The sequence below is a fragment of the Algoriphagus sp. genome (genome assembly GCF_024305035.1).
GTDB lineage: Bacteria > Bacteroidota > Bacteroidia > Cytophagales > Cyclobacteriaceae > Algoriphagus.
Genome location: NZ_JAMWZB010000001.1, coordinates 185,901 through 243,571, shown reverse-complemented (window position 1 = coordinate 243,571; position 57,671 = coordinate 185,901). Strand labels below are relative to the sequence as shown.

The window sequence follows — 57,671 nt, the reverse complement described above, 5'->3', positions numbered from 1 at the left end:
ACGGCTTAGTCAGTGTGGATCGAAGCTTGGCAGGTAATTCAGATTTTCATCCTGATTTTGCAGCAGTGCATTCTGCACCCATGAGTTGGGAGGCAAAGACGGTTCGGCTATTTTTGGATGCCAGTTCTTTGGAGCTTTTTATCAATGATGGGGAGGTAGTACTCACCTCTACGCTTTTTCCAACCGAGCCTTGGAAAAAGATTCGGTTTTCAGAAAATTTGGCAAAAATCAAAATCCATAATTTGACTGAAAAGAAATAAATCCTTTTGGCAATCCATTCCGTAAAAAGCATTATTCTTGCCTAAGAATTCAATCAATCGGTGAAAAGCAAACTTCTATTTTTCTCCTTCCTCCTGTCCCTGGGATTCAGTTGGTTTTCATTTTTTATTCGGTTTGATTCCGGTCAAGACCAATCCAAAATTGAAGAAAGCTCACTCTCAGAGCTTTCCACATTTTATTTTGATTTAGGTCTGGTATCGGAGGGAAATTCAAGTTTTGAAATCCCCCCCTTTAAGGTGGATTGGGTACAGGATGGAAAAATCAATTCAATCTGGTCATCGGAGATTTTTCGGTATCAAAAACTCGCCCACTCCTTTTTTTGGACCTCCGGGTCGAGTCCCCTTTTTGATGTCAAAATCCTTTTTGAGCAATACTTCTACACCTGGTAAGTAGCGCAAATTTTTCCGTTGCCACTCGGCAAACTTGTGCATTCTACAACTTACTAATCAACAACAAACATGATAGACATTGATTTGGCGAGCCTTTTGGTGTCCGCCTTCTTTCTTATGGCCTTTATTGCCCCATTTGCAATTCAACGAATAAAACAAAAGCAACTGACAAAAAAGCAAGACTTGAGCTTTCTTGAATTGGCTGGAAAAATGAATCTTACCCTAACCAAAACTGAAAAGTGGAGAAACCATTATCAAATTGGGCTGGACCAAGCAAAAAAAACACTGGTTTATGCGCGATTTGGGGACTTTCCTTGTCAGGATATCATTGATCTCAAAACTGTAAAATCCTGCAGTATTGATTCACAAATCCGAAAGGTAAAATTAGGAAATGAACAGGTAATTGTTACCGATTTTCTTGCCCTAACCCTGCACTTTAGAAATCCTGAGCAGGCGAATAAAAACCTGGAGTTTTTTGACTCGGATCAGTTTCCAGACATGATGGGAGAAAAAGTTTTGGTTCAAAACTGGAATCAATTGATCAACGAGGAGCTTCATTAAGAAAAAGGGCTGTACTGTATTTCTCTTCCATTTAAAATCAGTACAGCCACTTTTTATTTCTTCAAAAAATAACCACCCTAACCAGGGTAAAAACCACCAGGTTTAAATATTTTTTGGTAATATACATCAAGAAAAACGCTTGAGAAATGGAAGAAAAAAAAATCAAAAAAGAATATTCCAACGGTGAAGTAGTCGTCACTTGGGAGCCTCACAAATGCATTCATTCGGAAAATTGTTTTAAGGGCCTTCCCACAGTTTTTAACCCCAATCAAAAGCCATGGATCAAGGTTGAGGCCGAAACTACCGATCGGATTGTAGAACAAATTAAACAATGTCCTTCGGGAGCTTTGGGGTTTTACTATGAAGGTCAAGAAGAAAGCGGAGAAAACGAGCTTGACTCGGAATTACTGGTAGAAGTAATTCCAAGTGGTCCATTAATGGTCTATGGGAAGCTCCAGGTCAAACTGACTGATGGGAGTACCAAGCCCCAATTTAAAGTCACTGCATTTTGCCGATGCGGCAAAAGTGAAAACAAGCCATTTTGTGATGGTACGCATAAAAAAATTGGATTCACTGGATAAACTTATTTAACACCTATGCGCAAAATTTTGGTACTTTTTGCTCATCCCAAATTTGAGCATTCCGATGTTCATTCCAAATTATTAGCAGCTATTGCTGGATTAGAAAATGTCCTGGTTCGGGACCTGTATGAGCTGTACCCTGATTTTCAAGTTCAGGTACAGCCCGAGCAAGAAGCGCTTTTTGATTCCGATGTGATCATATGGCAACATCCGATTTATTGGTATTCCTGTCCCCCACTGATGAAGCAATGGATCGATTTGGTTCTGGAATACGGCTGGGCATATGGCAAGAATGGAACCTATCTAAAAAACAAATACATACTCAATGCAGTCAGTTCCGGTGGGTCCACAGCTGTATATTCGTCTGGTGGCCGGAATAGATTTACCCTGGATACATTCTTGAGGCCATTTGAACAAACAGCCTATCTCTGCAACATGCGCTACCTACCTGCCTTTCACGTTGGCGGCACTCACAAAATCGACGCCCTTCAACTCAGCCGAAAGGCTAAAGAATACCGGGATCTGATCCTGACGCTCCGAGACGAAGAAATCACCTTACCATTTGTTCAGAAGTCATGACTGGATTTTTATTAAGCGCCATTATTTTTATTTCTGCAGCTATCCTCTTTGTCCCGATTGCCAAAAAACTGGGAATGGGCTCTGTATTAGGATATTTAATTGCAGGAATTGTCATAGGCCCCTATTTATTGGGTTTTATCGAAAGTGGAAATCAAGGACAAGACATCATGCACACCACAGAATTTGGTGTGGTGATTATGCTTTTTTTGATCGGTTTGGAACTGGACCCAGAAAACCTTTGGAAGATGAGAGATCTCATTCTTCGGGTAGGTTTATTTCAGGTAGTACTGACTGCAGCCTTACTCTTTGGGGTGGCTGTCTTTTTGGGTATCGATTGGAAAATCAGCCTAGCCATCTCCCTGTCTATGGCTCTTTCTTCTACTGCCATTGTTCTTTCTTCCTTGAAGGAAAACCATCAAATGGGAAGTCCAGTGGGAAAAATGTCATTCGGCGTCCTGCTCATGCAGGATATTGCTGTAATTCCAATTTTGGCCATCATCCCCCTACTGGCTACAGTTACAGGGGAATTAGGAGCTGAATCTCATGGCGAAAATGGTTTGATTGAAAGTCTCCCAACCTGGGCACAAACCCTTTCTATTTTTGGAGCCATTGGACTTGTGGTTTTGTTGGGAAAATATGGCTTTGGCCCACTGCTCAAGTGGGTTTCCAAGACTCATCTACGTGAACTTTTTACCGCTTCTGCCCTCTTGATCGTATTCGGAATCAGTTGGCTCATGCAAGTGGTCGGGTTGAGTCCGGCCTTAGGAGCCTTTATTGCCGGGGTAATATTGGCCAACTCTCCCTATAGACATGCGCTAGAATCAGATTTGGAGCCATTTAAAGGACTGCTTTTGGGGGTATTTTTTATGGCTGTGGGAGCGACGATCAATTTTAATTTAATACTGGCAGACCCGTTGACAATTTTTTCGATCACCTTGGGAATCATGCTGATCAAGACGCTGGTCCTGTTGATGATCGGAAAACTCCGGAAGCTTTCCGTGGGTCAAAATTTAAGTTTTGCAATTGGCCTTTCTCAGGTTTCAGAATTTTCCTTTGTCACCTATGCGTTTGCACTCCAGTTTGAAGTGATTGATCTTGGTCTTTCAGATCAATTGATGGCAATTACTGCCTTGACCATGACATTTACGCCATTGGCCACTCTGGTTTTGGATAAATTGCTTATCCCCAAATTAGAAACCGGAGACCCCGCCACTGGAAAAGAGGAAGAGGTCATCCATGAGAAAAATCAAGTTATTTTACTTGGTTTTGGAAACTTTGGTAGTACCGTGGGAAGATTCCTGAGAGCCAATGGCGTGGAATGTACCATTTTGGATTATGATCCAGATCGCATAGATTTTTTGAGAAAAATGGGATTTAAAGTCTATTTTGGTGATGGGTCGCAGGTCAATGTACTCAAAACAGCCGGAGCAGAGGAGGCAAAAATTTTGGTTTCGGCAATCGACACTCCTTCGCAAACGCTACAAGTAATCGAGATCTGTAAGGAGCATTTCCCGCATTTAGAGGTATTGGTACGGGCCAAAAACCGCTATGATGCCTATGAATTAATGGAAAATGGTGTTCGAAACATTTATCGAGAGCACCTGGATACTTCGGTACGGATGGGTGAAGATGTCCTGCGGAAAATGGGATTTCGGGCCCATACCGTACATCGTTTAGCTGCCCAATTCAAAAAGTATGATGAGGAATCTCTTCAGATTTTGGTGAATTATAAAAATGATGAAAATGAGTACATCCAGAATGCTAAAAAACATATTGAACAGCAGGAAAACCTACTATCGGGGGAATTGATGAAAAAATTCTCCCTAAATGATCATGCCTGGGATTCAGATTCTTTGAAGGAAGATTCGTAAGGATCACATTCTTAAAATAATTTAAGTATTTTTAAGCGAATTCACCCATAAATTCTACCTCACTTCTTCCTAATCAGTTTGAAATCGGGGTAAACAAAGCTGTACTTACTGCTCCATTCAATGCCTTGGATTAAGCTAATTAATCTTCACATTATCATCACTTTATGTGTTTTCACATATAAAAATACTTATGCTCAAAATTCAGATTTTTTTCAAAAAATAACTCAAGCAGACCATCTTTTGAATCAAGGTCAAATTCAAGAAGCGATCCAAGAATTATCCAATCTTAAAAATCTCGGAATCCCAAATGAAGACCTGAGTAGACTATTGGGAAAGGCATACTATTGGTCCAAAGATTTCCAAAAAACAAAAGATTTTTTTGAGCAGGAAATTCGATCAAATCCAAATTTTCTTCAGCTTCAACTGGATTATGCTCGGATTCTCTATGAATTCCAAGATTGGAAAGTTACCCAAGCACTCTTGGAAACGCTTGATCCAAAACTCCCGAAACATCCAGAAATAAACCAAAAATTAGCTGAAATCAACTATTGGACCGGAGCAAGTAAACAAAAATCCTTGGGCTATTTGGAGGTGATTTTATCCGAGTATCCAGACCATCCATCGGCCAAGAAATTGAAGGAAGAAATTAAGCTGCAAACTTCTCCTACTCTTGCAATTGAATCGGGCTTTTATTCGGATTCCCAACCCCTTGGTTACGGGATGATTGGAGGAAAATTCACGGATTATCATTCTTCGAAACTCCAGCCTTTTATTCACCTTGAAAACCGATTTTACAAAGAAAATCAACGGATCAGTCGATTGGAAATGGGAAATAAATTCGCTTTTCTCCAAGCCAAAACTACCTTATCACTATCGGTTGGATTGGTTCAAAATAGTCGATTAAATGCATTGAATTTCACTTATGAAGCCTCCTTAGTCCAAGGATTGGGAAATGGATTTTATGCCGGTGCCGCTCTGGGCAAAGAACCTTACTTGTACACTTTGGCAAGTTTGAAGGAGGCCATCAGTCCCAAATTAGCTCAGATTAGTCTTGAGCGTAAATCTGAAAATTCTTGGATGGGAAAATTTCAGGTAAATCAACGAACATTTGAATCGGATAATACACTTCAAATGCTCAGCTTGTGGGTTTTATTCACAGTATTAAAATCAAATAACATCAATTTTTGGCTAGGTTATTCGGGTACCTTAGCAGATACGGATAGCGTACGATTTAAATCGAATTCTATGCCTGATCCGCCTACTAGACCGAGTTTTGGCGAACTCATCCCCGGAGCTTATCATCCTTATTTCACTCCGATCAATCAATCTATTCATGGCGCCTTAGCGAAAATTTCATTGGATTTAGGAGAAAGACAAACCATCAGCATCACGGGTAATTATGGGGTATTTGCTCAACTATCCAATCCCAATATTTATTACTTCGGGCCTGAAACCCCGGGAAATGCTCCTATTCAAGCAGAAAATATGGTCCTGCTTTTCAATCAAGAAATGTATAATCCTTACGATTTGAAATTTGAATATTCCCATTTCTTTTCCAAGCGAACCAGTTTACACTTTTGCTACCACTATCAAAAAACTATTTTTTTTGATAGTCAAACTTTAGGGTTGAATCTTAATTTCAAACTTTACTAATGGATCCGATTTTTCCAAAGCAATTCTGGAGTACGAGTCAAGCGAAAAAGGTGGGATCCCTTCAAAAGTTAATCCTCGTCAGCTTAGTGATTTCCGGGATTGTTTCCATTTTTAGGTTTGGGGATTGGTGGTTTCGGGAAGAACACTTGGGCAATCTTGTCCTATTTGTGATTTTATCGGTCACCCTTTGGTATGGCATGCTCCGATTGATTACCATTTGGATTAATTATTTGGGAATAAATAAACCAGAATTTAGGGAGGCCCCCAATGGGCTTTCCGTAGCGATTTTTACGACCAGTTCACCCGGTGAGCCCTTGTCCATGTTTGAAAAAACACTGAAGGCCTGCTCTCTTATCCATTACCCACATACCACGTATCTACTTGATGATACACAAGATCCTCGCTTTCGTGAGGTAGCCGAAAAGCACGGAGCCGTCTGGTTAGAATTGGTTGGTTTACCTGGAGCAAAGGCGGGAAAAATTAATGCCGCGCTCAATCAAACCTCAGAAGAATTTATCTTGGTTTTGGATCCGGATCATGTCCCCTTTCCAAATTTTCTGGATCAAACTTTAGGGTTCTTCTCTGATCCAGAAGTGGGTTTTGTCCAGGTTTCTCAAGGCTATTACAATCAATACCGATCTTTTACCGCAAAAGCAGCAGCCGAGCAAACCTACACTTTCTATGGTCCCACCCAGATGGGAATGGATGGCTACAACTGTTCAGTAGCAATCGGTGCAAATTGCACTTTTCGTAGAAAAGCACTGGAATCAATTGGAGGTCATGGCATTGGCTTAGCCGAGGATTTGGTAACTTCCATCCGGATTCATGCGGCGGGTTGGAAATCCATCTATTATCCGGTCATCGTGGCAAGAGGCTTGGTTCCTGAAGATTTTGGATCTTTCTGCAAGCAGCAACTCAAATGGGCCAGAGGAGTGTATGAAGTACTTTTTGATGAATTACCGCGATTAGTTGGGAAATTAAGCTTTTGGCAAAAACTCTCCTATTTCACAATCGGTACTTATTATCTGGAGGGATTGGTTTCGGTGGTTTACCTCTTGATTCCTTTTCTCTTTTTTTGGTTTGATTTGCTTCCTGCCAAAATGCATTTTGTTGAGTTTTTGGAGTTTGGTTTTCCTGTATTGTTTTTCTCAACCGTCATCTATGTCTACGTCCAGCAGTGGCTCTGTTTTCCCAGTGATGAATCCGGGCTTCATTGGCGGGGAATGGTAATGAAATTCGCTTGTTGGCCCGTTTACCTCATGGGATTTTTGCTCGCCTTAGCCAATAAAAAAATCCCCTATATTCCTACGGCAAAACAATCGGTAAGAGGAAAAATTTCGCCGTTTGCCAAACCGCTATTAATTCAGGTGGTCGCCTACCTAATTACGGTGATTTATCTGATTTATTCCCGTAAGTTTAATTTGAGTGAGCTGGATCTGATCGAAACTGCTGAAATCACCTATGGCATGCTCGCCTTTGGGACGATTCCATTTTTGATGGCTTTGCTAGGACTTTATTCAGTATGGGAATCGAGTAGATTGAATCCGGAGAGCCCTTGGGAAAAAATTCCAAAAAACCTTGACCCGAAACCATGAAATCACCAATCAAACGAATAGTTTCCTTCTTTTTTGTATTGGCGATCGCCATGATGCTAATTTTGGGAATTGCTTTTGTCGGGAAGGAATCAAGCGGACCTATTGAAGATTTTTTCCAAAAAGTCAGCAGTTCAGTATCCAAATTGGAGGAGGATTATATTCTCAAAAAACGAAGCGAAACTAGAGCAAGTAAATTAGATTGGTTGGCAGCCTACCAGCAAAATCCTAATCTGCTTAAAAATCCCGATTCTATTTTTCTTGGCGCTTATGATAATCAGGCTATTCCTTCATTTCAGCCGATCATCGATCTGGAAGACAGTTTAAACTTAACTTTTCCCATTATCCATTTTTACACTGCTTGGGGCAGTAAACGCGAACAACGCTTCCCCATTGAACAAATTCGGGCAATTACCACGCTAGGCTCCATTCCCCTGGTGACTTGGGAGCCTTGGTTAAATGATTTTTCAGAAGAGGATTTCCCAACTTCAGCTTCGCCTGAAGATCGGAACAAAAGCGGCTTACAGGATATTGCAGCGGGACTTTATGATCTATATTTAACCCAATGGGCAAGGGATGCTAAAAATAGTCAAACGACAATTCTTTTGCGAATGGGACATGAAATGAACGATCCCTATCGGTACCCCTGGGGACCTCAAAATAATCAGCCTGAAGACTTTATCGCCGCTTGGCGTCATGTAGTCGATTTATTTCGGAAGCAAGGAGCCGATAACGTACTTTGGGTTTGGGCCCCACATTTGGCTTATGGTTATTTTAAAGAGTATTATCCTGGGGAGCAATACGTAGATTGGATCGGTACAGGAACACTCAATTACGGCACAGTAGCCCCCTGGAGTCAATGGTGGAGTTTTGATGAAATATTTGCCAAATATTATGAGGAGTTTGCCGCTTTTAAAAAACCCATTCTCTTGGCAGAATTTGGATCTTTGGCCGTAGGCGGAAATCGTCCCGCATGGTATGGTAAGGCCTTTAAAGATTTTCCACACCGTTTTCCACAAGTAAAAGGTTTGATCTTTTTTCACAATAAAAATGATGCGACCACGACCTTTCAATCCTTGAATTGGTACCTCATTCAGGATACCGAAACCCTCACTGAAATTAAAAAGCAATTACACACCTGGTAAACCCATCGATTCAAAATTCGGCAAAGACGTAGGATTTGTTTTTGGATTTTTTACAGTGGTTTATTTGGTTCTATAGGAGAAAAAGGCTTGGATATGGAAAGGAAATTTGGATTTTAATCAGATACTATTCATTTCTTTACCTAATGTGAAAATCAGACTTTTTTTACCCGCTTTGCAACCATTTTAAATTAATTCAAGTTTAACTCAAAATGAATTCTTTATGATTTCGTTATTCCCTCAATTAATATATCTGATAGCTACAAAATTTCTGACATGAATCAGCATTTTTCAAAAATAAAAAAAGCCGTGGAGGTGTTTCATTCCTATGGGATCTATGTCCATGGACCAAGAAAAAACGACCATTTCATTCAAAAATTAAACATGGACCCTATTTTCGTTAATGGACTGATTTTTGAGTTGGAGTATCAACTACAGGTAAACCTTCAGGAAGAAAAAATCCAAAATGCGGGAACCCCAAAGGACTTGATCGATTTGTTATTGGACCTACCTCGAGACAATTAATTGGAGTAAGGATACACTAAAAGGTGCTTTTGAACGTCTCTTTTTTGGAATCGAATAGAGAATAAATGAAGCCTTTAATCCCGATCTGTTTAACATTTCTTATCCTACAAGAAGTATTGGGCCAAAATTGGAGTTCCCAAAACTATCAGAACCATACTTGGGAGGATTTTTTTCACCAAAATCAAGTGCTTCAGTACATCAATTACCGAGACATTGATTACGGGCTATTACATGCTGCTCTATTTTATGCCACCAATGAACAACGCAGTAAACATGGACTCAGTCCGCTGAAATACTCTTTTCGTATCGAACAACTTGCTGCCTCCCATGCCTCAGATATGGTTACCTACAATTTTTATGGGCATTTCAGTACCATCAGAAATAAACGGTTACTTCGGGATCGATTTCAAATAGTAGGCTTGAACCCCAGTCAAATTGCAGAAAATATTAGTAGCACTGCCGGGCTGGATTACGACTATGGTCGTCCTGTTGGCCCTCCTTTATCACCCGGTGATTTTTATTACCGTAACTCGAGTCAAACCGAACCGGTTCAGCGGCATACCTATGCAAGTTATGCCAGAGAAGTTGTCAAACTTTGGATGGATTCTCCCGGACATCGGGCCAACATCCTGAGTCCAACTTTTCACTACATGGGTGCAGGTTGTGCGGTTTACCCGGAAAAAAATCTCTTCAATATGCCTTATTTTATCAATGTTCAGTGTTTTAGCACCGATGTGAATTGAAACAAATACGCCATATGCCTTATTGATAGAGAGCTGAAGTAGTTGGAATTTTGGATTGATAACCAACCTCAGTCCTATGAAAACTAACCCCTATTCTTTTCTTATCCTTTTTGCCCTCACTTCGTTTTGTTTCAGTTCGTGCACGGATGCAGATGAAAATCCCCAAGAACAACAAAATACGAACCCTCTTCCAGACTTCGGAGATGCCGATGGAGTGATGGCTGCAATCAAGGCTAAATCAAATCTTCCCGCCGGAACCCCTTCCATACCCGGAATGGCCGATGTACTGGTCGATGTTGCCAATGCTAATTTTTATTCATCCCCAAGCGGAGGAAGTTTAGTGAATGTGGGCAGGGTGAGTCTCAACGAATTTGAACTCCAAAATGTAGGAGGGAATGCTTACCTTAATAATTTTTCGGATATCACGCTGGAAATCACGCCTGGACAAACCAATACTTGGACAGTGGATGGAGCCAATGGATTTTCAGGATTTACCTATACCACTACCAAACCGATGCCCGGGGTGGTTCGATTTCAATCCAATGTCCCGGAAGAATTCGACTTAGGCTCGGGAGTAGAATTGAGCATTCAACAAATTCCGTCTGGAGTAGATAACCTGCTTTGGGTCATTTCTGACGGCAATCATGTAATCACCAAAGAAGGGCGTTCCACCTCAATCACTTACTCAGAAAGTGAGCTTAATGAACTATCCGCTTCCAATAACGCGCTGGTGCAAGTAGCTGCTTACACTAGCGAAAGTCAAAGGTTTGGAGGAAAAAAAATCTACTTTATCAATGAAACGGTGGATAGCAAATTTGTAACCTTAAAATAAATCAATAGCTTTTTAATGGGTCGATCCTGTTTTATGGATCGACTTTTTTATTCCCTTTGAAACCACTTTGTAGGCACGGGAGTTATATCCTGTAAATTCCTTCATCCATTGAAAGTTTCCGGCCGCTCAAAATCAAAAATTATCCTCATTCCCCTTGTCGCATTGGGTCTGTTATTTTCCTTCTTTTTTATGCCAAGCAAAGAAACCAGCCTTAACTACACTGAAAACCCATCCCTCTCCTACACTGCTGTTCCCGAAGACTGGAAGGGTACGCCACAATTAAGCGATGGCACCTATCAAAACCTTTATTATCCCTTTGAATCGAGTCTTTGGGAGGTTTTGAAATGGAAGTTGTCTAAAAACCCCTATTCAGATCAAAAGAAAAAGGATGATCGAACCCTTGAGATTCAACCCATGAAGACATTTCAACCTAATGGAAAGGATCAATTGATTTGGTTGGGCCATGCTTCCTTTTTGATTCATCTAAATGGAATAACCCTGATTACAGACCCGGTGTGGTTGGACAATTGGGTGCTCAAAAGAAACAGTGAACTACCCATCGATCCCAAAGAGCTAAAAAATATCGACTACATTTTAATTTCCCATGATCACCGAGACCACTGTGATGAAGAAACAATCAAACGAATCACATCACTCAATCCGGAGGTAAAGATTTTAGCCGGATTAAATATGAAACCGCTCATTCAAGATTGGACGAGCAATTCAATCTCCATCGAAGAAGCCGGTTGGTTTCAGCAATTTAACACGGGTTCAGACTTGAAAATTACGTTTGTCCCTGCCAGGCACTGGTCCAGAAGAGGCCTTTCGGATACCAATCTGCGACTTTGGGGAGGTTTTTACCTTGAAACAGCAGCGCAAAGCATTTATTTTATGGGAGATTCGGGCTATGGGCCCCATTTCAAATTGATCAGTGAAACCTTGGGATCTCCCGATTATGCCCTGATGGGAGTCGGTGCATTTCGACCCGAATGGTTCATGAATGCCGCCCATACCAATCCGCAGGATGCTGGAAAGGCATTTATCGAAATGAAAGGAAAACACTTCATTCCCATGCATTTTGGCACCTTTGATTTATCCGATGAACCACTTTTGGAGCCTCTCGATATTTTGACCCAATCACCCAAACTCACTGATCATCGTTTAATAACTCCTATTTTGGGTGAAAATCTATTTCAGAATCCGACCCCATAAGTTAGACGACAACCTTTTTCCACTTTCCCCTGCGGAAAAAGAATAAAGCTACCAATGCATGAAAGGAATGTGAAAAAGCGATAGCAATGAATATTCCTAAATATTCCATTTTCATGGGGAAAGCTAAAAACCAAGCCAAAGGAATTTCCAAAAACCAAAGAACACCGATATTGATGTAGGCTGGAGTTTTGGTATCACCTGCCCCATTAAAGGCTTGGGTCAACACCATTCCCACCGCAAAAAATACATAACCTAATACGATCACCCAGAGACCTTGTGCAGCAATGTCTCTGACCTCTGGAATTTGGGTAAAAAATCCAGCTAACTGAGAGGAAAACAACAAATAAATTCCGGTCACTGATGCCATGAAAATTACACAATAACGGGTTGTCATCCAGACGGCTTCCTCTGCTCGTTTCACTTCATTGGCACCCAGATTTTGACCGACTAGCGTAGCTGCAGCTCCGGAAATCCCCCAGGCTGGAAGCAAGGTGAAAATCAAGACCCGCATGGCAATAGTATACCCAGCCAAGGCGGCGGAGCCAAACTCCGCATTCATCCGGGTCAAGGCAATCCATGAAACCGAATCAATGAGAAATTGTCCCATTCCTCCAGCTGCAATATCCATAATTTTTTTAATGGTGTGCCACTTGACCACCATATGCTTAGCAGCAATAGAGAGCCTGTGCTTTCCGTTAAACAACTGGTATAACTGATAAACCACACCCAAACTCCTTCCTATCGTAGTAGCAAAAGCGGCTCCCTCCAGTCCATATCCAGTCCAACTTCCTACGCCAAAAATCAAAATTGGATCTAAAACAATATTAAAGCCGTTTGCAATCCAAAGCGACCGCATTGCGTGATGGGCCTGGCCTGCACCGCGAAATGCTCCATTGATCAAAAACAGTAGCATAATGGCTGTATTGCCCGCAAAAATAATCCGAGTATAAGACACCCCTGTTCGAACAACTTCCGGCTCTGCTCCCATCAACTGGAGAATATTTTCGGCAAATACCCAGCCGAGCACACCTAAAACAATGGAAATCAAAGCTCCAACAAGTAATAGCTGAAAAGCTACCGTTCCAGCCTGGTCATATTCTTTCTCTCCAAATCTCCGCGAAACCAATGCGGTGGCAGCCATACTAATTCCAAATCCAACAGCATAAACCAATACAATAACCGACTCAGTCAAACCAACGGTTGCAATGGCATGTTCACCTAATTTGGCAACAAAAAATATATCCACCACTGCAAATGCCGACTCCATCATCATCTCCAAAATCATGGGAATAGCCAGCACCCAGATGGCTGTCTTCAAGCTTAAGGTGGTAAAATCCTGCTCTTTTCCTAAAATAGCATCTTTGATCAGTTGGAAATTCATTGCAATAGAAAAATCAATATCGGCTGCAAAAATAAGCCATTGATTCCACTTAAAACCTATTCCTGCACTCATTAAAATCCGTCTGAGACAAAATTTGTCAGAAATAATTTCTTTGAGACTTTGAACTGATTTAATATCCCCTCAGTTTTACATCCATCTAATCGAATGGACCTTGAATCCATTAAGTGATTTGACTATGAAAAATAAACCACGAGTTGTCGTCGGATTATCCGGAGGGGTGGATAGTTCGGTCGCCGCCCACCTCTTAATTGAGCAGGGCTATGAAGTCATCGGCATGTTTATGAAAAACTGGCATGATGAATCGGTCACCATTTCCAATGAATGCCCTTGGATGGAGGACTCAACGGATGCCATGCTGGTGGCCGAAAAGTTAGGAATTCCTTTTCAAGCCATTGATTTAAGCGAAGAATATCGCGAGCGGATCGTGGATTATATGTTCTCAGAATATGAGGTTGGTCGAACTCCCAACCCTGATATTTTATGCAACCGGGAAATCAAATTCGATATTTTTCTCAAAGCCGCAAAAAAATTAAAAGCCGATTTTGTTGCCACCGGACATTATTGCCAAAAAGCTGAATTTCAAGCAGAAGGTCAGCCGATTTATCAACTTCTCGCTGGTGCAGATCCAAATAAAGACCAGAGCTACTTCCTCTGTCAACTTTCTCAGGACCAATTAGCCAAAGCCTTATTTCCAATTGGACATTTACAGAAATCAGAAGTTAGAAAAATAGCCAAAGAATTAGACCTGATTACAGCAGAAAAAAAGGATTCCCAAGGACTGTGCTTTATTGGAAAAGTGCGCTTGCCCGAATTTTTGCAGCAACAATTGAAACCAAAAAAAGGCAGAATCATCCAAATTCCCGATCATCTAAAAGAATTTGACCGGCTTAAAATTCCGGTAGGAGTTGACCTTTTTGAATTAGGCGATGCAGAACTCTCCCATCTCTCACTTCCCATTCATTATCGTCCAGACCAGGGAAAACTCATCGGAGAGCACAATGGAGCTCATTACTTTACTGTCGGGCAGCGTAAAGGGTTAAATATTGGCGGAACTGGAAAACCGCTTTTTGTGATTGGCACCGACACTCAGACCAACGTAATCTACACCGGATTGGGAGAAGATCATCCCGGATTACTACGGAATGCGCTTTTTGTCAAAGCGGACCAAATTCACTGGATTAGAAGAGATTTAAAATTGAACCCCGGTCAAACCGCTTCCTATCAGGCGCGTATCCGGTACCGCCAACCCCTAACCAATGTCACGCTTATTCAACGGGAAAAAGGCCTTTATGTGATTTTCGAAGAAGCGCAAAAAGGGGTAGCATCAGGACAATTTGTGGCCTGGTACAATCAGAATGAGTGTATTGGATCGGGTACCATCTTTTAACTATTCAATCCACTCCCATGCTGGATATACTATATGAGGATCAGGAGCTTGTCGCAATCAACAAACCGGCTGGCCTTCTAGTCCACCGTACCTCAATGGCGGCAGAGGAAAAAACCCAGTTTGCTGTTCAAAATCTACGCGACCAAATCGGAACACGGGTTTATCCAGTGCATCGAATCGATCGGCCTACCAGCGGAGTTTTACTTTTTTCAAAAAATTCAGAAATCCTACCTCAGCTGAAAGCCCAGTTTGCCAATCGTGAAGTCTCCAAAAAATACTTGGCGTTGGTTCGTGGTTTTTTCTTAGAAAATGAAGGAAGAGTCAACCATCCATTGGAAAATGAACGTTCAAAAAAATTACAGGAGGCCATCACCCATTTTCGGGTTTTAGCAGAGAAAGAAATCCCCTATGACACCACCGGCAGATACCCTACCTCTCGTTATTCCTTGGTCGAAATGAGCCCGTTGACAGGTCGGACCCACCAAATCAGACGACATTTAGCTCACCTGCGTCATTATATTATCGGAGATAAAAAGCATGGAAATAACAAACAAAATCAATTTTTCTTTAAAGAATTTGGGCTAGAAAACCTCCTTTTACACGCTTTTAAATTAGAGTTAACACATCCCCGTACCAACCAAAAATTACGGCTAGAAGCCACTTTACCTGCTCATTTTCGGACAATATTGCTCAAAATTGACTTGAATTCTGATCTTATTCAATGAGCGGCCTTTTACTTTCTATGATTTCGCTTAATTTGCTTTAAAACAATTACCCTATGAACAAAACTTGCATTGCATTAACCTTGGTGTTATTGGCGGGTCCGGCCTTAGCCCAAAAAAAAGCAGTAGAAAAAAACTTCAACCCAAAAGAAGCCATTCATCATTTTACGTTTTTGGCTTCGGATGAATTGATGGGAAGAGATCCCATCAGACCCGAAATTGAACTGGCTGAAAAGTATATCGCTGAGCAATTAAAAAAGTATGGTGCTTCCCAAATCCCAGGGGCTACCGGTTACTTCCAAGAAATCCCCTTTAGGGTCTCGTCTCCTCCAAAAACAGGCACAGTAACTTTAGCGGATCAGCAATTTACACAAGGGGAAGACCTTCTGGTTTTAGATGGATTGGCCATGAAGGGCGACTATAGCTTAGTGGACATTGGCTTTGGTTTAGAGGAAGATTTTGAGGGTAAAGATCTTTCAGGTAAAATCCTTATATCGAATGTAGGTGCTCCTAATCGTTTCAGTCCTGCTGATTTATTTGCTCTTGGACGTGAAAAACTCGTCCGTGCAAAACAGGCGGGTGCCATTGGCTTGATCGAACGATTTAATATTCCTTCCGTACCCTGGCAACTGGTCTCTAATTTTCTGAATAGAACTACGTTAGGAATTGATCAAGGAGAAAGCTCAAATCTGCCCTATATTTGGATCAAAGACATGGATAACTCCCTTAGAGACAAACTTTCGGAAGGAAAATTAACCCGTACGGCCTTAGAAATCGAAGGTAAAACTAACCGCTCAATTACAGGTAAAAATATTGTGGGTTGGATAGAAGGCACAGACCCAGAGCTTAAAGATGAGTTCGTCATGCTTTCGGCACATTATGATCATGTAGGGGTGGGTACTCCGGACCAAACTGGTGATTCCATTTACAACGGGGCTCGTGATAATGCGGTAGGAACGGTTGCGGTAATCAATGCCGCTAAATATTTTGCAAAGAATCCCCCGAAGCGCTCCATTCTTTTGGCACTATGGACTGCCGAAGAAAAAGGCCTTTTAGGTTCGGCTTATTTTGCAGATAATCCTTTAGTCCCTCTCAATAAGATCATTTACAATCTCAACATTGATAACGGTGGCTACAATGATACTTCGGTCATCACCGTCATCGGATTGGGACGAACTTCGGTAGATGCTGAAATTGAATCAGCCGTTTCTGAATTTGGGCTAGAAGCTATCCCGGATCCATCCCCGGAACAAGGTTTATATGACCGATCAGATAATGTCAATTTTGCAAAAAAAGGAATTCCTGCCCCCACTTTCAGTTTGGGATTCCAAGCCTTTGACGATGAAATCCAGAAATATTATCATAAGCCAGGGGATGAGGTAGACAATTTCGATTTGGAATATGCCGTTAAATATTGGAAATCCTATATTTTATCCGCAGAACGAGTAGCCAACTGGGATCAAAAGCCAGTCTGGAAAGCGGGCGATAAATACGAAGATGTGAGTAAGAAACTCTACGGAGATCAGTAAAATCAAGAATTGGATGAAAAGAGGCCTAATTTCTACTTGGAGAGATTAGGCCTTTTTTAGGTTTAAAATTGAATTTTTAAAGTCACCGGGAATCTCGCTGAGTGCACCTCATTGCAAAATCTGACTTTTTAATCCTGCTCGATTTCAGTTGATTCAATTAAAATAACATGCCGGCAATCGTTGCGGTCATTAAGCAGGCCAGTGAAGCTGCCGCAAGGGATTTCATCCCAAGCCTACTGATATTGGCTTGCTGATTTGGGGCGATAATGGAAATCCCTCCTAATTGAATGGCTATTGAACTGAAATTTGAAAATCCACAAAGCGCATAAGTTGCGATAACGATGGATTTGGGAGCCAAACTTCCTGCTTCTTTCATTTCTGCCAGACTGAGATAAGCCACAAATTCATTAATTACGGTCTTTTGTCCCAGTAAACTACCGATTTGAAGGGTATCCCCCCACTCCACGCCGATCACCCATGCAAATAATCGAAATATTTGTCCAAAGATATACTCCAATGAAAAGCCAGAAAATTGGCCATTGGTAGAGCTTGCGACAAAGCCGTTTAGTCCTGTGGCTTCCCCAAAAAGTCCCATCAAAATGTAATTGATCGCCGCAATTACAGCAATGAAAGCCAATAACATGGCGCCTACATTTAAAGCCAATTTGAGACCTTCGGAAGCCCCGATTGACATGGCATCTATCAAATTTACTCCTAGGTTCTCTTCATTGACTTCCAGTTTCTCCTGTACGCGTTCTTTTTCCACCTCAGGAATGAAAATTTTGGATAGCACAATTGCCGCCGGAGCATTCATAATACTCGCTCCCAAAAGATAGGCAGCAAATCGGCTTTGTTCCTCCAAACTATCTCCGCCCAAGAAAGCCACATATCCGGCCAAAACTCCTCCTGCGATGGTAGCCATACCACCTGTCATCAGACACATCAGCTCGGATTTGCTCATTTGAGGAATAAATGGCCGAACCAATAATGGGGCTTCAGTCTGTCCTAGAAAAATATTACCTGCAGCCGAAAGACTCTCCGGGCCCGAAAGCCGCATGGTCCGGGACATTACCCAAGCGATTCCAAAAACAATTTTTTGTAAAACCCCTAAATAATACAAACCGGCAGAAACGGTCGAAAAGAAAATAATGGTGGGTAATACCTTGAAAGCAAAAATGAACCCAAAGCTGTCACCTGCCAGATCTCCGAATATAAAACGAGCCCCATCTTCACTGAAGCTCAAAAACTTCACAAACCCCTCACTGAGCAAGGCAAAACCACTGGCGACAATGGGTACTTTTGTAATTAAAAATCCAAAAATCAACTGTAGGATGATTCCGATTCCAACTAACCGCCAGTCAATTTTTCGCTTATTATTTGAAAAAATATAAGCCACCAAAACGATGACCATTAGTCCGAAGACTCCTCTGATGTAATCCATGTGATTGTTTCTTCAAATCAAGCGCTAAAAATAGGCAAGTCCTATTCAAGAAAAAAGTCCTGAGATATCAGGACTTTAATATTTACTTAGTTTCTTTTATTTATTTCATCCCTTATGCGGGCAGCTTTTTCGTAATCTTCATTTGAAATCGCTTTGTCAAGCATCTGATTAAGCTTGTCCAAGCTAAAATCCTTTAAAGAGGGTTCTTTTTTAGCTGAAAACTTTTGACTGGGACCGGGTTGAGGAGGAGAGGATTCTTCGCCTTCAACCTCGAAATGCTCCACAGCGCCTTCAGCCATTGCTTTGGCACTACAGAAAATCGGGCATCCAAAACGAATGGCAATCGCAATCGCATCCGAAGGCCGAGCATCAATCTCGGCTTCTATAGCCTCGCTTTTACACTGGATTTTGGCATAAAACACCCCCTCTTTCATATCTGTGATCACGATTCGATCCAGATTGAAATTAAAACCATTTGCAAAAGATTTGAATAAATCATGCGTCATCGGTCTATTGGGGACTATTTTTTCTATTTCCAAGGCAATAGCTTGTGCTTCGAACATACCAATGACAATCGGTAATCTTCTGATACCTCCGACTTCACCCAACACCAACGTAAAAGACCCCGATTGGGAGTGATTGGAAGAAAGTCCTAAAATCTCAAGTTCTATGAGTTTTTCCACAAAATATTATAGTTCGGCTTTTAGCGCTTCATTCAATTTAGGAACCACCTCAAATGCATCTCCAACTATTCCATAATCAGCGGCCTTGAAAAAAGGCGCCTCAGGGTCTTTGTTGATTACCACAATGCACTTGGAGGAATTTACACCTGCAAGATGTTGAATAGCGCCTGAAATTCCTATTGCAATGTACAAAGATGGAGCGACTTTTATCCCCGTCTGACCAACATGCTCGTGATGTGGCCTCCAGCCAATATCAGAAACTGGTTTGGAGCAACCTGTTGCCGCACCCAGTGTTTTAGCCAAATCCTCGATCATGCCCCAGTTTTCAGGACCTTTCATACCACGTCCTCCCGAGACAACTATATCTGCTTCAGGCAAAAGCACATCTCCTGTCGAACGCTCGGTATGGGTGATTTTAGAAGCAAAATCAGCTTCTGGAATGGTCAGCTCCAAGGACTCAACCGTGGCTGGACCACCATCAGTTTTCATGTCAACGGCATTTTTCTTGACCGCTAATATTTTCTTTTCTGTGGTGAGCTCCGTGATTGCAAAGGCTTTACCGGTGTAAATACTTCGTTTAACAGCATACCCTTCTTTAGTATCGGGCAATTCAACCACATTTGAAACCAAACCAGCTCCCAATTTAATGGATAAACGAGCCGCTACAGCATCTCCTAAAGAGGATTTGGCCAAAATCAGCGTCTTTGCTCCCACTTTTTCAAAAGCTTGTGCCACAGCCGAAGCATGCGCCTGAATCACACCTGCTGTCAGGCGATCATCTCCGGCATGAAACACTTTAGCTGCACCCGCACTCCCTACTTTAGCTAATTCTGAAGAATCTATAGCCCCTAAAGCTACTGCCACTACTTCTCCTTCCCCTGTTTTTTGAGCTAGGGCATAGGCATAAGAAACCGCTTCCAAGCTGGTTTTTTTAACTTGTCCCTCCGCATGCTCTATATAAACTAATACTGACATATCTATTTGATTTATTGTAAAATAAAAGATTAAAATTAAAGCACTTTTGCTTCATTTTTGAGCAACTTCACCAATTCAGAGACTTGGTCTTTATCTACCAACTTCACTGCCCCTTTGACCGGAGGAAGTTCATACTTTTTGGTCTCTGCCTGAGTCTCTTCGGAAACAGCCTCTACCACACTGAGGGGTTTGGTTCGAGCAGACATAATTCCTCTCATGTTAGGGATTTTCCATTCCGCAATGGGCTCTTGGCAACCTGCAATCAGGGGGAGCTGAGCTTCTAGCATTTCTTTTCCTCCTTCAATTTCACGGGCCATTTTTACTGTTGTTCCTTCCAAATCCAGTTTCATTACCGGAGAGAAAGAAGGCATGCCCAACAGCTCACCTACCATACCGTGAACCATTCCACCATTAAAATCAATAGACTCCCTTCCCATCAAAATCAAATCATAGCCTCCCTCTTTGGCAACATGAGCGATTTGCTGAGCTACAAAGTAGGAGTCTTTGGGTGTGGCATTGATACGGATAGCTTCATCGGCTCCAATAGCCAAGGCTTTTCGAAGCGTCGGCTCAGTTTCGGCTTCTCCGACGTTCAACACCGTAAGCTTTCCTCCAGTTTGATCTCTAAGTTCAACTGCGCGAGCCAAGGCATAATCGTCGTAGGGCCCGATGATAAATTGAACTCCAGTGGTATCAAATTTTGTATTATCGGCAGTAAATTGAATCTTGGAAGTCGTATCTGGTACGTGAGTGATACAAACAAGAATCTTCATTGGTTTAGGATTAGATTATTTAAGATTTATTTCGCGTGAAAATAACAGTCAGAAGGTAATTAAAAAAACTATTTATGCCCAATTTACCCCGAATAAAACTCCTGGAACAATTTATAAAAGAAGAACCAGAAAACCCATTTAATTGGTATGCCTTGGCCTTGGAATACCAAAAAATCAATCATGCTGAGACGAAAGACATTTTTCTAAGAATCCGACAACAATTTCCAACTTATCTTCCGCTGTATTACACTGCAGCCGAATATTTTGAACACTGCCAGGATTACGAAAATGCCGCAAAATTCTTCAGGGAAGGAATTCATCTGGCAAAAAATCAATCCAATGCCAAAGCCCTCAGAGAACTTCAAAACCGTTATCAAAATTTTCTTTTTGAAAATGACTTGAATGAAGAATGAAGATTATCCAATTAAAAATCTTTTTTACCCTTGAAAAACTAGGATGAGCACATAAAGGGATAAAGTTCTAGCTTATTTGTATATTAAGTTGATGACTAAACTCACCAGAAGATGAAGATTACTCAGGCTAATATGTTGGAATTTTTTCTTCCAAAAGTGGAAAAGGAAGGAAAACGATTTAAAAAAAATGCCCTGATTAAAGCTAAATTAGCTCCCCAAGGCATGGAAGTAGTAACGGAAACCTCAGATGGAATCCAAACCAAAAACGTAGCAGAAGAAGGAGATTATATTGTTGAAAACCAAACGAGTACCCGTGAAATCTATCTGGTTCGTAAGAAGGCCTTTGAGCGAAAATATGAAATCACTCAATCCCTTTCCCAAGGTTGGGCTACCTATCAGCTCCGCGAATTCATTTGGGCAATTCAAATTTCCGCTCAGGATATCCACCATTTTGGGGCAGACGGGGTATTGGATTTTATGGCTCCCTGGGGAGAATTAATCACGGCCAAACCCGAGGACTTTTTGGTTCTGCCACCTGAAAAAAACGAAATCTACCGGATTGCACATAAAGAGTTCAAAGAAACCTATCAGGAGATCTAAGGCTTCAACACAATTTTGCCCATCTGTGCTCCTGCTTTCATCCGATCGAATGCCTCTACGGCCTGCGAAAATGAAAAAACCTGGTCTAAGACCGGCTTGATCTTGTGGGTACGGACCAAATCCAACATTTGGTTAAAATCCCGATCAGAACCCATGGTACTTCCCATGATTTTTAACTGATTCCAAAATATCTTTCTCGCCTCTAAATGGGAAGGGTTACCCAAAGTAGCTCCATAAAAAACGATACGGCCCCCCGGTGCTGCTACTTGAATCAAATCGTTGAGCGAATTTCCTGCTGCACCATCAATGATCAAATCAAATCCACCAACTTTTGAGTTGGCCAACTCGGTCCATTCAGCAACTCGATAATTAAAGCCCGAGGTGACCCCCAAACTTTTGGCTTTTTCGATCTTGGAAGGACTGCTGCTAGTGACATAAACATCCGCATCCCTTGCTAAAGCAAATTGAGTGGCAAATTGAGCTACTCCCCCACCAAAACCAGTAACCAAGACTTTTTCTCCTGCCTTCACCTCCCCTTGATAACACAAGGCCCGATAGGCTGTTAACCCAGCTAAAGGAAGTGAAGCTGCCTCTTCCCAGGTTAAATGACTCGGTTTGGGAAAAACACGATCCGCATTCACCACTAATTCTTCTGCCAAGGTCCCATTACTGGGCATCCCTAAAATTTGAAAATCCTTCCCCTGAACCCTCTGGTTATTTCCCCAATTCATAGCAGGATTGACCAGTACTTCCTGCCCCAAGCTTAAATGGGTAACCTTTGACCCCAGTTCAACAATCACCCCCGCTCCATCGGAACCTAAAATTACCCCATCTTTTAAGTTGGGGTACAAGCCCTGACGACACCATTCATCCCGATGATTGAGTGCGGCACTTTTGATTTTGATTTTTACCTGATTGTCTTCGATCAAAAAAGAATCAAATTCCCGCTCTTCCAATTGTCCAGAAAGCGATCTATTGAGCACAATACCTTTCATGACTAAAAATCTAACGGTTTGGTATTCGGATTTGTAAAATCATCCATATCATCATTAGCTCGGCTTGACATTTTGATGGTATTTGGCTGATCAAAATCAGAAACTCCACTAGAGCTAGGAGTAAATTTGCCTCCATAAGGGAGGTCAGCACCAGGTTTTTCGGGAAAATTCCCAAAATTATCCAAATCAGTGAACTTGGTGTATTTGCCTATAAACCGAAGCTTCACATTTTCCAAAGATCCGTTTCGATGTTTGGCGATAATTACCTCCCCAACACCCAAAGTGGAATTGTGATCCTCATCCTCGGTAATCCCATAGTATTCGGGACGATAAAGAAACATTACCATATCCGCATCTTGCTCGATCGAGCCCGATTCCCGCAAATCAGATAACTGGGGTCGTTTATCTCCTCCTCGGGTTTCAACTGCTCGGGAAAGCTGGGAAAGAGCAATAACGGGTATGCTGAGCTCTTTGGCAATCTTTTTTAGAGCCCGCGATATACTGGCAATTTCTTGTTCCCTATTTCCTGCCCCTCCTTTCCCGGTATCTCCTGACATCAGCTGAAGGTAATCGACCACGACCATTTGAATGTCATGCTGGGCTTTGAGTTTTCTACATTTTGCCCGAAGTTCCAAAATAGACAAAGCAGGCGTGTCATCAACAAAAAGTGGTGCTTTGGAAAGTTTGGCTGTTTTATGAACTAATTGAGCCCATTCATGCTCGGCAAGAGAGCCTTTTTTAATTTTTTCTGAATCCAACTCCGCTTCAGAAGCGATCAGACGATTGACCAATTGAACTGAGGACATCTCCAGCGAAAAGATGGCTACGGGTTTATTGTGATCTACGGCCGCATTTCTTAGTACAGAAAGTACAAAAGCTGTTTTTCCCATCGCAGGACGTGCAGCGATAATCACCAAGTCAGATTTTTGCCAACCCGAAGTCACACGATCTAAGGCAGTAAAACCGGAAGGAACTCCAGTAAGTCCATCCTTTTGATCCTTTTTGGCTTCCATTTCTGCAATCGCTTCCCTCATGATGGACTTCATATCGGAATAATTCTTTCGAATATTTTTCTCCGAAATTTCAAACAGGGATTGCTCCATTTTGTCCAAAAGTTCAAAAACATCCGTGGTTTCCTCAAAGGCATCCCGCTGAATATCGGAGGCAATCCTAATCATTTCGCGCTTGATGGATTGCTCGGTAATGATCCGAGCGTGATATTCAATATTGGCTGCTGAGGAAACTTTAGAGGTGAGTTCAGTGATGTAAAAGGCACCTCCTGCTACTTCCAGGGTACCATTTCGCCGAAGCTGTGCGGTCACTGTCAACAAATCGATGGGTTGTGAATCTGTAAAAAGATCCAAAATCGCCTGGAAAATTACTTGATGGGCATCTTTATAGAATGATTCTACCTTTAAAATGTCAATGACATTGGTCAGCGCATCTTTTTCCAACATCAATGCACCAAGAACCGCCTCCTCCAGATCAATGGCCTGAGGAGGGATTTTTCCTAAGGATGAAGGACTTTCAAAAGTAGGCTTCTTTCGAGGTATTCGTGAGTTGGTTGGCTTATCAGACATTTAACAAATGTATCGGCTTTCAGTCAAGAGTTTTAAACAATTTTTCCAAAACTTATCAACAAATTTCAATCCACCTGAAGCTCATTGGGTTTATAATACACCCCATTCCTATACCCCCGAAACATACTACACAGCATAGCCCAGGTAAAGTGCCATAGCATTTCAGAAAGTGGAATTCCAAGTATTCTGATTCCCAAAATCGGTTTTTCCAACATGCCGTATTTATTCCAAAAATCTGGAAAAAGCAGGTTGAAATTGATCAAATAAATGACAAAAGAAATTCCTAAGGTAAGGAAAGCAGACTGAATCGAAATACCGATTAAATCCGGACGCTGAATCCAAATATAAACTGAGAGCAAAAAGAAGGTAATAAAGGTAACATAGCCCGAATGAAAACCCAGTCCAATACTGAACAAGGTCAAACTTCCACTTCCTAACAGAAATAGAATAAAGAAATGAAAATTCTTTGCAGGTTCCTCCCGTTCAAAATCAATTTTTCTTTTGGTATACGCTGTATGAATGTATCCCCCTACCCCAAAAAGAGCAAACCCAATGATAAAATCCTCTATTCCGACTATTCCTCCATCAGCGAAGAGGGTTGGTGGTCTCCAATAGTCCCGAAAATACCAAACCTCGGCAATGACTCCCATGATTCCTCCGATAAACCCCACCTTGACCATCCCACTTTTCCATGGGGACTTCCAAAATACCCCAAGCCAGGCTACCATATACAAAAGCGCCAGAGAGAAATAGGCAAATTTATAATCCAGCATAGAGAAAAATAATTTAGCCCAAAATTAAATGTTTTTAACTAACCTTCCATAGGTTTTGGGGAAAGTAGTAGGGGAAAGTACCATTGAGGAGAGGGGGGGATGGCTTCTCCTGACGCTAAAAAAAATGGAAATCCTAAGGCTCAATTTCCTTCTGGTACTCCTTTCGGATTGAAAATATAACTAAGTTTGAAGCCATTGAAAAAACCACAATGAGCAAATACCACTTTATAGCAATTGGTGGGGCCGTAATGCACAATTTGGCACTCGCTTTAGTTCAAAAGGGATATCAAATTTCCGGATCAGATGACGAAATTTATGAACCCTCCCGTACCAGACTGGAACGAGCGGGAATCCTGCCTGAAGCCTTTGGCTGGTTTCCCGAGAAAATCAGCTCCGATCTTGATGGTATCATTCTTGGGATGCATGCTCGAATTGATAATCCTGAACTGGTTAGAGCCCGGGATTTAGGTATCCCCGTGTACTCATTCCCCGAGTTTATTTACAATCAAAGCAAGCATAAAAAACGCGTAGTTATTGCCGGATCCCATGGCAAAACTTCCATTACGTCCATAATTCTACATGTCCTCAGGGATCAAGGAGTAGATTTTGATTATTTGGTTGGCGCACAAATTGAAGGCTTTGACTTAATGGTACGGCTTTCCGATGCCCCAGTTATCATCATTGAAGGGGATGAATACCTCACCTCTCCCCTAGACCGTAGACCCAAATTTTTTCACTACCAACATGACATTGCACTGCTGTCCGGAATAGCTTGGGATCATTTTAATGTCTTCCCGGATTTTGAAGATTACAAAAATCAATTTCGCCAATTCGTCAAGTTGACTCCGCAAGAGGGAGAAATTATTTATTGCCAAGCCGACCCTTTAGTCAAAGAAGTGGTTGAAGAAAGTAAAATCAAAGCAAGGAAAACGCCCTACTCCGCTCACCCTGCAAGAATTAAAAATGGAAAAACGTTTTTAACCCTAGATCAAACCCAAATTCCGATTCATCTTTTTGGGGAGCATAATTTACAAAATCTCCAAGGAGCAAAACGAATCTGTGAAGCCTTGGGCTTGACCCAAAGTCAATTTTACACCTCCATTCAAACCTTTAAAGGAGCAGCCAAACGACTTGAACTCCTCAAATCAGCGGTAGACCGAGCAATTTACCGGGATTTTGCTCATGCTCCATCCAAGCTTAAAGCCACCGCCTCGGCTGTAAAAAAGCAGTATCCTGAGCGTAAATTAATTGCTGTACAGGAGTTACATACTTACTCCTCACTCAATAAGGATTTTCTTCCCAACTACCGGGGAAGCATGGACTCAGCCGACCAGGCAATTATCTACTTGAATCCACATGCGGCAGAATTAAAAAAGCTTGAATTAATGGATGAAGAGACGTTAAGAAAAGGGTTTGAACGAAGTGATTTAAAATTATTCACCGATAGTCACGCATTAAAATCGTATCTTGAAGGCCTCGATTATACCAATAGTAATTTGCTCTTAATGAGCTCAGGAAATTATGACAATATGGATCTTCAGGGGATCCTGACAAAATTTGAACAAAAATGAATTTGAACTTACGAAACGAAGTCGCATTTTTTGACCTAGAAGCAACCGGAACCAATGTCGGAACGGACCGAATTGTAGAGATATCTATCGTTAAAGTTAACCCAGATGGTGGTCAAGCCATCTATACTAAACGGGTCAATCCAGGTATTCCCATTCCTTTGGAAGCTTCTCTGATTCACGGAATTTATGACAAGGATGTCAAAAACGCTCCAACGTTTAAAGACCTGGCAAAAGAAATTCATCAATTTATCTGCTCTGCCGATTTAGCTGGATTTAATGTCCTAAAATACGATATTCCGCTTCTAGTAGAGGAGTTCCTCCGTGCTGGAATCGATTTTGATTTGGATAAACGAAATCTCCTGGATGCCCAGAAAATTTTCTTCCTCATGGAAAAGCGAAATCTGACTTCCGCCTATAAGTTTTACTGCAACAAGACGCTGGAAAATGCCCATAGTGCTGAAGCGGATACTCTGGCAACATTGGATGTTTTTCGTGCTCAAGTAGAGCGGTATGTGGGAGAAGAAGTAGAAGATCTTCAAGGGAATAAAATTGGAGTTTTTGAGAATGATATGAAAAAACTCCATGAATTGATCAATGAAAAAATGGTCGATTTAGCAGGTCGGTTTATCTTTAATTCCGAGGGTGTAGAAATTTTTAACTTCGGCAAACACAAGGGAAAAACCATAGAGCAAGTACTTAAAGAAGAACCTGGCTACTATGATTGGATGATGCGCGGAGATTTTCCGCTCGACACCAAGCGGAAGCTAACTCAGGTTAGGCTTCGATCCCTCACGCAGCGATAAAAACAAAGGCCCGAAACTTTCGATTTTCGGGCCTTTATTATTATATATTTATTATTATATATTATTTGTTTTGTTGGTAGTATTCCAACGCCTTATCCATATTCGCATTCAAGCGTTCTATCCTACGATCCGGACCCGGGTGAGTGGATAGAAACTCTGGCGGCGCTTCTCCTCCAGCAGCAGCCATCCGCTCCCAAAACACGGGGGCTTCCCTTGGGTCATATCCTGCCATAGCCATAAAAAGCAATCCCAGTTCATCAGCTTCCAATTCATGATTTCTAGAAAACTTCAACATGCCAAATTGACCTACTATTCCCACAGACTGAAGAAATAATTGTTGTGTCATCGTTGGGTTCTGACCCATAGCTGCAGATAGCAAGCTCAAGCCAAAATTAGCCGCCATTCCATTTGACATCCGCTCCTGTGAATGGGAAGCCACCGCATGAGCAATCTCATGCCCCATGACCACTGCCATTCCAGTCTCATCTTTGGTAACGGGTAATATTCCGGTATAAAATGCCACTTTTCCTCCAGGCATACACCAGGCGTTGACCTGATCGGATTCTAATAAATTAAATTCCCATTCAAACTGCTCTACCAGATCATCATAGCCCTCCGTTTTCAAAAAGGATTCAACTGCTTGGGAAATTCTCCTCCCAACTTCGACCACCTTCCGACCGTCGGATGTATTGGTGAGTACTTTGCCTACCCGAACAATACTGTCGTATTGTTGATTGACCAGTGGCATAATTTCTTCATGAGGAACAGCCGAAAGCCGGCTTCTACCTGTAATAGGCACCTTTGAACAGGCATCTAACAACAGAAGTGAAATGAAAATCACAAGAATTCTTTTCATAGTCTTCAAAATAAGTGAGAAATATTAAGTAGCAATTTCAATGCAAGATAGTCTGATTAATCCAAGATTTTTTTCAATTCCAGTGCTTCTTAATTACTAAAAAAAAATATTCTTATTTTAAGGATCAATTAATTGGCCAACTGATGAATCTTAATCCACAGGCAGAATCTTATCGAAAAAAAATGACTAATTCGGTTATTTTTTGGTTTATCATGCTTTTCAAACTCCCCTCTGCAGTTTTTTGGCGGCTTTCTATTCAAAGTTTGAATGTGGAAAAATGTGAAGTGAGCATACCCTATTTTTGGCGTAGCAAAAACCCCTTTCGATCCATATATTTTGCTGCATTGGCAGGTGCAGCCGAACTCAGTACCGGAGCACTTTGTCAGCTTGCTTTGGCTGGGAAAGGTTCATTCAGCATGCTGGTAGTTGATTTTAGAGCCGAGTATTTTAAGAAAGCCGACCAAAAAATTATTTTTTCTTGCAATCAAGGTTTGGAATTATTCACCAAGATAGATTCCCTAGAAGTTAATGAAAGCGGTCAAATGACCCTGATTTCTGAGGGAAAAAATACAGCTGGTGAGCGGGTAGCCCGGTTCCATGTCACTTGGTCATTTAAGCGAAAAGCTTAATCCATGAGCAGAGTTTCGATTTTTATAAAATCCAACAATTGGTTGTAAACCCGGCTTTCACTCCAATCCAAAAATTCATGACTGGCATGAAATTGATTGAATTGAATAATCAATTTATCCCAGTCCTCTGACCCCAGGTTGAAATCCTCCTTTATTTTTGTTCGTATTGAATCTGATTCAACGACCGCGTAATAGCCTTTCCTACGGCGGTGCCATTCTTGTTTTCGAGTGTATTCCCTTTCAAGTCGGGCTTTTTTTGTGAAATAAGAAATCACCCCACTAAATGCTAATCCTCCCGTTCCACCCCCCGATTGGACTGGACCGGCAATCACCTCACCTTTTCTTGATGGTTGTTCGATTTCATTTTCATCTCGTAATACCAATCTCCCGTCTTTGAACCGGTAAGAATACGCCGGAGATCTGACTTCGAAAGTCGGTAAAAACCGGGCTTTATCCTGAATCTCGATCATGATAAACCGCTCCTTTCCCAATCGGATTTTCTTTGAAACGAATCCGTCAAATTGGACTAATAAGGTGTCTCCATCGGATCCCAGGACAGAAAAATAACCCCGCCGATTGGTGAGGTCACCAGATTCCCGGTTCAAAACTTTCACTTGGACACCTTCCAAAACTTGCCGATCACTTGCATCTATCACATTTCCAGAATAGGTCGTTTGTCCGAACCCTAAAGTGGTCCAGCACAAGCCTAGCATCAGAAACAAAAAACCTCCATTTTTCACTTTGGAAAAGTACGGGATATCTCTGATAACCGCATTTCTACCGCGTTAAAGTTGCTTAATCCACATTTTGTTGGGAAATGGATTTTAGCCGATCAGTTCCTAAAAATTCATTATTTTCCAGTAGAAACCAAGATCTGTTTTTTGGAATTTTCAACCCCTCAGATTCCAGTATTCCCTCCAGAAATATGATTTCCCCCTTTTTGTCAGCATCATTTGGATAAAATTTATAGGCTTCCAGTTGAGTTGTTTGAGGATCAAAATAAAAATACCAGGTATCCTTTGGATAAGGCACGCGTACCACCTGAAAGGATTTCCCATTCAACTCTTCTTCAAAAATTTGCGCATCAACCGTAATCCCTGGGTCCTTCAATTTCATGGGCAGTCCCCACAAATACCCATAATAATTCCGGAGCATCAAGGCTCGGTCTTGATCAATTTCACCCTTGAAAACGTAAACGGAATCTTCCCATACGATGAACTCCAAATCGTCTTTTCGATAGTGCATTTTGTTCAATTGATTTTGAAAAGAGAGTTCATATGCTCTGGAATCTTTTCCCGCGGGGAGGCTATCGATGATCGAAAAAGTACCGGAGAAATTCCTCCAAGCATCATTGGGGTCATGAAAACGAATGGACTGATCGATCAAGTCCGGTCCAGTCACCACCTTGGTTTTGCCGAATTCACATGAAACAAAGCTTGAGATCAAGAAAATCAGAAATAACTTGCGCATCGTTTTTCCTTCAATATATCAATTTAAACGAAATGAAATTCAATCTGACCCGAATAGCCCCTACGCCCAGTGGCTTTTTACATCTTGGAAACGCATATTCCTTTTTATTAACCCAAGCCTTGGCTGAAAAAACAGGAGCTAAAATTTTGCTTCGAATCGATGACTTGGATCGAGAACGCTATCGGAAAGAATACGTTCAGGATATTTTTGACAGCTTGGATTTTTTGGAAATTTCAATCGATCAGGGCCCCAAAAATTTATCTGACTTTGAGCAAGAATGGTCACAAATTCACCGGCTTCCCCTTTATCAAAATGCCTTACAAAAACTAAGCGATTCCAATCAGCTGTTTGCCTGTACCTGTTCGCGAAAAAAAATCCAATCCATGGATTCTTCAGGATATTATTTGGGACACTGCCTAGATCGAAAAATTCCTTTAGATCGAGCCGAAGCTGCCTGGAGGATCAATACGTTGACTGCGGATCTCATTGAGCTGTGTGCGTTTCCTGATCATAAAATCATTCAGCCCATTCCGCTGGACACCAGTTTTTTCATAGTTCGCAAAAAAGATCAAATGCCCTCCTATCACTTGGCATCTTTGGTAGATGATCAGCATTTTGAAGTTGATTTTATTATCCGTGGAATGGATTTATTAAGCTCAAGTCTTGCTCAATCTTACTTATCAGAAGTAATTGATTTTAAGAATTTTAAATATTCTACTTTTTATCATCATTCGATTTTGAAAGATCGAAAAAGGAAAAAATTATCCAAATCTGAAGGCGCCACCTCTCTTCAGCATTTACGCAAAAACGGAAAAAATCTTTCAGATGTACTTGGACTGATTGGAGAATTGATGGGTTCCCCTGCTCCCATTTCCACGATGAATGAATTCAAAAACCTCTTGAACTTTTAAAAAATTGGCTCGGATTAAAAACCCGAGCCTGTAACTTAATCATATTTGGCCGGAACGCCTTCCCCGACCATGGAGTCTTGGATAAACTGACGAATATCCTGATTGGAAGTGGCCAAGTCCTCTGCTCTCAAATACATCATATGCCCTGACCGGTAGCCTTTGAATCTCATCCGATCTGCCAATTTCCCATTAGGATCAATATGCCACATACTGTATTTGGCGTTAAAGAAATCAGTTCCTCCATCGAAATAGCCAGATTGCACCATGACATGTAAATAAGGGTTTTGACGCATGGCCTGCCCCAAATCGTATCCCGTTGTTTCATTGGATCGGTCCCAAGGATGAACCGGTCCAAACAGATTGTAGGTCAAGTCCGTTTCAAACCCCAAGACATTTTTTGCATAATGATTGAAAGCAGGCGCAAAAGCATGATTCCAGCTCGTTAGGGCCGGATCAAAATCATAGCGTTCCCCTCCTTCCATTCGATCAAAGCCTTTGTATCGACTATCCAGCCGACCCACAGTCATTCCCTGTTCACGCAGCAACTCTTTCCAAAAAAGACTTGTCCCCACCATAAGGTTGTTCGCAAGAAAAACCTCTTTATCCAAGCCTGAGTAACGGGCCATTTTAGTTGCCATCGCGTCTCTTTCTGCTGGGGTGAGGCTCCCACCTTTGACCATGGCCGGAAGGGCTTCATTGACTGCAAATTTTTCTACCTCAGGAATAATTTCATCCAGATCTTTGCTTTGTAAATCAGATGGCAACTGACCATGGTACCAAGCAGTCGCAGCATAATAAGGAAAATAATTCGCCATTTTAACCGGACCTCCCCGCTCAATGCCCATATCTGTGGGAGAAACTAATATTACTCCATTAAAATACATCCAATGGGCGTTTTGAAGTTCAGAAACCAGTCCAGCCACACGGGTAGTGCCGTAGCTTTCCCCAATTAAGTACTTTGGAGAGGCCCATCTGTTTTGACGCGTCACAAAAGTATTAACCCAATCGGCTAGGTATTGGATATCCGCATTGATTCCGAAAAAGGTAGATCGAGGTGTTTCTTCATCTAAAATTCTAGAATACCCCGTATTGACGGGATCGACATAGACAATATCGGCCACATCTAAAATCGAATGGGGATTGTCTCGGGTCCCGTAGGGTTGTACAGGGTACCCTTCATCATCGATATTAAGTAAAACTGGTCCCGTGTAGGCTAAATGCATCCAAATCGATGCTGAACCGGGTCCACCATTAAACGAAATAACTAAGGGCCTTTTCTCTTTATTTTCCACATCAGTTCGCTCATAATAGGTATAGAAAAGGGAAGCTATGGGATCACCTTTTTCATCCCAAACAGGCTGGGTACCCGTGGTGGATTTGAAAGAAACACGATTTCCCTTAATCGTAATTTGGTGATTCTTTTCAACTTTCGTTTCTACAGGGAGCTTTCTGTTTTCTTGCGCTTGAAGGCCAGAAAAACAGAAAAGCAAAAGAATAAGTAAGGTAAAATTTCTCATAGTTTAGTGATTTTAAGGTAAGCTACTTGCTTGAAAGAAGACATCCACTAGGTTTTACATCAATGGAGTTATTTTTTGGTCTCGCTGACTAATTTCGCGATAACCACCGCAGGATACAGCATCCCCACCGTGGATAGGAACACAGACAGCATTTTTGACAGGACATTGACGGGAAATAATTCCCCAAATCCTACCGTAGTCAAGGAAACGAGACTAAAATAAATATAATTGGAATAATCATCATCCAGCCCCTCCAGCTTAATATCTCCACCGATACTTTCCCCGATTGTCAGGTGTATGATTTCAAAAACAAAAGCCCCTAACAGTGCCAGGGATAAATACACGTTCACAGCTCCAATCACCCGATACACGTTTACCTCCCGGTCCCTAAACAGGAGACGAAGATTCAGAAATATAAAAACGGACATATTGGCGATACCCACAATACGCTCCAGTAAATAAAACTCTACAGGCAAATCGCTAAAACGCAACAATTTCATAGCCAATTGAGTAAAAAATAACCCAGAGGTAAGGAAAACCAAAAATCGCTCTCGTGAAGACCAAATCCCTGTAAAATACAAAAACAGAAAAACGACGTTCGAAAAAATCATACCCACATGACCGTAATCAATCAATATTGGAAGTACAAAGACAATAAATAGCAATACCACCAAAAGCAAGCTAAAACTGATATCTGTCAACCAATAGTTTCTAAAATGTCGGATGTATCGAATGGCTTGGTGAGGGTTTTTGCCTTCTTCATTCATATTTTTTCAAGTTGTTTTTCGGTAGCCAAATGGAATCTCGCAGTTATTACTATACCCTTATCAGACTTTTAAGCTTGCCTGGTGTGATCAAATTTTAAGTAAACCTTCCAACACCCCAACTGCCTTTCCTTTGAGTACTACGCGTTTTCCTTTCTTTTCAACCTCCAAATTTCCTCCTCGCTTACTTGCTTGGTGAGCTTTCAGATGAAAAGTACCGGTTCGTTTATTCCAATAATCCATCAAAGCACAGTGGGCAAAGCCAGTCACAGGATCTTCCGGAACGCCCACATTAGGACCAAAAAACCGGGAAACACAGTCAACAGCGTTTCCTTTGGAGGTGATAATGATTCCTTCTTCGCTGTGTAATGAGATTTCTTCAAAATCAGGAATAAGGCTTCTGACAGCCTGCTCATCCTCCAACTCAAAAATCCAATTTCTTTTCAATTCAGCTGCCTGAACGATTCTTTTTCCAAAAAGCTGATCTTGAAAATGGGGATGTTTAGCGACTGTTGTTTCTAAAAGTGGAAAGTCCATTTCAATTAACTCTTGCCCTACGCTGACTATTAGCTCACCGCTTTTGGTGTGAAAGTGAACTTGCTCATTTTCGAAAGCCCAACCCTTTTGAAGCATCCAAAAAGAACTGGCCAACGTGGCATGTCCACATAAATCAATTTCTAAAGTTGGGGTAAACCAACGAAGATTAAAATGCCCATTTCGTTCGGTGGGAAGGACAAAAGCTGTTTCGCTTAAATTCATTTCGCAAGCAATTGACTGCATTAAAGCAGGATCTAGTTCTCGGTCAAGTAGGCAAACAGCGGCAGGATTACCAGAAAAAGCCTGACTGGTAAAAGCATCTACAATAGCAATGGGAAGTTCCATGAGTTAATACCGTTGGTTTAAGATGGTAAGGTGATGAATAAAATGTCCCGGAATGATCCAAAACAAAGCTCGAGGGGTGATTTTGGCTCCGTTGGCAGTCCCGGAAATATCCAGGGAATCTTCAGGTAAGGTTTGAATCAGAGTCAATAATGCCTTTCGTTGAGATTCAAAATCTTCCAAAAGCAGTTCTGAAGCAATCGCTCCAAATCGTGCATTCAATACATACGGATCCTGGTCAAACCCGGGGAGTGCATTCCGCTCCCCACGAGCAAAGCACAAAGCTCGAAAAGTCATGATTCGCTCGGTATCGATCACATGACCCAATACTTCTTTTGGAGACCATTTTCCAGTTTGATAGGGGGTTTCAGCCCAGCTTGAGGGTTTGGTTTCAAATAATCCTTTGATCTTCTGAATTTGTTCATCGATGAGCAAGGGGTACGCTTTCTGCGGATTGAGCTGAAGGTAACGCTCAAAATAAGCAGGATAGTCGCCTTTTGTAGGGGGGAGTAATGTCTGCATGAAAAACGTTCAATTGAAATAAATGATTCAGGTTAAAATTAAGATTTACCGGTTAACCGAAATACCTTCCAAGAGATTTTATTTTTCTAAAAATTCAAGGAACTCAAGGATCTCTTTATCAAACTTTGGGATTTGCGGGGAATGTTGGGCCCTCCTTCGAAGCAGATTAACTTAAACCAATTCTAAATTTTAGTTCTACTTCCATCAAAAGGAACTAGAAATCGCAATTCTAGTTATCTTGTCAGTTACTAATAGACTCAGAAATGAAACAAAAAGAAATAGTCACCTTGCAGCGATCTTTGCTGCACGACACCGAAGCGCTTCTCAACAAACAAATTGAGATGGAAGGAAAGTCTTCTGCCTACTACCTTTCAATGGCCTCATGGTGCCATATGATGGGCTATGAAAATGCCGCCAAATACCTGTACACTCATGCCGATGAGGAGCGGATGCATATGATGAAAATTTTTCAGTATGTCAATGAAGCTGGAGGACATGCTATTCAACCGGAGATTACCGGCATTAGAAATCATTTCAACTCACTGAGAGAAATATTTGAATTGATTCTTGAGCATGAGATCAAAGTCACCAAATCCATCAACAGCATTGTGGATCATGCCTTTTCGGTGAAAGATTTTGCTACCTTCAGTTTTATGCAATGGTATGTCACCGAACAGCGTGAAGAAGAAACGATGTCTCGAAGGGCTTTGGAACTGTTTGATATTATCGGCGAAGAGGGCATTGGACTCTGGACCATAGATCAGGAACTCGGAAAACTCCATGCCGCCGCTCATTCCGGTGAGTGAGCTCCTTTTAAAAATGGAAAAATGTTAGCCTTACAAAACCATCTACTTCGGTAGGTGGTTTTTTCGTTTAGTTGAACAAGTGAATCCGTTTCTACCCTTCATCAAAAATTTGTGGAGACTGTGGTTGGATAAATCAAGAATTAAAACTTTCAGATAGAGAATGGACTGGTAACTCCTGTGGTGCAATACACGACAGAGATATAAATTCGAGTAAAAAAATGATCAAAGAAAGTTTCAAAATTTAGGTCAGGGACTGTCCAATACGAAGGTGGAGAGAAATCAGACGTTAGCACTAACGCACACGCTGTGAAACCCGAAGCCCATTTGCCTTGAGCAAAGGGGTAGTTCACACCTGCATGCTTGAGGTCGTGGATTATCTGGAGCGCATGACTGAGGCAAGAAAAAAATTCCTTCCTCGGTAGTGTCCTATAGCCGATAGTGCAGACTATCCTTTCTTTGTCCATGAATTTGTATTGGGTGACCATACATTCTTTGTCGAAATTGACCGTACCCGCATTAGCTAGCTAAACTACGGCGTGATTTACATGTTGGGTACGGCTGACAGATCATTCAATGATGGAATGCTTGTCAACTTGGAAAATCTGATTAAAAAATCAACCCAGATCAGCAAAGTGGGTGAAAAAGAACGAAAATAATTTTTCAACAAATTAAGACGAAAGGTAACCCTGCGGATAGATGCTCTCGAAGTGAAAGTGTGAGGACCAATAATCCTTGACTTGAGTTGATTTCTGAGAATATTAGTAAATTCGAAGTCTATGGATCGATTGCACTATTTCTCAAAACTCTGCTTAGGTACCTTATTCTTTTCATTGGTATTTCTGGCTTGTCAACCAAAACCAAGTTCGGAAAACCATTCCAGTTCGTTTCAACCGTCTCCTAGTCCACAACCATCCGAAAATTCACCGGAAGGAATGGTCTGGATACCTGGTGGGGAGTTTACGATGGGCACCAACGAAGCGAATGCCTATCCTGCCGAAAAGCCAGCCGTCAATGTTGCCGTTTCCGGTTTTTGGATGGACACTCATGAAGTTACCAATGCTGAATTTCAAAAATTTGTAGAAGAAACAGGATATGTAACCATTGCCGAGCAAAAACCGGATTGGGAGGATCTCAAAAAGCAAGTTCCTCCCGGCACCCCGAAACCCGATGATTCCGTGCTCGTTCCCGGTTCCATGGTGTTTACCCCCCCTCCTTACCCGGTTCCCACCCAAGATGTGTCGCTTTGGTGGTCTTGGGTAGAAGGTGCCTCTTGGAAACATCCCGAAGGACCAGAAAGTAACCTAGAAGGTAGAGCAAATCATCCCGTCGTCCATATCGCATACGAGGATGCTTTGGCTTATGCGGAATGGGCAGGAAAAAGACTTCCAACCGAATTGGAATGGGAATTTGCAGCCAGAGGTGGTGCAAAAGGAAAGCGCTTTGCTTGGGGAGATGAATTGACACCAAATGGGACTTACCTGGCCAATACCTTTCAAGGAGTTTTTCCTCACGAAAACTTAGAATCCGACGGCTTTTCAGGAACCTCCCCAGTCAAATCCTTTGCACCCAATACCTATGGACTCTATGACATGATCGGAAATGTTTGGGAACTCACCAGCGACTGGTACGATGCGTTGAAGCTGGCCAGATTGGCAGGAGAAGCACCAAAACTTGATGCCGGTATGAACCCCTGCTACAATCCTGAAAATCCTTACGCTCAAGAGCGGGTAATCAAAGGGGGATCCTACTTATGCGCTGAAAACTATTGTGTTAACTATCGGCCCAGTGCCCGACAGGGACAAGCCTTTGACTCCGGCACTTCCAATGTCGGATTTCGATTGGTGAAGGATCCCGAAAAAAAAAGACTATCCATGAATTAACCACCTGCTATGATCAAAGTGCTTACTTTTCTGGGAACGCTCTTCATTCTTTCAATTTATCCGACTTTTGGGCAACTCCAACCGGGCTTTATACAGGAAGAATACTTGGAGATTTTAGGGGTTTTTACCCAGGGATTACCCGATAGTCTTCAAGGATCTATCCCCAGACCGGTAAACTTTACCAAAGCGTATGAATCCCCTACTGTAGGATTAGAAAATAAATGGGCCCTTTGGATAGACGAAGAAAAAAAGCAGGCCCTGGTAGCTATCCGTGGTACTATCCAACATCCCACCTCCTGGTTGGCCAACTTTTACGCAGCTATGATACCTGCAAAAGGAAGGATTAAAATCCGAGAAGACTATAATTTTGATTACAACTTTTCTGAACACCCTCAAGCTGGTGTTCATGCCGGATGGGCTTTGGCAACGGGAAGCTTAGCGGAAACCATACTTCCCAAAATTGATTCCTTGATCACTCAAGGGTATATGGATTTTATCGTTACCGGTCATTCTCAAGGTGGAGCGATTACCTACCTGGTGAACATGATGCTCCAACAAATGAAAAAACAAGGGCGTTGGCAATCGGATATTCGAATTAAATCCTATGCATCTGCTGCTCCAAAGCCCGGAAATCTATTTTTTGCTTACGACTATGAACAAACTAACTCTGGAGGCTGGGCATTCAATGTGGTCAATACGGCAGATTGGGTCCCTCAAGTCCCCTTCTCAATTCAGACAACCGAAGACTTTAGCCAAACAAATCCTTTCGGTAACATCAAACCTCTGATTCACAAACAAAAATTTCCAAAAAACCTCCTTTTTAAAACGGTTTACAATCGTCTGGACAAGCCAACCAAGCGGTCCAAAAAGAACTTTCAAAAGTATCTGGGAACGTTTCAAGAAAAACAAGTAGTCAAGGTATTACCTGATTTCGAGGGTCCTGGCTACCTGGACAGCAATCATTTTAGCCGGGCTGGGGATTTTATAATTTTAGTACCTGATGCTGATTACGCTGAAAAATTTCCCGATGAGGAAGGGAAAATTTTCCGACATCATATGTTTATTCCTTATTTTGATCTATTCCTAAAACAATTCGCTGTTCAAACTTACGAATAACCCTTGGTAATTCGCTGAATGTATTTTCCTACTATATCAAATTCAAGATTCACCCAGTCCCCTTCTTGGAGTTGATGAAAATTGGTGTGCTCGTAAGTATAAGGAATAATGGCTACAGAAAAACCGCCGGGAATGGAGTTGAAACAGGTAAGACTGGTGCCATTGATGGTGATTGACCCTTTTTCAACGGTTATATTTCCACTATTCTGATCAAATTCAATGTCAAATATCCAAGAACCTTGTTGATCCGAAATTCGCTTTACCTTTCCCACTTGATCTACGTGGCCCTGAACAATGTGCCCGTCAAACCGTCCATTGGCTGACATGCAACGCTCCAGATTCACTTTCTTTCCAATGTTCCATTGCGATAAATTGGTTTTTTTAATTGTCTCATCAATAGCTGTCACCCGATAGGAATCCGGTGAGGTGCTCACCACTGTGAGGCAGACCCCGTCGTGAGCGAGCGATTGGTCTATTTTTAACTCGGGGGCTAATTTTGAACTCAATTCAAAATGAACATTTGTGCCCTCCCGAATGATTTCTTTAACACTGGCAAACGATTCAATTATTCCTGTAAACATCTCGATAGTACTTCTGGTCTGGCTTTCAATGATTAAGCAAAAATTGCCCATTTCGGTTTCAAATTAAGTCAAATAATCGATTAACTTCGAGAGAAATTTATTTAGAAATGCCACTGCTTAAGCTCGAAGACACCTATTTACACAAAGGAAAAAGAAAGGCCCTAGTAGCCGAATTGCGAAAAAAAGGAATAAAAAGTGAACGTGTTCTTCATGCCATCAACACCCTTCCCAGACATTTTTTCTTTGATTCCGCACTGATTTCCCATGCCTATGAGGACAAAGCTTTCCCCATCGGTGAAGGGCAGACGATTTCCCAGCCTTACACCGTTGCCTTTCAAACCGAACTTCTTGAGGTCAAGCCGGATGACAAAGTCCTCGAAATTGGAACAGGTTCGGGGTATCAAGCCAGTATTCTTCATCTACTAGGAGCCCAGGTCTACACGATCGAATATCAAAAGAAGCTTTTTGAAGCCACCCAGAAATTTCTCAAGCGACTCGGAATTGAAATGCATCTCTTTTATGGGGACGGTACAGCCGGTCTTCCAGCCTCTGCCCCTTATGACAAAATACTAGTAACGGCCGGGGCTCCTATTGTCCCAGAAGCCTTGGTTCAGCAACTCAAAGTGGGGGGCATCTTGGTCATTCCCGTAGGGGATCGAAGCCTTCAAACAATGGTTAAAATCGTCAAAACCGGCCCAAATAAAATCGAACGAGAAGAATTTGCCGGATTTGCCTTTGTCCCTTTATTGGGAAAAGATGGGTGGAGATAAAATCCCCTTTTTCAAAATTATATTCTGAATTTAATCCTTCGGATTCTATTCAGAAAAATTTTATTCTTATTTTTGTAAAAAATAGGAGTATGTCAAAGAAAAAATTTGCCAAGGAATCCGCGACCATCATGACCGAAATGGTCCTACCAAACGACACCAACACGCTCAATAATCTGATGGGAGGAAGATTGATGCATTGGATGGATGTAGTCGCTGCCATTGCCGCTCAAAAACACTCCAACCGAATCGTGGTCACCGCCTCAGCGGATAGCATTTCGTTTAAACAACCCATCGCACTTGGCAATGTGGTCACCCTACAGGCAAAGGTTACCCGGGCTTTCAACTCCTCGATGGAGGTTTTCATCGAAGTGAGTGCAGAGGACATTCCAGCCAGCAAAAAAACCATTACTCATCGAGCATTTTTTACCTTTGTGGCGGTAGATCAAAATGGCAAACCCATCGAAATTCCCGAAGTAGTACCAGAAACGCCCGAAGAAGTCGAATTATATGAGGGGGCATTGCGAAGACGACAGCTCCGGCTTGTGCTTGCCAAGCGAATGAAGCCGGAGGACGCCCAAGAACTCAAGTCCATTTTCAATCTGGAAATCACAAAATAAACTCACAGGGAAGGCAATAAATCTTCCCTTTTTTTGGCTTGAGTTTTAATTTTAACCAATTTTCAGCTATGGAAAAGAGCAGCCTTGAAACCCTTCAGTTTATTCTGACCGAAAACATTTTCTTGATCAAAAAAGAAATCCCTAAAATCCTCAAGGATATCCAAGAAACTGATCTCCAATCCAATGAATTTCAAGAACCTAACACAAACCAAATCGCTTCTTCAGCGGATGAACTAAATCAAAAAGAAGCTCAAGTTCCTGACCCGATTCAGGTCTTGGGTAAATTTGAAAAAGGAATCCTTATCCTTCATGAGGAGGAAACTTTAAATGAAGAGGTGATGGATCTTTTGGTTAAAATTCTCCAAGCGGTGGGACACTCCCTGAATTCAGTAGGAATGGTATCCAGTAAAGCGTTGACAGGTCAAACCTTGGCTGATTTCCATGCTCTGAATGCGCACACGGTGATTAAATTTGGGAGAATTCAGCATCCGATCAATTCGCTCCCAATCAACAACTACCAAATTCATACCGAGGAGGAAACCGAATACCTTTTTGCGGACTCTTTAAGTCAAATCGCAGAAAACAAAGCGCTCAAAGCCAAACTTTGGAATAATCTCAAAATTCTATTCAACCTAGCATAATCCCCAATCATGACACTTGATTCCAAACAACTTAATTGGGCCAAACGATTCAAATGGATCAGTCTGATTGAAGGACTTTCCTTCCTGATTCTCTTGTTTATCGCCATGCCGCTCAAATATATCTATGATCTTCCACTAGCGGTCACTTATGTAGGCTGGGCGCATGGCCTACTTTTCATGATTTATATTTATGTGGTTTTTCCCACTGCTTCCAAACTAAAATGGAATTTCAGCCGGACACTTTTTGCACTTATCGCCTCTATTCTTCCTTTTGGTCCGTTTATATTTCATCGAAATCTCAAAAAAAATCAGAAGGTGGATTTTTAGATGGCATTGATCAGCAAGAAAAAGAAAGTATATCCCATCAGCCCTTTCTTGAGGGCCTATCTGATTGACTATGCCCGTGAGGTAGATATCCCCATTCATTACCATGAACTGCTCAGGTACTCCAATTCCATTGCGCTTTATGATTCAAAAGAACAGGATACGCTTTGGGAGACGGTTTTTTATGAGCAATCCGATCGCGAGGAAATCCACCTCAATGTTAAAAAAATCTATGCCTTACTCAAAGCAGGTGGAGACATGTCAGTGATGGAGCACCTGTATGTAGACCGGATAGATTTATGCATTTATGGCAATACTCAGCCTTTTCGTGTTCGAATAGTCAACCGGATCAACGATAACTTTGATTATTTTTACATCAAAAATGCAGATGCGTCGCGGGTTTATGGCTTGGAACTTGAGCATTTGCTGTCCCCAAACCGGATCAGCTATTTAGTACATCAAAACACCCTGATCGAAGAACATATTGCCGGCATCCCCGGAGATAAATTTATGCGCTTGCATATGAAGGATACGCATCTGAATCCTATCCGACTAGCAAAAGAGTTTGTCAAGTTTAACGAGCGATGTTTTGTCCGTCTATTGGGAGATATGCATTCATCCAATTTTGTAATCGATGTGACGCCAGACTTTGAGGAGACCCACTATCGGATCCGTGCCATTGACTTTGATCAGCAATCCTACGAAGGAAAAAAATCCATTTATTTACCTCAATATTTTAAAGAGAACAATGTCCTCATCCACTTGGGTATGCAGTACATTACCCCTGAATCCATGCGCCAATATCAACGCGAAGAACGATCGCTAATCGCCTCTCGAGTTAAATCATCTCATTTTGAAATCGAGGATATTCTATCTGCCATGGAAAAAGATGAAATAGCTCCCCAATCCAACATCATAAGCCTTCGTGAGGAGCTTTCCCGCCATTATCAAAATGGTCGGTTTTTGGTTTGCAAAAACATGGGAAATATCCTCAGATTAAGCCTAGAGCAAGTCCTGATCTAACCTGATGCAAAAGACGACATTTCATATTTCAGATATGGACTGCCCCTCTGAAGAAAACCTAATCAGGCTAAAACTTCAGGATCAAAAAAGTATACGAGGACTCGAGTTCGATTTAGCGAAAAGGGAGCTTCATGTCTATGAGGAAACTCCCAGCCCCAACCTTCAAGAGATCTTGGAATCGCTAAGGTTGGGAAGCAAAAAAATCCAAACTCAACGGGTAGCCCCTACTCATTTACCCCGGTTTCTACATCCTGAAAAAAAATTGCTCTGGACGGTTTTGGGAATTAATTTTCTTTTCTTTTTAGTCGAAATGCTATTTGGGTGGATCTCCTGCTCGCTGGGTTTGATTGCGGATAGTTTGGATATGCTCGCCGATAGTTTTGTTTATGGGATTAGCCTTTTGGCTGTGGGCGCTGGAATGAGCAGGCAAAAAAAAATAGCCGGATTGGCAGGCATTTTTCAGCTTTTTTTGGCCATTTTAGGCATTTGGGAAGTCATCAGACGGTTCTTAACTGTAGAAGAAAGTCCAGAATACAGCCTAATGATTAGCATTTCCTTTTTGGCTTTAATCGCCAATGCCACCTGCTTGAAGCTCCTTCAAAGCTCAAAGAGTGAAGCCGCTCACATGAAAGCCAGTATGATATTCACTTCTAATGATATCTTAATCAATTTAGGCGTAATATCGGCAGGTTTATTGGTTTTATGGTTCGATTCAGCTATTCCGGATTTATTGATCGGAATGCTGGTTTTTGTATGGGTGACGCGTGGTGCGGTAAGGATAATTAAGCTATCGGAATAAATGATGACAGCTCTCATTTCATGAGTAAAATGATGAGGCTGATCGGGTTAAATACGGAATTAAAACTGAATAATTTAAAATTCTATTTCAAAAAATAAAAATTGGTAAATTCCAATTATAAATACGTTAAAACATATAGTTTTGCAATTGCAAAAAATTAAAATCGGCTGTGTACAATCTTCGTGAGATCATATTTGTAGATGATGATGCCATTGTTAAAATGGTAGGGATAAAGATCCTTAAAAATATCGGATATGAAGGTCCCATTAGTCAATTTGGTAACGGGCAGGAAGCCATAGAAGCCCTTAAAACTCGAATTGAATCAAATTTGATCGAAGAATCCACCTCTCCTATTCTTATCCTGTTGGATATCAATATGCCTGTATCGGATGCATGGGGATTTTTGAAGGAGTTTCAACAATTACCCGAAAACATACGAAAGCATTTTTTCATTGCAATAATAACCAGTTCGATCAGTCCCCAGGATAAAGATCAAGCCATGACTTATCCAGATGTCAAAGATTATATCCAAAAACCAATCTCTCCCAAATACATGTCCGATTTTCTCAAAGAACATGGACTTTTAGTCCTCTGATCACTACCATTTTTTGAGCTCATCGTAAATCATGTGTACCGGGAATCCCATGACGGTATAGTAAGACCCCTCTATTTTTGACACGCCGATATACCCTATCCATTCCTGAATACCATATCCCCCTGCCTTATCGAAAGGCCCATAATTTTTAACGTAATGCCAAATTTCTTCCTCATCCAAAAAACGAAAAGTCACCCAAGTTTCATCCTCAAGAGTAGTTCGTTTTTGACTTCCTACAAGTGTCACCGCAGTCATGACTTTATGCCTGGTTCCGGAAAGACTTTTGATCATATCAAATGCTTCCTGGTCTGAGTGAGGTTTGCCCAGAATATGCCCATCCTGAATGACCACGGTGTCGGAGGTGATCAAAATTTCATTTTCAGCAAGTGGCTCAGGATAAGATTCAGCCTTTAGCTTAGAAAGATAGGCGGCTACATAATCTGCGGGAATTTCTGAGGGAATTGTTTCATCTACAGGAAAGGGGTTAACTTCAAAATCAATTTCCAAGCCTCTTAAAAGCTCCCGTCTTCTTGGAGAATTGGAGGCAAGGATGATTTTTTTATCTTTTATTTTTTCCAAAAAAGGCATCATAGGTAAAGTCAAATTCATCTTGGTCTATACTTGCAAAAATCAATCCGCTCAAGGCTTTAGGATAAAAATAAGTTGATTTTTGAGGCATCAAATAACCCGAATTGCACACATCCAAGACTTGCGCCATTTCCAGTTCACGGGTGATGATGGCAAAACTCGCCTTTCCAGATTGCACTTCTCGTAGACACTTGGAAAAATTCCGCTCATAGACCAGGTTTTCCTTAGTTCGCTGTTCATCAAGGGGAATGCCCAAAATCCGCCAGAATAACACTTCGTGCAAAATCACCAAATCCAATTTCCTCAGCACTTCGGGCATTCCCTGATTGACCTGATCGAAAAGCTCAGGCTTGAGTTCGATAATATATCCTTCATTTTCAATCAAAAGACCAAATTTCCTTACCCGCCTAAAGGTATAAGTTCCCATTTCCTCTGGATCAGAAAATGGCTTGATCAAGAACCACTCGGAGAGTTTTTCGAAAAACTCTGATTTACTCATCTTGAGTTCAGAGTATAACCGGTGAGTAGGTAAAATCTTCAAATCATCCGAGGCAGCATTGGTCAAATACATCAAATGGTATTCATGGGCCTTCCATTTTTTATCGTCGAAAGCCCCTTTCATCCTTTTTCGGTAGGCTATCGCTCCCTCCAGCCGATGATGTCCATCTGCTAGGATTACTTGCTTTTTCTCTAATAAGCTCAAAAACCGTCGAATCACATCCGCATCGTGAATCACTGCCAAAACTTCCCTGACCCCTTGATAATCTTCCACTTCGTAAATTGGTGAACTCATCGCCGCTTCCATGTCACTTTCAAGCTGAAAGTCTTCGTCCACATATAAACCATGGGTGGGGCTGGCTTGCATTTTGGTCGCTGCCAAAAGATCCACTCGATCATGGACTGCTGAAACTATGGTGTTCTCGTGACGTAAAATCTTTCCCTCATCCCAATCGTAAGCCTTGATCTGAATAATAAAGCCTTTGCGGCAGCGCTCTTTTTCTTCACCCGGGAGTCTAAAATACTGGTAATAAACATAAATTCCAGGGAGTTTATCTTGCTTGATTACTCCTTTTCTTTTCCAATCCTGTACTGTTTTCTCCGCATTCTGAATCGCAAAAGGATTTTTGGGGACTGAGAGATGAATCGCATTGTAGGGATTTTTATAGAGTTGTTCACGCTGCTGTACCGATACGACATCAAATAAGGGCGCAGTAAGTTCTTCGATTCGCTCGGAGAATTCATCCGAATATCTCCAAGCTCTAAGTGGTAATATTTCTGCCATTTTCGCTTATTTCAACCGATTTTTCCATGCTGAACTTTTCACTGAAGGCGATCCGGTAGATTTACCCGCGTTGGGCTTACTCAATTTCTGAAAAAATTCAATTGCCAACGCAGCAATAAGTTCCTCTTCTGATTCGGAAAGCTTTTCCTGCAACATGGACGGCTCAAAATATCGTTCAACAAATTTGGTATCAAACTTCCCTGAAGTGAAGGCTTCGTGTTGCAATGCGAATTTGCAAAAACCCAAAGTGGTCTGAATTCCGGTAATCTGATAATCATCGATTGCCCGAATCATCCGGTCTATGGCTTCACTTCTGGTCTCTGCATGAGTGATCAATTTGGCGATCATTGGATCATAATAAATAGGGATATCCATCCCTTCTTCGAAACCATCATCTACCCGAACTCCAGGACCTTGAGGCCGGAGATAGGTCGTCAATTTTCCGATATCTGGCAGGAAATTATTTTTGGGATCTTCAGCATAAACCCGTACTTCGACCGCATGTCCATGGATCTTCAACTCCTCCTGACTGAAGGTTAGTGCTTGCCCTTCGGCTATTTTTAGCTGTTCTTTAACCAAGTCCTTCCCCGTGATCAATTCAGTCACCGGATGCTCCACTTGTAGGCGAGTATTCATTTCAAGAAAATAAAAATTCAACTGCTCATCGACAATAAACTCTACCGTTCCAGCTCCGTAATAGTCACAGGCCTTTGCCACTCCTACCGCGGCCTCTCCCATTGCTCTGCGCAATTCCGGCGTAACTACTGCAGAAGGAGCTTCTTCGATCACTTTTTGATGACGGCGCTGAATCGAACATTCCCGTTCAAATAAATACACAATGTTTCCTTGTTGATCTCCGAGAATTTGTATTTCTATGTGCCTAGGCGAGGTGATAAACTTTTCAATAAAAACTGCCCCATCCCCAAATGCCGATTCTGCCTCACTGACAGCCCGCTGCATTTGCTCCTCAAACTCGAACTCTGATTCTACTATTCGCATTCCCTTTCCTCCTCCTCCGGCACTGGCTTTGATCAAAATCGGATAGCCAATTTCAGCTGCTTTGGCTTTGGCAAAAGCAATATCGGTAATGGCTTTTTCCATCCCGGGAACCATCGGGATATCGTAAGATGCAACCGCCTGCTTAGCGGCAAGCTTGCTGCCCATCACTTCGATGGCCTCCGGTGAAGGTCCAACAAATATGATCCCTGCCTCTTTTACTTTTCGGGCAAAAGAGGCATTTTCAGAAAGGAATCCATAACCGGGATGGATGGCATCCACTTGTAAATCATGACAAACCTGAATTATTTTTTCCCCAAGAAGATAGGACTGATTGGAGGGCGGCGGACCCAGGCAAATTGCCTGGTCTGCATATTTCACATGAGGTGACAAACGGTCAGCTTCAGAATAGACTGCTACGGTCTTCATACCCATTTCTCGGGCTGATCGCATGATTCGGAGGGCAATTTCCCCTCGGTTGGCTACCAAAAGTTTATTGATTTTAGGCATGTTCTCCTGTTAGAATTTGGGCTTTGATAAATGTCAGAAGCGAATTAAGGAAAATAAATTGAGGAATGTTAAGAAAACAGCATATCAGAATTCCTTTTTTGCTTGGTAGGCATATTAGTTTTATTTTTGGCGAATTTTAATGGTTAATTCATTAGAAATTAAACTTAAATCGATACGCTTTGGATCTATTTGCAAAATTAAAAACTAACATGGGACCCCTTGGAAAGCATTCCCAGTTTTCCGACGGCTACTACATGTTTCCGAAATTAGAAGGAGAGATCGCCCCTCGGATGCAATTTCAGGGAAGAGAGGTACTGACCTGGTCCCTAAATAATTACCTCGGACTCGCCAATCACCCTGAAGTTCGAAAAACAGACGCTGAAGCCGCCGCAAAATGGGGGGCAGCCTACCCCATGGGAGCTCGAATGATGTCCGGTCAAACCAGCCTTCATGAAAAGTTGGAAGAAGAACTTGCCGAGTTTGTGGGGAAAGAAAAATCGTATTTGCTCAATTATGGCTATCAAGGCATCATGTCAGTTATTGATGCATTGCTGGATCGCAAAGACGTGGTGGTTTATGATTCGGAATGTCATGCCTGTATCATCGATGCGCTTCGGATGCACATGGGTAAGCGTTATGTTTTCCCTCATAATGATATCGAAAACTGCGAAAAACAACTTGAACGAGCTTCCAAACTAGCAGCTGAAACCGGGGGTGGTATTCTTGTTATCACTGAAGGTGTTTTCGGGATGACCGGAGATCAGGGGAAATTGAAAGAAATCTGTGAGCTGAAGAAAAAATTTGAGTTCAGGTTGCTGGTAGATGACGCACATGGTTTTGGAACCCTGGGTAAAACTGGGGCAGGAACCCATGAGGAACAAGGAGTGATTGAAGAGGTTGATTTGTATTTTTCAACCTTTGCAAAATCCATGGCCTCCATCGGCGCATTTATCGCCGGAGAGGAAAAAGTCATTCACTACCTCCGCTTTAATATGCGGTCGCAGATTTTTGCCAAATCACTTCCCATGCTGTTGGTTGAAGGGGCTCGAAAGCGTTTGGAGCTATTGAAAACTCAACCGGAACTAAAGGCGAATCTCTGGAAAATAGTGAATGCATTACGTGATGGACTCCATTCTCATGGATTCAGCACCGGAAAATCAAATTCACCCGTGACTCCTGTGGTTTTGAATGGTACGGTGGGTGAAGCTGCTGCCCTCTCCTATGATTTGAGAGAAAATTACAATATTTTCTGTTCTGTGGTGATTTACCCAGTTGTACCTAAAGGCATGATTATCTTACGGTTAATCCCAACTGCGGTCCATACACTTGAGGATGTGGAAGAAACCATCAATGCATTTGCAGCCGTAAAAGAAAAGCTAACAAACGGGATTTATCGCAACTCTGAGATTGCAGTTTCGTTTGGCGAATAAAAAATTTTCCAAAAAAAATGCCCTCAGGATTGAATTAGCAAGTATTTAGGCTATATTGGAATCAAATAAACTTATCATCAACCTTAAAAACACACTTTTACTATGAGCAGATTTAGTGAAGTCAAAGATCTTGTAATGGGCTTAGAAGCCGATTTCGAAAAATTCTACGAAAAAGGTAATCAAGCAGCAGGTACCCGAGTGAGAAAGGGAATGCAAGATTTGAAAAACATCGCGCAGGATATCCGCAAAGAAGTGCAGGATAAGAAAAATGCCGGTTGATTTAAACAAAAACAAGAGGTGGCCAAAAGCCACCTTTTTTTGTTTAAGTTGGAGAAATAAAGTGGAGCCTTAAAACTCCACTTTATTGTTTTCACGCTCTAAATCAGCCAATCTTCCGCTTGGATCGATTTCTATGGACTCAATACGTTCCAGTTCTTTGGATAGCGTAATTGTTTTGGTCAAGTTAGTCCAAGGCCAATCTTCAGACAAAATTCGCTCGGGCATTCCCGCCTCAATTTCTTTTTCACCTCTCATGATGACCAGGGGCAAATAAATTTGTTCTTTACTTCCATCTTTATAAGTAATCACCACGTCCAAAGGCATTGGCATCAAGCCTATCCGCTCTAAGGTAATTTGCGTAGTTGCCCCATCAGCTTTTACTTCCTTTATCCCATAGTCTATGGTTTTGGTAGAATTCACAAAATACTCTTTATACCAATCCAATTCCAATCCACTTTCTTTTTCCATCACCCGGATCAGATCATTCACATTGGGATGTTTAAACTTCCACTCATTAAAATAGCGAAGCAATCCCCTATCTCGAACCTCTGCACCGATTACATAACCCAATTGTTCCATAAATACTGCACCTTTGGAATAAGCAGCAGAACCATAAGCACGATTGGTATGATAGTGATCTGAATGAGTAGACATGGGTTCTTCAACTCCTGATTTGGCCAGACTAAAATATCCACGGTAAGACCCGGCATGAATGGAAGAGGAATTTCTATTCATGATCTCATTCATGGTAAGATTGGAAGCGTAGCTGGTAAAACCTTCATCCATCCATGGATACAGGGATTCATTGGTAGCAAGTACTCCGTGATACCAGCTATGAGCCAATTCATGGACCATCACTCCTACTAAGCTTGGTAGACTTCTTTCGCCTGTAATCAAGGTGGACATCGCATATTCCATTCCTCCATCACCTCCTTGAACGACAGAAAATTGCTTGTAAGGATATTGTCCAAAATGCTCAGATAGATAAGTAATAGCCTTAGGGGTGTATTCCTTTAATTTCTCCCAATTCTCGGAAGTTTTTTCTCCTGGAATATAAAAATGATGCACCGTGATACCATTTTCCATCTCCACTTTATCGTGTTGATAGTTATCATCAGCTCCCCACATAAAGTCATGGACCTTAGGGGCTTTGAAATGCCAAGTCAAGGTTTCTCCTGAGGCTTCAGGAACCGTTACACCAGCATCTTGATAGCCATGTCCAATTTCATTGGGATTCTGAAGGTAGCCAGTACCACCAATCGTGTAATTTTTATCTATGGTGATTTTCACGTCAAAATCACCCCAAATTCCATAAAATTCCCTTCCGATGTAAGGATTTGCATGCCATCCTTGCTCATCATAATTAGCCAATTTGGGATACCACTGGGACATGGAATAGCGCACCCCCTCTTCAGAATCTCTTCCGGATCTTCGGATTTGAACCGGTACCTGTCCTTCAAATTCAAGGGTAAAAGTTACTTCAGAATTTGGGAGAATGGGTTCGGGCAATTCTACTTCCAAAATTGTTCCGACCTCAGATGATTGGGCAGCTTTCCCATTCATTTTCAGTTTTTTTACGTGGAGATAACCTATTTCATTTGGCTGAAGGTTTGCAATCCGATCCCCTACTCTGCGATCGGGATCAGCGATGGTCCTGGAGCGAACATCCATCATACTTCCAGGCTGGAAGGCATTATAATATAGATGATAAAAAACACGGGTGAGCGTATCGGGTGAATTATTGGTGTAAACCAATTCCTGAGTTCCAGTGTATTGGTTGCTTTGAACATCCATGGATACCTCCATTTTGTAATCCACCGCCTGCTGAAAACGTCCCGTCTGGCCCATCCCCTGCAAACTCCCTACTAAACAAAGAAAAAGCCCTGCTAAAGGCTTCGGAAACTTAAATTTCATACGATTAATAATTTTTTTCTAAAGAAAAAGAAAAAGGAATCATAGCCCAAACCACCAGTCAAATTTTAGCCATCTTTATTACTTTCAAGTTTCTAACTTTCCACTGGCGTAAAAGATGCAGAACTATCTCGCAGTTTTTATTTATTTAATAAAAAATTACCAACACCTACTTATGAAAAAATTCTACTTACTGATTTTGCTGATTCTTCTTGGAATTGGAGTGCATGCCCAGCAAACGGACATGGATTGGTTCAAATCCATGAAAACAAGAAATGTAGGACCTGCCGGAATGAGTGGTCGGATCACGGCTATCGATGCGATAGATGCTGACCCCTCGATCATTTATGCAGGTTCGGCCTCTGGTGGATTATGGAAATCCACTTCAGGAGGTATCCACTGGGAACCAATTTTTGATGATCAAAAGGTTCACTCAATCGGAGCCATTTCCATTTATCAGAAAAACCCTTCCGTTATATGGGTGGGTACTGGAGAAGGAAATCCCAGAAACTCGTTGAACCTAGGAGGCGGCGTCTATCGATCTTTAGACGCTGGGAAAACCTGGGAACTGATGGGACTGGAGGAAACTCGGGCTATTCACCGAATCATCGTTCATCCGGATGACCCCAATACTGTTTTTGTCGGTGCCATCGGATCTCCTTGGGGTGAACAAGAGGCCCGAGGGGTTTACAAAACAACTGACGGAGGCAAAAGCTGGGAAAAAATACTCTATATAGACGAAAAAACCGGCGTTGGGGAGATGATCATGGATCCGAACAACCCAAACAAATTATTTGTCAACATGTGGCAACACCGAAGGTATCCTTGGTTTTTTGAATCCGGAGGCCCCTCTTCTGGACTTTATGTAACCCTGGATGGGGGTGAAAACTGGAAAAAACTGGATGATAAAAACGGACTTCCAAAAGGAGAGTATGGAAGAATGGGACTTGCAATTTCTGCTGCTAACAGCAACAAAGTTTATGCGTTGGTTGAGTCAAAGAAAAATGCCCTTTACGTATCTGAAGACGGAGGAGAAAACTTTAAAATGGTTAACGATAAAGGTGAGATCGGAGACCGACCTTTCTACTATTTTGAAATTCATGCTGATCCAAAAAATGAAAATCGGATTTACACGCTTTATTCCCGGGTAGGGATGAGTGAAGATGGGGGAAAATCCTTCACCCAGATTTTACAGTATGCAGGAGTTCACCCAGATCACCATGCGTGGTATATTAATCCTGAAAATCCAAAATTACTCATCGATGGGAATGATGGAGGATTAAATATCTCAAGAGATGGAGGTAAAACCTGGTATTTTGCCGAAAAACTACCCGTAGGGCAGTTCTACCACGTCAACGTAGATAATGAACTTCCTTATAACATCTATGGGGGGATGCAAGACAACGGTTCTTGGGTTGGTCCCGCCTATGTTTGGAGAAGAGACGGAATTCGAAATACCTATTGGCAAGAAATTTCTTTCGGAGATGGATTTGATGTAGTGTCACATCCTGCCGATTCGCGATATGGATACACCATGTCGCAAGGAGGGAATGTTAGTCGATTTGACAAACTCACCGGTCACAATCGTGTTATTCGTCCCACGCATCCTGACAAGGATGTATTCCTTCGATTCAATTGGAATGCGGCAATTGCTGTAGATCCACATGATGAAAATGGAGTCTATTATGGTTCTCAGTTTTTACACAAGTCCACCGATAGTGGAGAAACCTGGGAAATTATTTCTCCGGATTTGACCACAAATGACTCAACAAAGCAAAGACAACAGCAGACAGGTGGTTTGACTTTCGATATTACAGGAGCTGAAAACCACACGACAATCATTGCTATTGCGCCAAGCCCTGTGGATGAAAATGTAATTTGGGTAGGCACAGATGATGGCAATCTTCAAGTCACCCAGGATGGGGGTCGAACTTGGAGTAATGTGGCAAATAAACTCGATGATTTACCTGAAGCTTCTTGGATAGCTCAAGTACAAGCTTCAACCTACAACCCTGGAGAGGTTTGGGTGGTAGCCAATAATTACCGAAACAATGATTTCACTGCCTATGCCTACCACAGTGATGATTATGGAAAGACCTTCACCCGAATTGCCGATGATTCTAAGGTATGGGGATATGCCCTTTCGATCAAGCAAGATCTGGAAGAACCCAACTTGGTTTTCTTAGGTACAGAATATGGTTTATACGTTTCCTTCGACAAGGCAAAAAGTTGGAATAAATGGGAGCATGGTTATCCTAAGGCTGTCTCAACCTATGACATGACCATCCAAGAACGTGAAGCCGACTTAGTGATCGGGACATTTGGTCGTTCGATGTGGGTTTTGGATGACATACGTCCCTTGAGAATTTTTGCTGCCAATAATGGAAAGGCTCCAGAAGCAAAAATTACAGCAGTACCAGCTCCGGATGCCTATCAGGTAGAGATTCAACAACCCCATGGGGAACGATTTGCTGCAGATGGTAAGTATGCAGGAGAAAATAGGGAAACAGGCGGCCGTTTGAGCTTTATCCTCAATGATGACAAAGAAAAACTGGATACCGTCACGGTAACTATTTACGATGCAGCCGGTGAGCCAATCAGAACCCTTAAGACGGTTCCCGAAAAAGGAGTCAATCGAATTAGCTGGAATCTTGACCGCAAGTCAACTGCAACATATTCCGGAACAAATCGAAGAAGAAATGGATTCTTTGAACCCAGTGGTGGAGATGCATTACCGGGGACTTATCGAGTAGAATTTGTTTATGGGGAAGAAAAATCAGAAACAACCATTAATGTTTTCTCTGATCCTCGAATCGATGCAAAACTAGCTGATTTGAAAGCCAAAGATGAGTTTTTCAAAAAATTGGAGGTACTACAGACCCAAATGAGTGAGGCTACCGATAAGCTTTCCGAAGCTCAAAAAACCATTGATAAGGTTAATGAGCTCACCAAAGACTTGGAATCTGAAGAAGCCAAAGCCTTGAAAGAAGCCGCTAAAGAGATCAAGAAAAAGCTGGACAAAACTCGGGAAGCCTTCTACGGGCCGGAACGGGAAGGACAAGGGATCGTCCGAAATCTCTACCCAACTACCATGACACTTCAGGGAAGCCCGAGACGCTATGCAGGTTCAAGCTATGCTGCTCCTGGGGAAACTGAAGAGCGCGTCTATCAACATGCGAAAGAAGCCGCTGAAGAAGCATTTGCCGTTTTAGAAGAGTTCTTAAATGGTGATTTTAAAACCTTCGAAGAAAAGGTAAAAAACACTGAATTGGACCTTTTCGAAGGACTGAAAAAGGATTGATGATCAAAAAAATCTAACTTTAAAGCATCCGTGAAAAACACGGATGCTTTTTTATATGTCCTTTTCTTCAGACTCATCATTTCCAAAGCTCCAAAAGATCGGCTGGAAAACAGCCGCTGGACTCGTCATTGCCAATATTATTGGCACAGGTGTTTTTACGAGTTTGGGTTTCCAATTGGTTGAAATTCAAAATACCTGGTCAATACTTTTGCTATGGTCAATCGGAGGTGGAATGGCGCTAATGGGAGCGCTGATTTATGCCGAACTGGGAACACACTTCCGAAAAACGGGTGGGGATTATATTTTTCTATCCCAAACGATTCATCCAGTTGTAGGATATCTTTATGCCTGGGTTTCTTTGACTGTCGGTTTTTCGGCACCAATCGCTATTGCTGGGATGGCGATGAATAATTACCTCAGTCCACTGACTGGCAAAACTATCCTACCCGGACTATTGGTCTTGCTGATTTTACCAATCGCTCATAGCATAAGCCTTGCTAAATCAGCTATTTTCCAAAATTTCCTGACCCTTTTTAAAATTCTATTCCTTCTCTGTTTAATTGGCATTGGATTTTGGTTTTCGACTAATTCAAATACAACGGCACTGAATTTTGATTCGACTTGGTCATTGGAAATCCTTCAACCCGGATTTGCTGTTTCCCTTATTTACGTGTTTTTTTCTTACACGGGATGGAATTCTGCAGCCTACATTGTTGAAGAAGTAAAGGAACCTCAAAAATCACTGCCTAAAGCTTTGATTATTGCCACACTTTTTGTGACTCTAGTCTATTTACTCTTTCATTTTGTTCTTTTAAAGCATGCCAGTCTTGAACAGTTGGTGGGGAAAATAGAAGTTACCGAAATTGCTTTCAGTAATATTTTGGGCAATGATGCAGGACTTTGGGTTGGGCTTTTCATAGGCATTCAGCTTTTGGCTACCATATCGGGTTATGCGTGGATAGGACCTCGAATTACTTTTGCCATGGCTAAGGATTTTAAAATTTGGCGCCCACTATCTCAAACCAATTCCCAAGGAATACCGGTTAGAGCAATACTCTTAAACACTCTCATTAGCCTCATTCTTTTTCTGAGCGGTTCATTTGAGCAAATCATGTTGTATGCAGGATTTGTATTGCAATTGATGGGAACCATCACGATTTTTGCATCCCTGAAAATCCAAAATCCAGAGGGATTTATTACCCCATGGAAGCCGATTCCGCAGATACTATATTTGATTAGCAGCTTGGTCATTTCAGGATATTTAATCTACGAGCGTCCCTTGGAAAGTTTGGCAGGATTAGGGCTATTAGCCATTGGTTTTTTGTTGTTTTTAGTGGATAAAAAAAAAACTGCGTAAGAGAAAATCTCCCACGCAGTTATCCCTTTGAAAATATAATCTCAATTCTGCTTCACCAGTCGTTTAGTTAAAATAAACTGACCGATTTGTACTTGAACTTGGTACATACCATTGCTCAGCATCTCCATATCGATTTGCCGCTCATAGCTGTTGGATTGAACCGATTCTTCTTCTAAAACCAATCGGCCTGTCGCGTCAAATATCTTAATATTAACAGGTTCATCACCGCTAAAATCAACCCTGATAGTCGTATATCGTGTACTTGGGTTTGGATAGACTTGAAGGTTTATCGGTAAGTCAGGCATCATCAAAGTCAAGTTTCGCTCAATGGACTGATTTGCTCGATCCGTAGAAATTACCTTCAAGTTAACTGGAGCTTTAATTCTTCCCTCCTCACCTTTCCAGTGAATTTGACTTCCGTTCAAGTAGACGAATTCATTATCCATTAATAGGTAAGAATGAATCGAATCTACCTCATCACTAGTGCTTAAATTGGCTAAAACCTGATCTTTGACCACCTCTTCAGGTAGAATATTCTGATCCAATTTAATGTCCAATGGAAGCGGTTTATTTTCCACCAAAACATTCATTTGGATCGTTTCTTCCAAGAATCTGTTGATATTTAATGCTTTTGGCTTACCAGAAATCTGATAGTATCCTGGAACCAAACCATTATAATCTTCCACATTCCAGTTGACTTCAATCGGATTTTCATATCCAAGTAAATCAAAGTCATACTTGGCAAGTGAGTCAAATGGGGTGTTCCATGGAACGGTTAAAAGGGAATTGGAAGTAATGGATTTATTAGGCCCTTTACCTTTTCCATTTCCTCCTCCCTTACCCCCAGATCCACTTATTTCTACAATCAAGTCAAATTGACTTTGAATTGAGTTCCCATTAGCATCTATAGCTATTAAGTTTATTGGATAAGAGCCTGCTTGATCAATCAACATCCCTGAAGCTGGTTGTTGTATATAGGAAGATAAAACACAGTTATCATTAGCAGAATAAACTTCTCTGTAATCGGGAAGATTGAAAGTCTGTCCTTCACCTAGTCTAATTCTTAAAAATTTTGGTGTCTTGTCAATACTAGGTGCGATATCATCAATGACTGTCACGTTAAATTCAACAATTCCGACATTTCCATCACGATCAGTTGCGGTGAGGGTAATCATGCTATCACCCAAATCTGCACAATCGAAAATGGATTTACTAAGAGAAAGGTCAAGTTTTCCATTTGCGCATTCTGAATAAGAGCCGTTGTTTACTTGATTTGTAGAGACAGAAGCTGATCCATTTTTGTCTAAATAAACCGTGATGTCCTTGGCTATAGCAAAAACCCTACACGACGGCTCCCTGATTACGACAATCGTTATTAATGCTTGACCGGAAGAGCTATTTCCTACATTATCCTCTCCTGCCAAGGTCACAATATTTTCACCTTCATTAGCGTCAGTAAATATATTCTGGTCTATCGAAAGAGAAACAGAACTACAATTATCATAAGAACCTCCGTCCACGTCTTCAGGTACAATTGTAACAATTTCACCTTCCAAAATTTCAAAAAAGAGATTTTGGGTAAGTACTATTGGTGCTTCTTTGTCCTCAACGGTAACCAATTGGATCAATGCAGTTTGATTTCCCGCTTCATCGGTCGCAGTCCAAGTCACTTGGGTAGTGCCGATTGAGAAGGTTTCCGGTGCATCATTGC

At 41.7% G+C, this 57,671-nt stretch carries 58 protein-coding genes (1 of these 58 only partly in view); 37 read left to right on the top strand and 21 right to left on the bottom strand.

Translation table 11 applies throughout. The features are described from left to right. The 13 genes from Q0L00_RS01065 to Q0L00_RS01005 form a co-directional block, all read left to right on the top strand. Positions 1 to 260 carry the 3' portion of a glycoside hydrolase family 32 protein gene (locus Q0L00_RS01065; RefSeq protein WP_297334997.1) on the top strand. It extends 1,234 nt beyond the left edge of the window, so 260 of the gene's 1,494 nt are visible here — the last part of the coding sequence; the start codon falls outside the window, past its left edge; the stop codon is at positions 258 to 260. 60 nt (positions 261 to 320) lie between these two features. Further along, positions 321 to 668, top strand: coding sequence for a hypothetical protein (locus Q0L00_RS01060; RefSeq protein WP_297334996.1), 348 nt, complete (start codon positions 321 to 323; stop codon positions 666 to 668). A 69-nt stretch (positions 669 to 737) separates the two neighbouring features. Further along, positions 738 to 1,229, top strand: coding sequence for a hypothetical protein (locus Q0L00_RS01055; RefSeq protein WP_297334995.1), 492 nt, complete (start codon positions 738 to 740; stop codon positions 1,227 to 1,229). Positions 1,230 to 1,375: 146 nt separating this feature from the next. Beyond that, positions 1,376 to 1,810 (top strand): (4Fe-4S)-binding protein, encoded by a 435-nt coding sequence (locus Q0L00_RS01050; RefSeq protein WP_297334994.1) that lies wholly within the window; start codon positions 1,376 to 1,378, stop codon positions 1,808 to 1,810. Positions 1,811 to 1,825: 15 nt separating this feature from the next. Further along, the gene (locus Q0L00_RS01045) at positions 1,826 to 2,389 is read left to right on the top strand and encodes an NAD(P)H-dependent oxidoreductase (RefSeq protein WP_297334993.1); all 564 of its coding nucleotides are present in this window, start codon (positions 1,826 to 1,828) and stop codon (positions 2,387 to 2,389) included. Next, entirely contained in the window at positions 2,386 to 4,260 is a 1,875-nt protein-coding gene (locus Q0L00_RS01040) for a monovalent cation:proton antiporter-2 (CPA2) family protein (protein ID WP_297334992.1), read from the top strand. The genes Q0L00_RS01045 and Q0L00_RS01040 overlap by 4 nt, the downstream gene beginning before the upstream one ends. A 240-nt stretch (positions 4,261 to 4,500) precedes the next feature. Next, complete coding sequence (locus Q0L00_RS01035) at positions 4,501 to 5,913, top strand: hypothetical protein (protein WP_297334991.1); 1,413 nt, start codon at positions 4,501 to 4,503, stop codon at positions 5,911 to 5,913. Beyond that, positions 5,913 to 7,508 (top strand): glycosyltransferase family 2 protein, encoded by a 1,596-nt coding sequence (locus Q0L00_RS01030; protein ID WP_297334990.1) that lies wholly within the window; start codon positions 5,913 to 5,915, stop codon positions 7,506 to 7,508. Before Q0L00_RS01035 ends, Q0L00_RS01030 begins: the two co-directional genes overlap by 1 nt. Then, the gene (locus Q0L00_RS01025; RefSeq protein ID WP_297334989.1) at positions 7,505 to 8,650 is read left to right on the top strand and encodes a glycosyl hydrolase; all 1,146 of its coding nucleotides are present in this window, start codon (positions 7,505 to 7,507) and stop codon (positions 8,648 to 8,650) included. Before Q0L00_RS01030 ends, Q0L00_RS01025 begins: the two co-directional genes overlap by 4 nt. Positions 8,651 to 8,923: 273 nt before the next feature. Continuing rightward, positions 8,924 to 9,172 carry an acyl carrier protein gene (locus Q0L00_RS01020; RefSeq protein WP_297334988.1) on the top strand — a complete coding sequence of 83 codons (249 nt, stop codon included), beginning with the start codon at positions 8,924 to 8,926 and terminating at the stop codon, positions 9,170 to 9,172. Positions 9,173 to 9,237: 65 nt separating this feature from the next. Continuing rightward, positions 9,238 to 9,915 (top strand): CAP domain-containing protein, encoded by a 678-nt coding sequence (locus Q0L00_RS01015; protein ID WP_297334987.1) that lies wholly within the window; start codon positions 9,238 to 9,240, stop codon positions 9,913 to 9,915. Positions 9,916 to 9,991: 76 nt separating this feature from the next. Beyond that, positions 9,992 to 10,747 carry a hypothetical protein gene (locus Q0L00_RS01010; protein ID WP_297334986.1) on the top strand — a complete coding sequence of 252 codons (756 nt, stop codon included), beginning with the start codon at positions 9,992 to 9,994 and terminating at the stop codon, positions 10,745 to 10,747. A 189-nt stretch (positions 10,748 to 10,936) separates the two neighbouring features. After that, a complete protein-coding gene (locus tag Q0L00_RS01005; protein ID WP_297334985.1) occupies positions 10,937 to 11,959 on the top strand; it encodes an MBL fold metallo-hydrolase in 1,023 nt (340 codons plus the stop codon). A gap of 1 nt (position 11,960) precedes the next feature. On the opposite strand, the gene Q0L00_RS01000 is transcribed toward Q0L00_RS01005, so the two are convergent. Beyond that, positions 11,961 to 13,340, bottom strand: coding sequence for an MATE family efflux transporter (locus tag Q0L00_RS01000; protein ID WP_297335006.1), 1,380 nt, complete (start codon positions 13,338 to 13,340; stop codon positions 11,961 to 11,963). Positions 13,341 to 13,536: 196 nt separating this feature from the next. Between Q0L00_RS01000 and mnmA the strand changes: the two genes are divergently transcribed. Genes mnmA through Q0L00_RS00985 form a run of 3 tightly spaced genes read left to right on the top strand, consistent with a single transcriptional unit; the run spans position 13,537 to position 16,999 of the window. Next, on the top strand, positions 13,537 to 14,748 hold the full coding sequence (gene mnmA, locus Q0L00_RS00995; protein ID WP_297334984.1) for a tRNA 2-thiouridine(34) synthase MnmA: 1,212 nt from the start codon (positions 13,537 to 13,539) through the stop codon (positions 14,746 to 14,748). 17 nt (positions 14,749 to 14,765) lie between these two features. Next, entirely contained in the window at positions 14,766 to 15,473 is a 708-nt protein-coding gene (locus Q0L00_RS00990) for a pseudouridine synthase (protein ID WP_297334983.1), read from the top strand. A gap of 53 nt (positions 15,474 to 15,526) precedes the next feature. Next, positions 15,527 to 16,999: a M28 family peptidase gene (locus Q0L00_RS00985; protein ID WP_297334982.1), complete on the top strand. Its 1,473-nt coding sequence runs from the start codon at positions 15,527 to 15,529 to the stop codon at positions 16,997 to 16,999. Between the two features lie 157 nt (positions 17,000 to 17,156). Here Q0L00_RS00985 and Q0L00_RS00980 read toward each other — a convergent pair whose 3' ends face one another. The 4 genes from Q0L00_RS00980 to Q0L00_RS00965 form a co-directional block, all read right to left on the bottom strand. Beyond that, entirely contained in the window at positions 17,157 to 18,440 is a 1,284-nt protein-coding gene (locus Q0L00_RS00980; RefSeq protein ID WP_297334981.1) for a nucleoside transporter C-terminal domain-containing protein, read from the bottom strand. A gap of 86 nt (positions 18,441 to 18,526) precedes the next feature. Further along, a complete protein-coding gene (locus Q0L00_RS00975) occupies positions 18,527 to 19,123 on the bottom strand; it encodes a bifunctional nuclease family protein (protein WP_297334980.1) in 597 nt (198 codons plus the stop codon). 6 nt (positions 19,124 to 19,129) lie between these two features. Further along, the gene (locus Q0L00_RS00970; RefSeq protein ID WP_297334979.1) at positions 19,130 to 20,098 is read right to left on the bottom strand and encodes an electron transfer flavoprotein subunit alpha/FixB family protein; all 969 of its coding nucleotides are present in this window, start codon (positions 20,096 to 20,098) and stop codon (positions 19,130 to 19,132) included. 35 nt (positions 20,099 to 20,133) lie between these two features. After that, positions 20,134 to 20,871 (bottom strand): electron transfer flavoprotein subunit beta/FixA family protein, encoded by a 738-nt coding sequence (locus Q0L00_RS00965; protein WP_297334978.1) that lies wholly within the window; start codon positions 20,869 to 20,871, stop codon positions 20,134 to 20,136. Between the two features lie 74 nt (positions 20,872 to 20,945). Between Q0L00_RS00965 and Q0L00_RS00960 the strand changes: the two genes are divergently transcribed. Next, entirely contained in the window at positions 20,946 to 21,284 is a 339-nt protein-coding gene (locus Q0L00_RS00960; RefSeq protein ID WP_297334977.1) for a tetratricopeptide repeat protein, read from the top strand. A 111-nt stretch (positions 21,285 to 21,395) separates the two neighbouring features. After that, entirely contained in the window at positions 21,396 to 21,884 is a 489-nt protein-coding gene (locus Q0L00_RS00955) for a hypothetical protein (protein WP_297334976.1), read from the top strand. Here the strand turns inward: Q0L00_RS00955 and Q0L00_RS00950 are convergent. The 3 genes from Q0L00_RS00950 to Q0L00_RS00940 all read right to left on the bottom strand — a co-directional run bounded on the left by Q0L00_RS00950 (position 21,881) and on the right by Q0L00_RS00940 (position 25,232). After that, on the bottom strand, positions 21,881 to 22,879 hold the full coding sequence (locus Q0L00_RS00950) for a zinc-binding dehydrogenase (protein ID WP_297334975.1): 999 nt from the start codon (positions 22,877 to 22,879) through the stop codon (positions 21,881 to 21,883). The genes Q0L00_RS00955 and Q0L00_RS00950 overlap by 4 nt on opposite strands. 2 nt (positions 22,880 to 22,881) lie before the next feature. Further along, on the bottom strand, positions 22,882 to 24,459 hold the full coding sequence (dnaB, locus tag Q0L00_RS00945) for a replicative DNA helicase (RefSeq protein ID WP_297334974.1): 1,578 nt from the start codon (positions 24,457 to 24,459) through the stop codon (positions 22,882 to 22,884). A 65-nt stretch (positions 24,460 to 24,524) separates the two neighbouring features. Next, positions 24,525 to 25,232, bottom strand: a complete 708-nt coding sequence (locus tag Q0L00_RS00940; RefSeq protein ID WP_297334973.1) for a lycopene cyclase domain-containing protein — start codon at positions 25,230 to 25,232, stop codon at positions 24,525 to 24,527. Between the two features lie 209 nt (positions 25,233 to 25,441). Here Q0L00_RS00940 and Q0L00_RS00935 point away from each other — a divergent pair, with 209 nt between their 5' ends. Beyond that, complete coding sequence (locus Q0L00_RS00935) at positions 25,442 to 26,803, top strand: Mur ligase domain-containing protein (protein ID WP_297334972.1); 1,362 nt, start codon at positions 25,442 to 25,444, stop codon at positions 26,801 to 26,803. Beyond that, entirely contained in the window at positions 26,800 to 27,606 is an 807-nt protein-coding gene (locus Q0L00_RS00930; RefSeq protein WP_297334971.1) for a 3'-5' exonuclease, read from the top strand. Before Q0L00_RS00935 ends, Q0L00_RS00930 begins: the two co-directional genes overlap by 4 nt. A gap of 61 nt (positions 27,607 to 27,667) precedes the next feature. Here the strand turns inward: Q0L00_RS00930 and Q0L00_RS00925 are convergent, their stop codons facing one another. Continuing rightward, on the bottom strand, positions 27,668 to 28,462 hold the full coding sequence (locus Q0L00_RS00925; protein ID WP_297334970.1) for a M48 family metallopeptidase: 795 nt from the start codon (positions 28,460 to 28,462) through the stop codon (positions 27,668 to 27,670). A gap of 143 nt (positions 28,463 to 28,605) precedes the next feature. On the opposite strand from Q0L00_RS00925, the gene Q0L00_RS00920 reads away from it, so the two are divergent. Further along, positions 28,606 to 29,091, top strand: coding sequence for a DUF4442 domain-containing protein (locus Q0L00_RS00920; RefSeq protein ID WP_297334969.1), 486 nt, complete (start codon positions 28,606 to 28,608; stop codon positions 29,089 to 29,091). Here Q0L00_RS00920 and Q0L00_RS00915 read toward each other — a convergent pair. Next, positions 29,088 to 29,813, bottom strand: a complete 726-nt coding sequence (locus Q0L00_RS00915) for a hypothetical protein (RefSeq protein WP_297334968.1) — start codon at positions 29,811 to 29,813, stop codon at positions 29,088 to 29,090. The genes Q0L00_RS00920 and Q0L00_RS00915 overlap by 4 nt on opposite strands. Before the next feature lie 73 nt (positions 29,814 to 29,886). Beyond that, positions 29,887 to 30,561 (bottom strand): DUF6503 family protein, encoded by a 675-nt coding sequence (locus Q0L00_RS00910; RefSeq protein ID WP_297334967.1) that lies wholly within the window; start codon positions 30,559 to 30,561, stop codon positions 29,887 to 29,889. A 32-nt stretch (positions 30,562 to 30,593) separates the two neighbouring features. Between Q0L00_RS00910 and Q0L00_RS00905 the strand changes: the two genes are divergently transcribed. After that, on the top strand, positions 30,594 to 31,472 hold the full coding sequence (locus Q0L00_RS00905; protein WP_297334966.1) for a glutamate--tRNA ligase family protein: 879 nt from the start codon (positions 30,594 to 30,596) through the stop codon (positions 31,470 to 31,472). A 35-nt stretch (positions 31,473 to 31,507) separates the two neighbouring features. Here Q0L00_RS00905 and Q0L00_RS00900 read toward each other — a convergent pair whose 3' ends face one another. The 4 genes from Q0L00_RS00900 to Q0L00_RS00885 all read right to left on the bottom strand — a co-directional run bounded on the left by Q0L00_RS00900 (position 31,508) and on the right by Q0L00_RS00885 (position 35,154). Then, the gene (locus tag Q0L00_RS00900) at positions 31,508 to 32,989 is read right to left on the bottom strand and encodes a carboxypeptidase (RefSeq protein ID WP_297334965.1); all 1,482 of its coding nucleotides are present in this window, start codon (positions 32,987 to 32,989) and stop codon (positions 31,508 to 31,510) included. 68 nt (positions 32,990 to 33,057) lie between these two features. After that, complete coding sequence (locus Q0L00_RS00895) at positions 33,058 to 33,756, bottom strand: potassium channel family protein (RefSeq protein ID WP_297334964.1); 699 nt, start codon at positions 33,754 to 33,756, stop codon at positions 33,058 to 33,060. 87 nt (positions 33,757 to 33,843) lie between these two features. Beyond that, entirely contained in the window at positions 33,844 to 34,635 is a 792-nt protein-coding gene (locus tag Q0L00_RS00890) for a PhzF family phenazine biosynthesis protein (RefSeq protein ID WP_297334963.1), read from the bottom strand. Between the two features lie 3 nt (positions 34,636 to 34,638). Further along, positions 34,639 to 35,154 carry a DinB family protein gene (locus tag Q0L00_RS00885; RefSeq protein WP_297334962.1) on the bottom strand — a complete coding sequence of 172 codons (516 nt, stop codon included), beginning with the start codon at positions 35,152 to 35,154 and terminating at the stop codon, positions 34,639 to 34,641. A gap of 263 nt (positions 35,155 to 35,417) precedes the next feature. On the opposite strand from Q0L00_RS00885, the gene Q0L00_RS00880 reads away from it, so the two are divergent. The 4 genes from Q0L00_RS00880 (at position 35,418) to Q0L00_RS00870 (ending at position 38,956) form a co-directional block, all read left to right on the top strand. Further along, on the top strand, positions 35,418 to 35,960 hold the full coding sequence (locus Q0L00_RS00880) for a ferritin (RefSeq protein ID WP_297334961.1): 543 nt from the start codon (positions 35,418 to 35,420) through the stop codon (positions 35,958 to 35,960). Positions 35,961 to 36,043: 83 nt separating this feature from the next. Then, a complete protein-coding gene (locus Q0L00_RS19640; protein WP_363318484.1) occupies positions 36,044 to 36,205 on the top strand; it encodes a zinc ribbon domain-containing protein in 162 nt (53 codons plus the stop codon). Positions 36,206 to 36,892: 687 nt separating this feature from the next. Then, positions 36,893 to 37,840 carry a formylglycine-generating enzyme family protein gene (locus Q0L00_RS00875; RefSeq protein WP_297334960.1) on the top strand — a complete coding sequence of 316 codons (948 nt, stop codon included), beginning with the start codon at positions 36,893 to 36,895 and terminating at the stop codon, positions 37,838 to 37,840. A gap of 9 nt (positions 37,841 to 37,849) precedes the next feature. Further along, positions 37,850 to 38,956 (top strand): lipase family protein, encoded by a 1,107-nt coding sequence (locus Q0L00_RS00870; protein WP_297334959.1) that lies wholly within the window; start codon positions 37,850 to 37,852, stop codon positions 38,954 to 38,956. Here Q0L00_RS00870 and Q0L00_RS00865 read toward each other — a convergent pair. Beyond that, positions 38,947 to 39,537 carry a riboflavin synthase gene (locus Q0L00_RS00865; RefSeq protein ID WP_297335005.1) on the bottom strand — a complete coding sequence of 197 codons (591 nt, stop codon included), beginning with the start codon at positions 39,535 to 39,537 and terminating at the stop codon, positions 38,947 to 38,949. The genes Q0L00_RS00870 and Q0L00_RS00865 overlap by 10 nt on opposite strands. A gap of 113 nt (positions 39,538 to 39,650) precedes the next feature. Between Q0L00_RS00865 and Q0L00_RS00860 the strand changes: the two genes are divergently transcribed. From Q0L00_RS00860 to Q0L00_RS00830, 7 genes are all read left to right on the top strand, one after another. After that, positions 39,651 to 40,307: a protein-L-isoaspartate(D-aspartate) O-methyltransferase gene (locus Q0L00_RS00860; protein WP_297335004.1), complete on the top strand. Its 657-nt coding sequence runs from the start codon at positions 39,651 to 39,653 to the stop codon at positions 40,305 to 40,307. A gap of 89 nt (positions 40,308 to 40,396) precedes the next feature. Next, positions 40,397 to 40,924 carry an acyl-CoA thioesterase gene (locus Q0L00_RS00855; RefSeq protein ID WP_297334958.1) on the top strand — a complete coding sequence of 176 codons (528 nt, stop codon included), beginning with the start codon at positions 40,397 to 40,399 and terminating at the stop codon, positions 40,922 to 40,924. Positions 40,925 to 40,992: 68 nt separating this feature from the next. Further along, positions 40,993 to 41,565, top strand: a complete 573-nt coding sequence (locus Q0L00_RS00850) for a hypothetical protein (protein WP_297334957.1) — start codon at positions 40,993 to 40,995, stop codon at positions 41,563 to 41,565. A gap of 9 nt (positions 41,566 to 41,574) precedes the next feature. Then, a complete protein-coding gene (locus tag Q0L00_RS00845) occupies positions 41,575 to 41,892 on the top strand; it encodes a DUF3817 domain-containing protein (RefSeq protein ID WP_297334956.1) in 318 nt (105 codons plus the stop codon). Next, entirely contained in the window at positions 41,893 to 42,912 is a 1,020-nt protein-coding gene (locus Q0L00_RS00840; protein WP_297334955.1) for a hypothetical protein, read from the top strand. It abuts the gene before it with no gap. 4 nt (positions 42,913 to 42,916) lie between these two features. Beyond that, positions 42,917 to 43,711 (top strand): cation transporter, encoded by a 795-nt coding sequence (locus Q0L00_RS00835; protein ID WP_297334954.1) that lies wholly within the window; start codon positions 42,917 to 42,919, stop codon positions 43,709 to 43,711. A 169-nt stretch (positions 43,712 to 43,880) separates the two neighbouring features. Then, on the top strand, positions 43,881 to 44,306 hold the full coding sequence (locus Q0L00_RS00830) for a response regulator (RefSeq protein WP_297334953.1): 426 nt from the start codon (positions 43,881 to 43,883) through the stop codon (positions 44,304 to 44,306). Positions 44,307 to 44,309: 3 nt separating this feature from the next. On the opposite strand, the gene Q0L00_RS00825 is transcribed toward Q0L00_RS00830, so the two are convergent. From Q0L00_RS00825 to Q0L00_RS00815, 3 genes are read right to left on the bottom strand one after another with little or no spacing between them, the layout of a single operon-like run. Next, complete coding sequence (locus tag Q0L00_RS00825) at positions 44,310 to 44,915, bottom strand: Maf family nucleotide pyrophosphatase (RefSeq protein ID WP_297334952.1); 606 nt, start codon at positions 44,913 to 44,915, stop codon at positions 44,310 to 44,312. Next, positions 44,866 to 46,176 (bottom strand): DUF1015 domain-containing protein, encoded by a 1,311-nt coding sequence (locus tag Q0L00_RS00820; RefSeq protein ID WP_297334951.1) that lies wholly within the window; start codon positions 46,174 to 46,176, stop codon positions 44,866 to 44,868. Before Q0L00_RS00820 ends, Q0L00_RS00825 begins: the two co-directional genes overlap by 50 nt. 6 nt (positions 46,177 to 46,182) lie before the next feature. Next, positions 46,183 to 47,682 (bottom strand): acetyl-CoA carboxylase biotin carboxylase subunit, encoded by a 1,500-nt coding sequence (locus Q0L00_RS00815; protein ID WP_297334950.1) that lies wholly within the window; start codon positions 47,680 to 47,682, stop codon positions 46,183 to 46,185. 179 nt (positions 47,683 to 47,861) lie between these two features. Here Q0L00_RS00815 and Q0L00_RS00810 point away from each other — a divergent pair, with 179 nt between their 5' ends. Further along, a complete protein-coding gene (locus tag Q0L00_RS00810) occupies positions 47,862 to 49,112 on the top strand; it encodes an aminotransferase class I/II-fold pyridoxal phosphate-dependent enzyme (protein WP_297334949.1) in 1,251 nt (416 codons plus the stop codon). Positions 49,113 to 49,214: 102 nt separating this feature from the next. Continuing rightward, on the top strand, positions 49,215 to 49,391 hold the full coding sequence (locus Q0L00_RS00805) for a histone H1 (RefSeq protein WP_092789901.1): 177 nt from the start codon (positions 49,215 to 49,217) through the stop codon (positions 49,389 to 49,391). Positions 49,392 to 49,460: 69 nt separating this feature from the next. On the opposite strand, the gene Q0L00_RS00800 is transcribed toward Q0L00_RS00805, so the two are convergent. Then, positions 49,461 to 51,239: a M1 family metallopeptidase gene (locus tag Q0L00_RS00800; RefSeq protein ID WP_297335003.1), complete on the bottom strand. Its 1,779-nt coding sequence runs from the start codon at positions 51,237 to 51,239 to the stop codon at positions 49,461 to 49,463. A gap of 238 nt (positions 51,240 to 51,477) precedes the next feature. On the opposite strand from Q0L00_RS00800, the gene Q0L00_RS00795 reads away from it, so the two are divergent. Continuing rightward, on the top strand, positions 51,478 to 54,603 hold the full coding sequence (locus tag Q0L00_RS00795; protein WP_297334948.1) for a hypothetical protein: 3,126 nt from the start codon (positions 51,478 to 51,480) through the stop codon (positions 54,601 to 54,603). Between the two features lie 55 nt (positions 54,604 to 54,658). After that, on the top strand, positions 54,659 to 55,960 hold the full coding sequence (locus Q0L00_RS00790) for an amino acid permease (RefSeq protein ID WP_297334947.1): 1,302 nt from the start codon (positions 54,659 to 54,661) through the stop codon (positions 55,958 to 55,960). A 41-nt stretch (positions 55,961 to 56,001) separates the two neighbouring features. On the opposite strand, the gene Q0L00_RS00785 is transcribed toward Q0L00_RS00790, so the two are convergent. Then, a partial coding sequence (locus tag Q0L00_RS00785; RefSeq protein WP_297334946.1) for a T9SS type A sorting domain-containing protein occupies positions 56,002 to 57,671 on the bottom strand: 1,670 nt, incomplete at its 5' end.

Coding starts and splice junctions, on each gene's coding strand:
- Q0L00_RS01055 (WP_297334995.1), top strand. CDS start 738: ATGATAGACATTGATTTGGCGAGCCTTTTGGTGTCCGCCTTCTTTCTT.
- Q0L00_RS00895 (WP_297334964.1), bottom strand. CDS start 33,756: ATGAATGAAGAAGGCAAAAACCCTCACCAAGCCATTCGATACATCCGA.
- Q0L00_RS00940 (WP_297334973.1), bottom strand. CDS start 25,232: ATGCTGGATTATAAATTTGCCTATTTCTCTCTGGCGCTTTTGTATATG.
- Q0L00_RS00905 (WP_297334966.1), top strand. CDS start 30,594: ATGAAATTCAATCTGACCCGAATAGCCCCTACGCCCAGTGGCTTTTTA.
- Q0L00_RS00815 (WP_297334950.1), bottom strand. CDS start 47,682: ATGCCTAAAATCAATAAACTTTTGGTAGCCAACCGAGGGGAAATTGCC.
- Q0L00_RS00990 (WP_297334983.1), top strand. CDS start 14,766: ATGCTGGATATACTATATGAGGATCAGGAGCTTGTCGCAATCAACAAA.
- Q0L00_RS01010 (WP_297334986.1), top strand. CDS start 9,992: ATGAAAACTAACCCCTATTCTTTTCTTATCCTTTTTGCCCTCACTTCG.
- Q0L00_RS00970 (WP_297334979.1), bottom strand. CDS start 20,098: ATGTCAGTATTAGTTTATATAGAGCATGCGGAGGGACAAGTTAAAAAA.
- dnaB (WP_297334974.1), bottom strand. CDS start 24,459: ATGTCTGATAAGCCAACCAACTCACGAATACCTCGAAAGAAGCCTACT.
- Q0L00_RS00965 (WP_297334978.1), bottom strand. CDS start 20,871: ATGAAGATTCTTGTTTGTATCACTCACGTACCAGATACGACTTCCAAG.
- Q0L00_RS00960 (WP_297334977.1), top strand. CDS start 20,946: ATGCCCAATTTACCCCGAATAAAACTCCTGGAACAATTTATAAAAGAA.
- Q0L00_RS00885 (WP_297334962.1), bottom strand. CDS start 35,154: ATGCAGACATTACTCCCCCCTACAAAAGGCGACTATCCTGCTTATTTT.
- Q0L00_RS00855 (WP_297334958.1), top strand. CDS start 40,397: ATGTCAAAGAAAAAATTTGCCAAGGAATCCGCGACCATCATGACCGAA.
- Q0L00_RS00790 (WP_297334947.1), top strand. CDS start 54,659: ATGTCCTTTTCTTCAGACTCATCATTTCCAAAGCTCCAAAAGATCGGC.
- Q0L00_RS00840 (WP_297334955.1), top strand. CDS start 41,893: ATGGCATTGATCAGCAAGAAAAAGAAAGTATATCCCATCAGCCCTTTC.
- Q0L00_RS01025 (WP_297334989.1), top strand. CDS start 7,505: ATGAAATCACCAATCAAACGAATAGTTTCCTTCTTTTTTGTATTGGCG.
- Q0L00_RS01015 (WP_297334987.1), top strand. CDS start 9,238: ATGAAGCCTTTAATCCCGATCTGTTTAACATTTCTTATCCTACAAGAA.
- Q0L00_RS00805 (WP_092789901.1), top strand. CDS start 49,215: ATGAGCAGATTTAGTGAAGTCAAAGATCTTGTAATGGGCTTAGAAGCC.
- Q0L00_RS00955 (WP_297334976.1), top strand. CDS start 21,396: ATGAAGATTACTCAGGCTAATATGTTGGAATTTTTTCTTCCAAAAGTG.
- Q0L00_RS00980 (WP_297334981.1), bottom strand. CDS start 18,440: ATGGATTACATCAGAGGAGTCTTCGGACTAATGGTCATCGTTTTGGTG.
- Q0L00_RS01040 (WP_297334992.1), top strand. CDS start 2,386: ATGACTGGATTTTTATTAAGCGCCATTATTTTTATTTCTGCAGCTATC.
- Q0L00_RS00870 (WP_297334959.1), top strand. CDS start 37,850: ATGATCAAAGTGCTTACTTTTCTGGGAACGCTCTTCATTCTTTCAATT.
- Q0L00_RS00985 (WP_297334982.1), top strand. CDS start 15,527: ATGAACAAAACTTGCATTGCATTAACCTTGGTGTTATTGGCGGGTCCG.
- Q0L00_RS00910 (WP_297334967.1), bottom strand. CDS start 30,561: ATGCGCAAGTTATTTCTGATTTTCTTGATCTCAAGCTTTGTTTCATGT.
- Q0L00_RS00920 (WP_297334969.1), top strand. CDS start 28,606: ATGAATCTTAATCCACAGGCAGAATCTTATCGAAAAAAAATGACTAAT.
- Q0L00_RS00825 (WP_297334952.1), bottom strand. CDS start 44,915: ATGAATTTGACTTTACCTATGATGCCTTTTTTGGAAAAAATAAAAGAT.
- mnmA (WP_297334984.1), top strand. CDS start 13,537: ATGAAAAATAAACCACGAGTTGTCGTCGGATTATCCGGAGGGGTGGAT.
- Q0L00_RS01020 (WP_297334988.1), top strand. CDS start 8,924: ATGAATCAGCATTTTTCAAAAATAAAAAAAGCCGTGGAGGTGTTTCAT.
- Q0L00_RS01030 (WP_297334990.1), top strand. CDS start 5,913: ATGGATCCGATTTTTCCAAAGCAATTCTGGAGTACGAGTCAAGCGAAA.
- Q0L00_RS01045 (WP_297334993.1), top strand. CDS start 1,826: ATGCGCAAAATTTTGGTACTTTTTGCTCATCCCAAATTTGAGCATTCC.
- Q0L00_RS00795 (WP_297334948.1), top strand. CDS start 51,478: ATGAAAAAATTCTACTTACTGATTTTGCTGATTCTTCTTGGAATTGGA.
- Q0L00_RS00865 (WP_297335005.1), bottom strand. CDS start 39,537: ATGTTTACAGGAATAATTGAATCGTTTGCCAGTGTTAAAGAAATCATT.
- Q0L00_RS00890 (WP_297334963.1), bottom strand. CDS start 34,635: ATGGAACTTCCCATTGCTATTGTAGATGCTTTTACCAGTCAGGCTTTT.
- Q0L00_RS00875 (WP_297334960.1), top strand. CDS start 36,893: ATGGTCTGGATACCTGGTGGGGAGTTTACGATGGGCACCAACGAAGCG.
- Q0L00_RS01000 (WP_297335006.1), bottom strand. CDS start 13,340: ATGAATTTCCAACTGATCAAAGATGCTATTTTAGGAAAAGAGCAGGAT.
- Q0L00_RS00850 (WP_297334957.1), top strand. CDS start 40,993: ATGGAAAAGAGCAGCCTTGAAACCCTTCAGTTTATTCTGACCGAAAAC.
- Q0L00_RS00935 (WP_297334972.1), top strand. CDS start 25,442: ATGAGCAAATACCACTTTATAGCAATTGGTGGGGCCGTAATGCACAAT.
- Q0L00_RS00930 (WP_297334971.1), top strand. CDS start 26,800: ATGAATTTGAACTTACGAAACGAAGTCGCATTTTTTGACCTAGAAGCA.
- Q0L00_RS00820 (WP_297334951.1), bottom strand. CDS start 46,176: ATGGCAGAAATATTACCACTTAGAGCTTGGAGATATTCGGATGAATTC.
- Q0L00_RS00845 (WP_297334956.1), top strand. CDS start 41,575: ATGACACTTGATTCCAAACAACTTAATTGGGCCAAACGATTCAAATGG.
- Q0L00_RS00800 (WP_297335003.1), bottom strand. CDS start 51,239: ATGGGCCAGACGGGACGTTTTCAGCAGGCGGTGGATTACAAAATGGAG.
- Q0L00_RS00880 (WP_297334961.1), top strand. CDS start 35,418: ATGAAACAAAAAGAAATAGTCACCTTGCAGCGATCTTTGCTGCACGAC.
- Q0L00_RS01005 (WP_297334985.1), top strand. CDS start 10,937: ATGCCAAGCAAAGAAACCAGCCTTAACTACACTGAAAACCCATCCCTC.
- Q0L00_RS00925 (WP_297334970.1), bottom strand. CDS start 28,462: ATGAAAAGAATTCTTGTGATTTTCATTTCACTTCTGTTGTTAGATGCC.
- Q0L00_RS00835 (WP_297334954.1), top strand. CDS start 42,917: ATGCAAAAGACGACATTTCATATTTCAGATATGGACTGCCCCTCTGAA.
- Q0L00_RS00900 (WP_297334965.1), bottom strand. CDS start 32,989: ATGAGAAATTTTACCTTACTTATTCTTTTGCTTTTCTGTTTTTCTGGC.
- Q0L00_RS00950 (WP_297334975.1), bottom strand. CDS start 22,879: ATGAAAGGTATTGTGCTCAATAGATCGCTTTCTGGACAATTGGAAGAG.
- Q0L00_RS01050 (WP_297334994.1), top strand. CDS start 1,376: ATGGAAGAAAAAAAAATCAAAAAAGAATATTCCAACGGTGAAGTAGTC.